Raw genomic sequence first — 55,505 nt, 5'->3', positions numbered from 1 at the left:
AGGTAGGCGGTCAGCCGGTCGAGATGCATGTTGGAGCCGTAGGCGGCGTACCACAGCCGGCGGACGGGGGTGCGGCGCCGGACGGCGTCCGGGGAGCCGTCCAGGGCTTCGGGGCGTCGGGGCCTGCTCACCCCCTCACGCTACGCGGACCGGCCCGCGGCCGCGGCGTCCGGCAGGGCCGCTGCCCGGTCCGGGCGACAGGACGGGGAGCGGACGCCCCAAACCCCCTGGATCAACCTGGCTTGATCGTGACCACCGCGGGTTTTGCCGCGGAGGGGCTGGAGATGCGCACTGCACGGACCGGAGCGGACCGGTCCGCTCAACAACCGGTGCCCGGCCAGCAGCCGGCCGCCGGGGGACGGAGGCAGTGTGGCGGACCAGGTGGCAGCGCGAACCGACGCGGAGATATCCGGGGCCGGGGTGGCGGGCAGCCGTCCCGCGAAACCCGCACCCCCGGCGCAGGCGAGCCGGCGTCAGCTGCTCGCGGCCACGACGGCGGCCGGACTGGGCCTGCTCACGGCCTGCGGGGGCACGTCCTCGGGGGCCGGTTCCGCGTCCCGGGCCTCCCCGCCCGGCAAGCCGGGGGACTCCGCTTCGGCCGGGACCGGCAGCCCGGGCCCGTCCGGCTCCGCGTCCGCCGGCCGCCCGAAGAAGCGGCGCCGTCCCGAACTCCCGCGGGGCGGACGGGAACTGTTCCCGCACCACCGGCTGGTCGGGTTCTGCGGTCTGCCCGGCGCCGCGGCGCTCGGCCGGCTCGGGACCGGCGACCCCGCGAAACGGGCCGCCGAAGCGGAGAAGGTGGCGCACTCCTACGCCGCGGGACGGGAGCCGCTGCCGGTGCTCGAACTCCTGGCGACGGTCGCCAACTCCTCGGCGGGTGAGGACGGCACCTACCGCTCACGGACGCCCGCCGCCACCATCCGCCGCTTCCACCGGGTGGCGCGCGAGCGCCGCGGGCTGCTGCTGCTGAACATCCAGCCGGGCCGGGCCTCGGTGCTCGACGAGGTCAGGGCGCTGCGCGACTGGCTCGTGCACCCGGACGTGGGCATCGCCCTCGACCCGGAGTGGGAGATGGGCCCCGACGAGGTGCCGGGCGACACCTACGGGCACACCGACGGCCATGAACTGACCGAGGTCGCCCGCTATCTGTCCGGGCTGGTCGAGAAGCACGACCTGCCCGAGAAGCCGCTGGTCTTCCACCAGGTCGCCACGTCCGTCGTGGGCAAGCAGTCGGCGCTGCGCCCGCAGCCAGGGGTGGCGCTGATCAAGAGCGCCGACGGCATCGGCTCGCCCGGCCTCAAGCGCGGCACCTGGCACGAGCTGGTCGACGACCTGCCCGACGGCCTGCACACCGGTTTCAAGCTCTTCTACGAGGAGGACGCCGAGGGCAGCCGCCTCATGACGCCGAAGGAGGTGCTGGCCCTCCGTCCGCAGCCGGAGTACGTGATGTACGAGTGAGCCGCCCGGAGCGCTTCGGGTCCGGACGGCTCGGGCGCCGGGCGGGGCGGCGGCCCGCCGCACGACGGTCACCGGTCCGCCCGCGGTGCGCGCGGCGGCCGGTGATGCTCCGTCAGTACGGGTGCTTGTCGGGCCGGTTGCTCCATGCCGCGTAGGCGGTGGCGCCCAGCTCGGGGTAGATCTGTGCGATCTTGATCCGCCGCTCGTCGAGGGGCCGCTGGAAGTCCTCGTACTGGAACGTGTCGTCGAAGCCGATCCGCGCGGTGTCCGCAAGGTCGCAGCTGTAGTACACCGCGTCGATCCGCGACCAGTAGATGGCGCTCATGCACATCGGGCAGGGCGCGCCGCTGATGTAGATCGAACATCCCTGGAGCATCCGGGCGCGCTCCGCCACCGGGTCCGGTGACCCCTCGGGCCGGGGGACGTACTCCAGCGTGCTCTCGTTCTGGTGCTCCACGGCGATGGACGGAGCCTCGGGGTTGAGGACCTGGATGGCCTTCCGGATCGTCTCCACCTCGGCGTGCGCGGTGGGGTCGCCGGTCAGCAGAACGCGGTTTTGTCCACGGGCGACGATGTCCCCGTTGCGCGTGATCACCGCGCCGAACGGGCCGCCCCAGCCGTTCTCCACGGATTCCGTGGCCAGCCGTACGGCCTCTGCGAGGAGTTCTTTGTCTTCCATCACGGACTCTCCGATCGGCATGGATTCCTCTGCGGAACGGATGGATAAAGATGCCCAATTTGCCCCGTAATTCCCTTATGTACTAGGCTACTCGATGTGAGTGCCCGTGCAAGCCGTGGCTCCACGGCCGTCAACGCCACCGTCGTGACCTCGCAGAAGGTGCACGAGGGCCGGGCCGACGAGTACCAGCGCTGGCAGGAAAGAACGAATCAGGCAGCCCGTGAATTCGAGGGTTTCGTGGGCGCCGAGGTATATCCGCCCGGCGCCGGTGAACCCAATGAATGGGTGACCGTATTCCGCTTTTCCGCCATGGATTACCTGACCGCCTGGCTGGATTCGGACGTACGCCACGAGTTGCTGGACGAGGCGCACGGACTGTTCGAGGGGTCTCCCGCGCAGGAAGTGCTCCAGGGTGGCAGCCCCGCCCGGCAACTGGCTCCCGAGGTGGTCACGGCCGTGATCTCCCACGAGGTCAAACCGGGCTGTGAACAGGGATTCCTGAACTGGCAGGAGAAGACGCTCCGGGAGCAGGAGAAGGCACCCGGCTTCATGGGCTCCGAACTCTTCGAGCCGGTGGCGGGTGTGCAGAACAACTGGGTCGTCGTCTTCCGGTTCGAGTCCCGGGCGTACCTCGACGACTGGCTCGCCTCCGACGTCCGCACAAAGCTGTTGGAGGAGGGGAGCAAGTACTTCACCTCCTATGACGTGCGCAAGGTCGGCTCCTCGTTCAGCGGCTGGTTCCGGTTCGACCACGGCGAGGACCGGAGCGCCCCGCCCAACTGGAAACAGGCGATGGCCGTTCTGCTGGCGCTCTATCCCACGGTGATGGTGCTCAACCTCACCGTCGGATACGGCCTGGAGAAGCTCGACATCCGCGAGTACATCGGCCTGTTCCTCTCCAACGTGCTCAGCGTCAGCGCCCTGACCTGGCTGCTGATGCCCACGGTGAACCGGCTGCTCGCCTTCTGGCTGGTGCCCGCCCGGGTCCGCACCCGCCGGGTGCAGGTGCTGGGGATCGCCCTGGTGGTGTTCTGCTACGCGGTGTTCATCGGTGTCTTCGGCCTGATCACCGGTCAGATCTTCTGAGGAGGCCGTGATGCGCCCACGGGCACCGGGAGCGGCGGCGGACGCCGAGGGCACGCTGATCCGGCGGGACGGCCCCGGCTACGAGGACGCCCGGACCGGCGCGGTGTGGAACGAGGTCACACCCCGGCGGTTCCCCGCGTTCCTGGCGCGGGCCGCCACGGAGGCGGACGTGGTGCACACCGTCGCCTGGGCCCGTGCCCGGGGACTGCGGGTCGCGCCCCGGTCCGGCGGGCACAACTGGTCCGGCTCGCCTCTCCGCGACGGGGGCCTGCTGCTCGACCTCGCCGGGCTCCGGCAGTCCGCCGTCACCCCCGCACACGGCACCGAGCCCGCGACCGCCACGGTGGGCCCCGCCGTCACCGGCCAGGACCTGGTCGCCGCCCTCACCCCGCACGACCTCGCCTTCCCCGTCGGCCACTGCCCCACGGTGGCGGTCGGCGGATTCCTGCTCAGCGGCGGCCTCGGCTGGAACTCCCGCGCCTGGGGCGCGTCCTGCGCCGACGTACGGGAGATCCGGGCCGTCACCGCCGACGGGCGGACGGTCACCTGCAGCGACACCGAGCACCCCGACCTGTTCTGGGCCGCGCGGGGCGCCGGACCGGGCTTCTGCGCCGCCGTCACCGGCTTCCGCCTCGCCCTGCACCCCCACCCCGCCTCGGTCATGACGACCTCCCTCACCTTCCCGCTGGCCGATGTGGCCCGGGTGACGGACTGGGCGGAGCCGCTCGCGCGCCGCCTCCCGCCGTACGTCGAGACGGCCTTCGTCCTCGCGGCCTCCGGGCCGCCGGCCGCCAGTGCCGAGCGCGGGCCCCGGATCACGGTCGGTGCCACCGCGTTCGCCGCGACGGAACGGGAGGCCCGCGAGGCGCTGGAGCCGTTCGCCGACTGCCCCTTCGGGGAGTGCGCCGTCAGCCGGCGGCCGCCCGCCCCGGTGTCGTTCGCCGGGCTGCACGAGGGCGCGGCGGCGATCTGGCCCCCCGCGCACCGGTACGCGGCGGACACCCTGTGGTCGCCGGAGAGCCACACCACCCAGCTGACCCGGATCGCCGACGCGGTCGCCCACGCCCCCTCCGCGAAGTCCCTGGTGCTCTCACCCGTCCAGCCCGTCTCCCAGGAGCCCGCGCTGCTGCGGAACATGGCCTTCGCCCCGCTCGGCGCTTCCTACCTCGTGTGCTACGCCGTCTGGGACGACCCCGCCGACGACCGGGCCAACGCCCGCTGGCTGCGGGACGCCATGGCCGCGGCGGACCCGCGGGACGACGGCGGCCACTACATCGCCGAGACGGACCTGGAGGCCGGTCCCGCACGGGCCCGGCGCTCCTACACCCCCGCCACCTGGGACCGGCTGCAGGAGATCAAGGCCCGGTGGGACCCGGAAAACCTCTTCCACTCGTACCTCGCCCCGTGAGGGGACGGGACGCGGCACGGTTCCCGCCCGCTCGGGGGAGCGGGAACCGTGCCACGGGGGCACCATGGCCCTATGCTGCTGGCGCAACTCGCACAGGTGTCGGGGGAGGTCGCCGCGACATCGGCGCGTTCGCGGAAGACCGCGCTGCTGGCCGGGCTGTTCCGGGCCGCGGCACCGGAGGACGTCCCGGTGGTCATCCCCTACCTCGCCGGACGGCTGCCCCAGGGGCGGATCGGGGTCGGCTGGAGCGTGCTGCGCGAGCCGGTGCCGCCCGCCGGCGCCGCCACGCTGACCGTACGTGACGTCGACGCCGCGCTGACCGCCCTGGCGGGCGTCTCCGGAGCCGGGGCGCAGGGCGAGCGGCGCCGCCGCGTCCGGGAGCTGCTGGCCGCGGCGACGGCGGAGGAGCAGCGGTTCCTGACCGGCCTGCTCACCGGCGAGGTACGGCAGGGCGCGCTGGACGCCCTCGCGGCCGAAGGGCTCGCCGCCGCGACCGGGGTGCCCCCGGCGGACGTACGGCGGGCCGTGATGCTGGCGGGATCGCTGCCGGACGTGGCGCGGGCCCTGCTCGCCGGGGGCGCGCCGGCGCTCGCGGAGTTCCGGCTCACCGTCGGCCGGCCCGTCGGGCCGATGCTGGCCCACAGCGCCGCGTCGGTGGCCGAGGCGGTCGACCGGCTCGGCGCCTGCGCCGTGGAGGAGAAGCTCGACGGCATCCGCGTCCAGGTGCACCGCGACGGACCGGACGTCCGCATCCACACCCGCACCCTGGACGAGGTCACCGACCGGCTGCCCGAGGTCACCGCGGTCGCCCGGGACCTGCCGGCCACCCGCTTCATCCTCGACGGCGAGGTCATCGCCCTGGACGGTACGGGCCGGCCGGTGCCGTTCCGGCGGGTCGCGGGACGGTTCGGCTCGCGGGTGGACGTCTCCGCAGCGCGGGCCGCGCTGCCGCTGTCCCCGGTCTTCTTCGACCTGCTCGCGGTCGACGGCCGGGACCTGCTCGAACTCCCCGGTGAGCAGCGGCACGCGGAGCTGGCCCGGCTGGTCCCCGAACCGCTGCGGGTGCGCCGCCGGGTGGTCGGTGACCCGGCCGACCCGGCCGCCCGCGCCGCCGCGGAGGAGTTCTGGGCCGAGACGCTGCGCCGGGGCCACGAGGGCGTGGTGGTCAAGGCGCTGGACGCGCCCTACAGCGCGGGCCGCCGCGGCGCCGCCTGGCTGAAGGTCAAACCCGTGCACACCCTGGACCTGGTGGTGCTGGCCGCCGAGTGGGGCCACGGCCGCCGCACCGGGAAGCTGTCCAACCTCCACCTCGGCGCGCGGGCGGCGGACGGCGGCTTCGTCATGCTGGGCAAGACCTTCAAGGGCCTCACCGACGCCACCCTCGGCTGGCAGACCGAGCGGCTCCGGCAACTCGCGGTGGCGGACGACGGCCATGTCGTGACGGTGCGTCCGGAACTCGTCGTCGAGATCGCCTATGACGGGCTGCAGACCTCCACGCGCTACCCGGCGGGGGTGACCCTGCGCTTCGCGCGCGTGGTGCGCTACCGGGAGGACAAGACCGCGGCCGAGGCGGACACCGTCGAGACGGTGCTCACCGCGCACGACGGCGGGGAGCCGTAGCCGCCGTGGCCGGGAAGCGCAGCGCCGGACTGCTGCTGTACCGGAGCACGCCGGCCGGTGTCGAGGTGCTGCTGGCGCACATGGGCGGGCCGTTGTGGGAGCGGCGGGACGCGGCGGCGTGGTCGGTGCCCAAGGGCGAGTACGTACCGCCGGAGGAGGCATGGGACGCGGCCCGGCGGGAGTTCGAGGAGGAGCTGGGGCTGCCGCCGCCGGAGGGGCACTGCCTCCCGCTGGGCGATGCCCGGCAGGCGAGCGGCAAGGTGGTCACCGTCTGGGCCGTCGAGAGCGATCTCGACCCGGAGCGGGTGGTGCCCGGCACCTTCGAGATGGAGTGGCCGCGCGGGTCCGGGGTGCGCGGCACCTTCCCGGAGATCGACCGGGTGGCCTGGTTCGCGCCGCACGCGGCACGGGAACGGCTGGTGGCGGGGCAGCGGGTGTTCCTGGAGCGGCTGGCGGAGCGGCTCGCCTCCGCGGACTGACCGCGGGCGCCGCGCGCTCCCCGGCCTCACCACCCGCGCAGGCGAAGCGCCACCGGCCGCCCTGGACACCTCCGTTCCGCACCGGCAGTCTGGCGGCGGGGCCGTTCGACCCGGCCCCGAACGGGGGGCCCTGGCGACAGGGTCATGAGCATGCCGCGGGGGCCGCATGTTACGTCTGCACTTCGAGGACCGGGATCTCGCACGGGTACAGATAGCCGCCGAACCCGATCCGCTCTGGGAGACGGTGCTCGCCATGCACCATGTCGCGACCGCCGGGCGCGGGGTGCCGGTGTACGGCGCCTGGTGCGCCCGGGCCCGCAGCGAACTGGACGCCCGGGGGCTGACCCGCGCGGCCCGGCTGATCAGTGCGCTGGCCCCGGCCGACGCCCGCTACTTCCCGGACTTCCTCACCCCCGACGCGGCCCGCGACGGGCTGGCCGCCGGTCTCGCGGCGCTGCGGGACACCGCCCCGGTCCGGCTGACGGCGGAGTCCGCGCGGGCCGCACTGCCGGACCGGCTCCCGCGCTGGACCGCCGCGCTGACCGCCGGGAGCCGGGAGCCGCTCGACGAACTGGCCCGCGCCTTCCAGGAGGTGCACCGCGCGGTGATCGCGCCCGACTGGACGGAGGCGGCCGCCACGGTCGACTCCGACCGCGGCACCCGTGCCCGCATCCTGTGCCGGAGCGGGGTCGACGCCCTGCTCAACAGCCTCCGCCCCGCGCTCCGTTGGGAGCCGCCGGTGCTGTACGTCGACTATCCCCAGGACCGCGATCTGCGGCTGGGCGGGCGGGGACTGCGGCTGATCCCCTCGCACTTCTGCTGGGGCAGACCCATCGCCCTCGCCGACCCCGCGCTGCCGCCGGTCCTGGTCTACCCCGTGGAACACTCCACCGCCTGGGCACCGGCCGCCACCCGCAGCTGTCATCCGCAGGCGCTGTCCACCCTCCTGGGCCGCACCCGCGCCCGTATCCTCGCCGCGCTCGACGCACCGACCACCACGGGCGAACTGGCCCGCCGCTTACGGGTCTCCGCCCCCTCCGCCAGCGAGCACGTGAGCGCGCTGCGCGAGGCCAACCTGGCCCGCAGCCGCCGCGACGGGGGCTCGGTCATCCACGCCCTCACCCCGCTCGGCACGGCCCTGCTGCACGGTGAACTCGCCCCCGTCCGCCTGCCGCACTGAGAGGTCCCGGGGCGGCGGGGGACTCCGCTACTGGCGGGCCAGGGAGCGGGTGATGCCCGTCGCGATCGTCGTGGCCAGCGTCCAGCCCGTGACGACCAGCAGATACGAGAGCCACTGGTACCAGCCCCGCGGTGCGAAGGCCCCCTCCTGCCCGAAACCGATGATCGGCATCAGCAGGTCGAGGGTGTAGAAGAAGGGGTTGAAGTCGGGGGCCTCGTCGGTCTTCAGCGGGCGGGGCGGGTGCAGGGCGAAGGCGAGGGCGCCGACGAGCAACAGGGCCAGCAGCCAGCCGGCGGCACGCATCGGACGGAAGCCGTAGCCGACCGTGGCGTCCTGAAGGTGACCCCAGACCTTGGCGTACCAGGGCAGGGTGCGGCGGTGGCGGCGGAGTTTGGCCAACAGGACGGTGCGGGCGGCGGCCTCGTCCCCGGCCGTGCGGTAGGCGCCGGCGAGCTGCTCGTACGAGTACGACACGTAGCCCGCGCGTTCGCGCTCCAGCACCGGGAGCCGTTCCTCGGCGGGGAGGTGCGGGAGCAGCGAGCCGTAGGTGAGCCGGTCGAGCTTGACCTCGTCCGGCCAGACCTCCGGCGGGACGTACAGCACGTCGAACTGGGCGCGGCGCAGATTGACCGTGCCCACCACGGGCTGCGCCTCGCGCAGCCACATCTCACCCGCGACGCAGCTGCTGACGCGTAACGCGACCCCGCCCGGGTTGGCGAGGGCGGCGTAGGCGAGGTTGAGCTGGCCACCGATCCGGGCACCGCGCAGGTCGACCCGGCCGTGGGCCCGCAGCCGCATCGCGTGCACGTCGGTGCCGACGCCGAGCGTCTGGGCCTCCAGCGCGTGACCGCCGGGGGCGTTGAGCCGTGCGTCGTCGAGCGTGACCTGCCCGCCGACGCCGGCGCCGTTCAGCCGGACCTCGCCGTGGGTGACCAGGCCGGGCGCCCAGAGGTCGGTGCCGATGCCGGCGTGGTTCAGCTGGAGAACGGGTTCCCCGGGCGGCTCCGTGGCGGCCGGATCGCCGAAGTGGGCCCCGTTCGCGAAGACCGCACCGGAGATCTGCGCCCCGGCCAGCCGCACCGGCCCCTTGACCCGGCAACAGGTGAGGCGCAGCACGCCGTCGACCTGGAGGTGTCCGGCCGTGAGCCCCGGCAGGACCGAGTCGTTCAGCGCCAGGATGCGCAGCTGTGCGCCGTACAGCTCCGGCGTCTCCTCGAAGTAGCAGGACCGCAGCCGTACCGGGTGCTCGACCCTGCCGTACTTGAGGTTCAGTTCCCCGGTGACGCGGGCGCCCCACAGCTTCAGCCCGGCTATCTCGCCGTCCCGTGAGGGCCCGTTGAGCAGCAGCACCCGGAGCACCGCGGCGCGCACGGTCCGCTCGGGGCCCCAGCCGGCGCCGTCGGCGGGGTCTTCGCCGGCGTTCTCCCGGAAGTCGACGCCCTCGCCGAGGGGGAACGCCTGCCAGACGCGGCGTTCCGCTGGGGTCAGCTCGGTGATCTCCACCGGCCGGATGCTGTCGCGCGGGCGTGCGAGCTGTCAACCAAGAACCGGGAGGCCAGGCCCACTTCATGTCCCGCGCCCCGCTCACGAGCCAGGCGCCCGCCCCCCGGGGCGGCCCCGAGGACCGCCCCGGGCTGCGCTCATGGCCGTACGAGGATCTTCCGCCCCTCGCCCGCCCGGAAGCGGCCCAGTGCCTCCGCGTACCGGTCCAGCGGGAGCCGGTCGCTGATGAAGACCTCCGGGTCCAGGGCGCCCGCCGCGAAGAGTTCCGCGGCGCGTTCGTAGCTGTGCAGGACGGCCATCGAGCCGGTGATGGTGATCTCCTGGTTGTAGATGCGGTAGGGCTCGATGGTGGCGCGGGCGGCGTAGTCGGCGACGCCGAACTGGAGGAAGGTGCCGCCCCTGCCGACCCGGCCCAGGGCGTCCTGGATGGCGCGTTCGTTGCCGGTGGCGTCGATGACCACGTCCCAGCCGCGCGGGCGGTCCAGCTCGTCGGCGGAACCGGCCGCGCTGCTGCAGCCCAGGGTGCGGGCGGTGGCCAGCCGCTGCGGGTTGATGTCGACGACGTCGACCCCGGCCGCGCCGGTGCGCTTGGCGAGTTCGAGCATCATCAGGCCCATGGTGCCGGAGCCGTAGATCAGGACCCGGGTGCCCAGCTGCTGGGAGCGCAGGATGTCGTAGCCGCGGACGGCACAGGAGAGCGGCTCGATCAGCGCCGCGTCCTCGGTACGGATGTGATCGGGCAGCTTGACGCAGTTCCCGACGGGGGCCACGGCGAACTCGGCGGCCCCGCCCGCCGTGGTCACGCCGATGGCGGCCCAGCGCTCACAGAGGTTGTTGCGGCCGATGCGGCAGTAGTGGCACTCGAAGCAGTAGAGCGAGGGGTCGACGGCCACCCGGTCGCCCTCGGCGAGCTCGGTGACGGCGCTGCCGGTCGCCACGACCGTACCGGCGAACTCATGGCCCGGCACGACCGGCAGGGTGGGGGCGAACTCGCCCTGGAGGATGTGCAGATCGGTGCCGCACAGCCCGCAGGCGGCGACCGAGACCACGACCTCGCGGGGGCCGGGCGCCGGGTCGTCGACGGTGGTGACCTCGACCGTGCCGGGGGCGCTGATCACTGCGGCTTTCATTTCACGGCTCCAAGCGACAGGCCCTGGACGAGTTTGTCCTGGGCGGCGAACCCGGCGACGATCACCGGGAGGGAGATGACGGTGGCGGCGGCGCACACCTTGGCCAGGAACAGGCCCTGGCTGGTCACGAGTCCGGTCAGGAACACCGGCGAGGTGCCGGCCACGATGCCGGTCAGGACCCGGGCGAACAGCAGCTCGTTCCAGCTGAAGATGAAGGAGATCAGGGCGGTGGCCGCGATGCCCGGCATGGCGACCGGCGCCACGATCCGGGTCAGCGTGGTGGTCAGCCCCGCCCCGTCGATCGAGGCGGCCTCCAGCATCTCCACCGGGACCTCGGCGAGGAACGAGCGCATCATCCACACCGCGATCGGCAGGTTCATCGAGGTGTAGAGGAGCACCAGCAGCCAGATGCTGTCGAGCATCCCGGTGTTCTGCGCGACGAGGTAGACCGGCAGCAGCCCGGCCACCAGCGGCAGCATCTTCGTGGACAGGAAGAAGAAGAGGACATCGCTCCACTTGCGCACCGGCTTGATGGCCAGGGCGTAGGCGGCGGGCACCGCCAGCAGCAGCACCAGCAGGGTGGAGACGACGGACGCGGTCAGCGAGTTGACCAGCGGCGGCCAGGGGCTGACACCGCTGCCCGCGCCGAAGAACTCGCGGTAGCCGTGCAGGCTCAGCCCGGCGCCGACGCTCGGCGGGTTGGTCGCCGCGTCCGTCTCGCTGTGGAAGGACGTCAGCACCATCCAGGCGACCGGCAGGAAGAAGCCGATCCCGCACAGCCAGGCGGTCAGGCCCAGCAGGGTGCCGGTGCGGCGCCGGCGCCGGGCGGCGGGGGAACCGGGGCGGCGCGGGGCCAGGGGAGCGCGGTTCATTTCGTGACCTCCTCGCGCAGCAGGGACGAGACGGTGCGCAGCGCGAAAGTCGCCACCAGCAGCGAGCACAGCACCACGACGACGCCCTGCGCGGACGCCCGTCCGTAGTCATGGGCCTGGTAGAAGGTCTGGTAGATGGTGTACGGCAGGTTGGCCGTGCCCAGGCCGCCGGACGTGATGGTGAACACCGCGTCGAAGTTCTGCACCACGTACACCGTGCCCAGCAGAGCGGCCAGTTCGAGGTAGCGGCGCAGATGCGGCAGGGTCAGATAGCGGAAGATGTCGAAGGCGGAGGCGCCGTCCATCCGGGCCGCCTCGATCGCGTCCGTCGCCCGGCTCTGCAGCCCGGCCAGCAGGATCAGCATCATGAACGGCGTCCACTGCCAGATCAGCGACACCTCCACCGCGGCCAGCGGCGAGTCGGTCATCCAGTCCGGCTGCGGCGGGTCGTCGCTGCCGAACAGCCGCCAGATCCACGTCAGCGAGCCGTTGAGCAGCCCGTACGAGGCGTTGTACAGCGCGTGCTTCCACAACAGCGCGGAGGCGACGGGGACGACCAGGAACGGGGTGATGAGCAGGGTGCGGACGATGCCGCGGCCGCGGAAGCCCCGGTCGAGCAGCAGCGCCAGGCCCAGCCCGAGCAGCAGGCTGACCAGCACCACGGTCACCGTCAGCAGCACCGTCGTGCCCACCGAGGCGCGCATCGCGGGATCGGTGAAGACGGCCCGGTAGTTGTCGAGGGCGGCGAAGCCGCGGTTCTCGGGGGCCAGCGCGTTCCAGCGGGTGAAGGAGATCGCCACGGTGGCCACGAACGGGAGCTGGGTGACGATGATCAGGAACACCAGCGCGGGAAGCAGCGGGGCGCGGCGGGCCCAGTTCCTCGCCCGCTCGCTGCGGCGGGCGCGGGCCGCCGGGCCGTCGGAGCGGGGCACGGCGGACACCTCGGTCGCCGTCGTCGGCTCAGTGGTCCGTATAGGCATCGGACACCTCCTGCGCCGGTCGCCGGCTGTTCCTCAGGGCTTCGGACACGCTCTGCTTCCCGGCGATGGCCGAGCTGATCTCGTGGGAGACCTTGGTGCCCAGGTCGGCGAACTCGGGGATGCCGAGGAACTGGATGCCGGGGGCCGGGCGCCGCTGTACGCCGGGGTCGTCCGGCCGGGCCGAGCGGATGGCCCGCTCGGTCGGTCCGGCGAACGCCCCGGACGCCTTGGTGTAGGCCGGGTCGCGGTAGAGGGAGGCCCGCTTCCCGCCGGGCACCTTCGACCAGCCCAGCTCGTGGCCCACCAGCCGCTCGTAGCCCTTGCCGGAGGCCCAGCGGATGAACTTCCAGGCCGCTTCCTGGTGCGTACTGGCCTTCTGCACGCCCCACGCCCAGGTGTAGAGCCAGCCCGCGTCCCGGGTCCGCTCCACCGGCGCCGGTGCGTAGCCGACCCTGCCCGCGACCTTGGAGTCGGCGCTCTCCAGCGAACCGGCGCCGGCCGTCGCGTCGTACCACATGGCGACCTTGCCCTGCTGCATGTCGTTGAGGCACTCGGTGTAGCCGGCCTGCGGGGCGCCCGCCTCCCCGTGCCTGCGGACCAGGTCCACGTAGAACCGGGTGGCCCGGGTGAACTCCGGGCTGTCGACCTGCTGCTTCCAGTCCTTGGTGAACCAGGTCCCCCCGAAGGTGTTCACCACGGTCGTCAGCGGGGCGCCCAGCTGCCCCCAGCCCGGCTGGCCGCGCAGACAGATGCCCTTCATGCCCTTCCGGAACCCGTCCAACTTGGCGGCCAGGGTGGCCACCTGGCGCCAGGTGGGCCGGGCGGGCATGGTCAGCCCGGCCTTCTCGATCAGGTCCTTGCGGTACATCAGGAACGAGGACTCGCCGTAGAAGGGCTCCGCGTAGACCTTGCCGTCGGCGGCCGTGAGGGAGGAGCGGACCGGCGCGAGGATGTCGTCCTGGTCGAACTCGCGGTCCTTGGCGGCACGGGAGCCCAGCTCCGCCAGCCAGCCGTTGCGGGCGTAGATCGGCGTCTCGTAGTTGCTGACGCTCGCCACGTCGTACTGTCCGGCCTGGCTGGAGAAGTCCTGGCTCATCTTGTCGCGCAGGTCGTCCTCCGGCAGCACGGTGAAGTTGACCTTGATGCCGGTCTCCTTGGTGAAGTGCTCGGCGGTGAGCCGCTGCAGATCCACCATCTGCGGGTTGTTGACCATCAGGACGTTGATGCTGTCGCGGCTCTCGTTGCCCGCGTCGCCGGCGCCGCGGTAACAGCCGGCGGTGGACAGCGCGAGGGCCACGGCGAGGGCGGTCAGCGCTGCGGAGCGGCCGCCGCGGCCTGGTCCGGGGGGTCGTGCTCTCACGGCTCGTACCTTTCTGGGGACAAGGGGGACGTGCATGTCCGGCGAATGCCGCACAAGCGGCGGTTTTGGGGCGTACGGCGCCGTTCCGCGGGTACGCCCGGGAACCGTCCGACGGCCGGCGGTGCGGGCCCGGCCTTCGACGGTCGGCTGTGGGGGATGTGGTGCCGCGGTGCGGGGCCGGTCGTCCGGCGGCCCCGGCCGCGGTCAGACCCGGAGCACCTGCGGCCCCAGGAGCGAGTAGCGATGCGCCTCCGGCGCGGACAGCCCCGCGTCGGTGACGATCGTGTCGAAATCACGTACCTCGGCGAAGCGGCAGAAGCTGCTGGCGCCGAACTTGCTGTGCACCCCGACCAGCACCCGCCGCCGCGAGGAGCGGACGGCCTGCTCCTTCACCTCCGCGACCGCCGGGTCCGGGGTGGTCAGGCCGTGCTCCCGGGAGACGCCGTTCGCCCCCAGGAAGGCCAGATCGATCACGAAGCGGGCGCACATGTCCCGGGCCCAGGAGCCCACCGTGGCCTGCGTCCCGGCGCGGACCCGGCCGCCGGCCAGCAGGACGGTGGTCGATTCGGACGCCGCGACCAGCGAGGCGGTCCGCAGCGAGGCGGTGAGCACGGTCAGCGGGCGGTCGGTGGGCAGCAGCGTGGCGACCAGCTCGGGGGTGTAGCCCTCGTCGACGAACACCGTCTCGGCCTCGCCGACCAGCGCCGCGGCCGCCGCCGCGATCCGGCGCTTCTCCTCCACCTGCTGGGTCTCCCGCCGGGCCAGCGTGGTCTCGAAACCGGCGCTCTCGACCGGATACGCCGCGCCATGCGTCCGCCGGACCAGGCCCCGGCGCTCCAGGTCGCTCAGATCGCGCCGGACGGTCTCCCGGGCGACCCCGAACTCCGCCGCGGCCCCGGCGACCTCGACCCGGCCGGACTGCCGGGCGAGCGCGAGGATGCGGTGCTGGCGTTCCTCGGCCCTCATGGCTCACTCCTGCCGCTTCCTGGCTGTTTCCGGTCTGCGTTCGGTCACGGAGCTGCCCGTTTCCGCCCGCATCAGGTTTATAGCAACCGGGGCGGCGCGCAATGCCGCCCGTCACAGCAGAAAACCTGACCGCTTCTGCCCGCTCCGGGGCGCTGTCAGCCCGGCCCTTTGCACGAACGGGTGCCCGTACGGGCACTGCGGAGGGTCCGTTCGGGCACCGCGGGCCGGGGCGCCGTGCGGGGCGGTGTCCGGGCCGGCGGTCGTGCGCCGGCGGGCCACCGCGGTGGTGCAGCCGGCGGGGGCGCTTAGTCTGGACGGCATGAGCTCGGAGATGCGGTCGTTGGCGGTCACTGCGATCGTGCAGGCGGAGGAGTGCGCGGTGCTGCGCGTGAGCGGAGAACTGGACCTCCGCACCGAGCAGGCGTTCCTCGCCGAGGCACGGGAGGTGGTCTCGGCCGGGCACCGCTTTCTGGTGCTCGACCTGACCGCGCTGCGCTTCTGTGACTCACGGGGCCTGAGCTGCCTGCTCGCCCTGGAATGGCTCTGCCGACGCCTGGAGGGCAGGCTCCTGCTCGCCTCGCTCGGCGTACGGATGCTGCGGCTGCTGGTCGGCACCCAGTCACTCAACGTCTTCTCCTGCTACCCCACCGTCGGCCATGCGCTGACCGCGGTCCCCGACGCCAGCCGCCCGGCGTGGCCGCCCGCCGTGGACGAGCCGCCCGCCGACCCCACCGATCTCTGAGACGGCGGGCACCGGGCGGTCCACCGGACCCCGCGGGCGCGAGGGGTGACTACTCGGCCCGGCCGAGGTCCTGGACGAGCGTGGGGGAGGGGCGCGGGATCTCGCCGAAGTCCTCGTCGTCGCCGTCCACGACGAGACGGTTGATCACGTGCTCCAGGGCGGACGGCAGGGTCGGGGCGAGCCCGCTGTGCCACTGGACCAGGAGGTTGTGCCGGGCCGCGTCCGGCAGCAGCTGCCTCTCGTCGAACGCGGCCACCGAGCGGCGCTCCTCGTCCGGCGCGTGGGCGGCCTGCTCCCGCCAGTAGGCGGCGTCGCGGTACTCCCCGTTGCGGCGGTGCGAGAGGTACAGGCAGTAGGCGGCCGTCCGGCTGCCGGCGCCGGCGCCGAAGTGCCACCAGAAGTGCGCCGCGTCGGTGCGCCCCGTGATGTGCAGCAGACAGGCGAAGACCAGCGCGCCCTCGGGGTCGATGTGATGGTCGTTGACCAGCCGCTCCAGGCTCGCCGCGGCCGCCGCGGCGTTCACCACCAGCGCACAGGCCAGCTGCAGCTCCTGGGTGGCCTCGTCCCGGGCGCTGGGGTACGGGCTGGGCGCGCCGCGGCCGTCCCGGACCGGCCGCACCGCCGTCCGCGGGCCCTCCGCCGCCGTCCCCGCGCACAGGGGTGCGCCGAGGCCGCCGAGCGCGCCCGCGTCGTCGAGGTCGCGGAATCCGGCCAGATCGTCGATGCCGGACACCGCGGCGGCCGCGCTGAGCAGCGTCTCCACGGTCTCCCGGCGGTCGGTGGGACGGGTGTGCCACATGGTCAGTTCCCCCTTGCGTTTCCCTGGTCGATGCCGAGCGCGGCGGCGAGCTTGCGCTTGCCCCGGCTCGCGTAGGAGCGGACGGTGACCTCGTCGACGCCGAGGAGGGCACCGATCTGCGCGTCGCTGTATCCGATGACATGGCGCAGCACGATCACGTCGCACTGCCGCTCCGGCAGCCGGGCGATGGCCGCGTACAGCCCCAACTGGCCTTCCAGCATGGCGAACTGCTGCTGGCACTCGCGCAGCAGCGCATGGGTGACGACCGCGAAGGCGGCGGTCTCGGTGAGCGCGGTGGGCTGGTGGTGGTCGTAGAGCCACTCCACCACGCGTTCCTTGAGGACCGACCAGGCGTACGCCTCCACCGACGCCTGCCGCAGCGCATGCGGCCACAGCCGGCCGAGCTGCCCGTAGGCCGCCCGGGTGACCTCACGGGCCGCGGCCTCGCTGCCCGTGTGCAGATAGGCGTAGGTCAGCCACTTCCGTGCATGGGTGGCCAGGAACGCCTCGAAGGTGATCGACAGCCGGTGGTCGAGCGGGTCCGACGGAGAGGCCGGGAGCGCACCGCGGGGGAGTGGGGCTAACTCCGCGGTGCGGACATGCGCCGGAGCGCACGCCGGTAGCGGTCGGTCCCGGTCTGCACTCACGAGCCGTCCTCGTTCCGTTTGACGTGCACCGAGCCGGACGCCGAGGCGCCGCGGGCAGCGGGAGAGCGGTTGCTCTCACCTTCCAATGAACCGGAAAACGCCCCCGTTTGTGGCATCGGTGGGGCAAAAATCTGCCGCTGCGTATTCATATGACTACGCATGACCATGGCATGTGACCCGTCATGACGGTGGCGCGGCCGAGCGTCGTGCCCCTCTCCGGCGCGCACCGGCTCGTCCCGGGACATACGGGGCATCGCCCGCCAACAACCGTGCGTGTGACGGCATTTGGTGCGCTATCCGGAGCGCGCGGCTCACGGAACGGGCATCATGGTGCGCGGGGGAGGCGCCGGGCCGGATGCCGAATCGGGGAGGCAACGCACGATGACCGAGCACGATTCCGTGGTGGACTTACGGCTGGACCGGGCCCACTCGTCCCGGATCTACGACTATTTCCTGGGCGGCAAGACCAACTTCCTCGCCGACCGGATGGCCGCCGGAAGCGTGCTGGGCGTCTTCCCCGCCGCGCTGGTCGCCGCCCGTATCAACCGCGAGTTCATGCACCGCGCCACCCGCGTCCTCGCCGCGTCCGGACTGCGGCAGTTCCTCGACATCGGCACCGGCATCCCGACCCCGCCGAACCTCCACGACATCGCCCAGGGCCTCGCCCCCGACGCCCGGGTGGTCTACACCGACAACGACCCGATCGTCCTGGCGCACGCCGCGGCCCTGCTGATCGGCACCGCCGAGGGCCGCACGGCGTACGTCCAGGCCGACGTCAACGACCCCGGGGGCATCCTCGCCGCGCCGCAGCTGCGCGACACCCTCGATCTGACCCGCCCGGTCGCGCTCAGCCTGAACGCGCTGATGCACTTCGTCCCCGACGACGGCGAGGACCGCGCCCACGCCATCGTCGAGACCCTCAAGGCCGCGCTGCCCAGCGGCAGCGCCCTGGCCCTGAGCCATGCCACACCGGACTTCAGCCCCGAGGCGATGCGGCAGATCATCGAGATCTACGGCGACGCGGGCACCCGGCTCCAGTTCCGCTCCCGCGCCGAGATCCTGCGCTTCTTCGACGGCTGGGAGCTGCTGGAGCCGGGCCTCACGCTCTCCCACCAGTGGCGCCCCGACCGCCCCGAGGACGCCACCCATGTGACCGACGCGGAGGCCGCCTGTTACGCGGGCGTCGCCCGCAAACCCTGACGGCCCCGCGCGCGGCGGCCTCACTCCTTGCGGTAGCCGTAGGCCTCCCCGGCCGCCGCCGCGACCGCGTCCAGATCCGCCCCGGTCGACGCGGTGACCACGGCGGCCACCGCGCCCTCCACGAACGGCGCGTCCACCAGCCGTGCGCCCTCGGGGAGTTCGTCCCCCTCGGCGATCAGCGCCTTCACGGTCAGCACGGCGCTGCCCAGGTCGACCAGGATCGCCACCCCCGCACCGCGGTCCACCGTCCGCGCCGCCTCGGTGATCAGCTCCGCGCTGGTGCCGAGCCCGCCGTCCGGGGTGCCGCCCGCGGCGGCCACCGGCACCGTGTCACCGCCCCCGGCCAGCCCGACCGCCAGCGTCGCCACCGACTCCGCGACCGGCCCGCTGTGCGACACCAGCACCACCCCGACCGGCACGGCCCCGCCCGCCGTCGCCGCGCTCACTTCGCCACCTCCGCGAGGGCCGCGAACAGCAGCGCCGAGGACGTCGCCCCCGGGTCCTGGTGCCCGATACTGCGTTCCCCGAGGTAACTGGCCCGGCCCTTCCTGGCCTGCATCGGCACGGTCGCCAGCGCACCCTCCCCGGCCGCAGCGGCCGCCGCGTCGAACGACTCCGCCAGCGCCGCCACGGCCGGCGTCAGCGCGTCGAGCATCGTCTTGTCACCCGGCGCCGAACCGCCGAGCTGCCCCACCGCGGCCACCCCGGCGGCCAGCGCCGCGCGCAGCTCCTCCGCCGAGGCCTGCGGCGCGTCGCCCAGCGTCTTGCCGGACCGCCGCAGCAGCGTCCCGTAGAGCGGTCCGGACGCCCCGCCCACGCTGGAGATCAACTGCCGTCCGGCGGCGGTCAGCACGGCGCCGGGCGTCGCCGGCGGCTCCGCCTCCAGCGCCGTGACCACGGCAGCGAAGCCACGCTGCATGTTCCTTCCGTGGTCGGCGTCACCGATGGGGGAGTCCAGCTCGGTGAGCCGGTCGGCCTCCCGGTCGATGACGGCGGCCGCCGCCGTCATCCAGCGTACGAAGAACGCGGCATCCAGCACCGTTTCGGACACGGGCTACTCTCCTTGGTTGTTCAGGCACTGAGCAAGAAAGCGACAGGGACAGGGGATACGGGGACGGCGGAGCGCTCACCGCCCCCAGCGGAGCCCCGCCGTCTGCACCGGCGCGTCCCACAGCCGCAGCAGCTCCCCGTCGACCTGGCACAGCGTCACCGAGCAGCCCGCCATGTCCAGCGACGTCACGTAGTTCCCGACGAGCGTACGGGCCACCGCCACGCCCCGTTCGTCGAGCACCCGGCGGACCTCCGCGTTGAAGCCGTACAGCTCCAGCAGCGGCGTCGCGCCCATGCCGTTGACCAGCACCAGCACCGGCAGCCGCGGGTCGAGATCCTCCAGGATCGCGTCCACCGCGAAGTCCGCGATCTCGTGCGAGGTCATCATGGCCCGGCGCTCCCGCCCCGGCTCGCCGTGAATCCCGACCCCCAACTCCAGCTCCCCGGCCGGGAGACCGAACGTCGGGCTGCCCTTCGCCGGGGTCGTACAGGGGCTCAGCGCCACCCCGAAGCTGCGGGACGAGGCCACCACCTGCCGGGCCAGGGCCTCCACCCGCTCCAGCGGCATGCCCTCCTCGGCCGCGGCACCGGCGATCTTCTCCACGAACAGGGTCGCCCCGGTGCCGCGCCGCCCGGCCGTGAACGTCGAGTCGGTCACCGCGACATCGTCATCGATGAGCACACTGGCCACCTGCACCCCCTCGTCCTCCGCCAGCTCCGCCGCCATCTGGAAGTTGAGGACGTCCCCGGTGTAGTTCTTCACGAGGAACAGCACGCCTTGGCCGCTGTCCACGGCCGCCGCGGCCCGCACCATCTGATCGGGCACCGGCGAGGTGAAGACCTCTCCCGGACAGGCGGCGTCCAGCATGCCGGGCCCGACGAACCCCCCGTGCAGCGGCTCGTGCCCGCTGCCGCCGCCGGACACCAGCGCCACCTTCTCCGCCACCGGCGCGTCCCGCCGCACGATCACCCGGTTCTCGGCATCCACCACCAGCTCGGGATGCGCCGCGGCCATCCCCCGCAGCGCATCGGTGACCACGGTCTCGGCTACGTTGATCAGCATCTTCACGGGTACCTCCGGGTGGGATTTGCAGCCGGGTCTCTGCCCTGTGTTCTACCAGGTGAGAGTCCGTTTGTCTGGTGTCGATCTTGACCGTCTTCGACGCCCTTCGAGGGGCTTCGGGGGTCATCGACGGGGGACGACGGACCATGGACCCGGGCCTGCCGGGCGGTCGCCGCCCGGCCACGGCGCGAACGGCGTACCCGGAGCCGCACCCGGCGGTCAGGACTGCTGCGCCCCGCGCGCCAGCAGCATCAGGGCGTCGACGAGTTCCTCGGCGGGCTGACCGGTGGCGAGGCTGCGCAGCTGCAGCCCGAAGACGAGAGCGACGGCGCTGCTCGCCAGCCGTTCGGCGCCGGGGACCCCGAGACCGGTGAAGATCCGGGTGACCAGCTGGTCGTATGCGGCGAAGGACTCCGTGGCCGCGGTGCGCAGCCGCTCGTCGCGGCCGGCCTGGATATAGAGCTCGAAGGGGGCGATCTGCCTGCTGTCGAAGGGCGCGCCCCCGGCGACCTGGGCGACCGCGGTGGCGGCCCGGTCGGCGTCCATGGTGTCGGTCTGGCACTGCGCGGCGAGTTCGGTGAAGCGCCGGGTCTCCTCCGCGACGAAGTGCAGCAGGCTCTCCCGCAGCATCTCGTGCTGGGTCGCGAAGTGGTAGGTGACCGAGCCGAGGGAGACCTGGGCCTCCTTGGCGATCCGCCGGTTGGTGACCGCGGCGATGCCGTCCTCACCGATGATGCGCAGGACGGCGTCGATGATGCTCTGCCGGGTTCCGGGGGGCTTGGCCATGGCAGTCATTGTGCCAGCGGCGTCCGCCGGGCACGGGGGAAGGGCGGGGGCCGCTCTGACCAGCGCGGATCGCCCTCGGGCCGGTCGTCGGCGCCGGCGCGGTCGGCGGGTCCGGCGGCATCCGCTGTTGACACGGTCGTCCGCCCTCCATACCGTTCGTTCGAACGAACAGTCTCTGGAGGCTCGTCCTATGCGCATCGCAGGATCAACCGTTCTCCTGACCGGGGCCGTAGGCGGCATCGGCCAGGCCCTCGCCCGTGAACTGGCCGCCCAGGGAGCCGAGTTGGTGCTCTCCGGGCGCCGCCCCGATGCCCTGGAGGCGCTCGCCGGCGAACTCGGCGCCCGCGCGGTCACCGCCGATCTCGCCGACCCGGACCAGGTCGAGCAGCTCGCCGAGGCCTGCCCCGACACCGACATCCTGATCGCCAACGCCGCGCTGCCCTCCTCGGGTGCGCTCCTCGACTACACGCCCGAGCAGATCGACCGCGCGCTGACCGTGAACCTGCGGGCCCCCGTCATGCTGACCCGCGCGCTCGCGCCCCGGATGGTCGAGCGGGGGCGGGGCCATATCGCCCTCGTCGGCTCGCTCTCCGGGAAGGCGGCCACCAAGTACTCCTCGCTCTACAGCGCGGCCAAGTTCGGGCTGCGCGGCTTCGGGCTGTCCCTCCGCCAGGACCTGCACGGTACGGGGGTGGGGGTCTCCGTGGTCCAGCCCGGCGCCGTCAGCGACGCGGGCATGTTCGCCGTCACGGGCGCCACGCCGCCGGCCGGTGTGCGCATGGTCTCCCCGGGCCAGGTGGTGGCGGGCGTGGTCCGGGCCGTCGAGCGCGATCTGTGCGAAGTCAACGTGGCGCCGGTGGAGTTGAAGGTGCTCAGCGCCATCGCCGGGCAGTTCCCCGGCTTCTCGGAGAAGGTGCAGCGTGGCTCCGGCGCCGAGCGCACCATCAACCAGGTCGTGGCGGCCCAGCGGGACCGGCGGTAGCCGGGGGAGCCGGCACGCGCGATGAAGGAGCCGTCGGCCGCGCGCCGTTCATGAAGACGCCCGGCTGGGCAGCCCAGCCGGGCGTCTTCATGGATTCCCCCGGAACTCCTGGCTCTCCGGTGGCCGGGTCAGTCCTGCCGTGCGCCGTCGCGGAGTTCGGCACGGAAGGCCGCCGCACGGGCGGAATGGTGCGGGCGGCGGCGGAGACAGGCCCATGCGATGCCGAGGATGACGAACCACACCGGGGTCACCACCAGGGCCCGCAGGGTGTCGGCCTCCTGGGTCAGTGCCCAGATGAGGAACGCGAAGAACGCGAGCACGACGTAGCACATGACGATGCCACCGGGCATCTTGAACGCCGAGGCCTCGTGCAGGTGCGGACGGCGCCTGCGGTACACGAGGTAGCTGATCAGGATGATCGACCAGACGAAGATGAACAGCACGGCGGACACGGTGGTCACCAGGGTGAAGGCCTCGATGATCGAGTCGTCCATGGCGACCATGACCACACCGGCGAGCAGGAAGATCCCGGAGAGGAGCAGGGCGTTGGCCGGTACCTTCCTGGAGGTGAGCCTGCCGAAGCGCCCCGGGGCGTCGCCCTCCTGGGCCAGCCCGTACACCATCCGTGAGGTGGAGTAGATGCCCGAGTTCGCCGACGAGGTGGCCGAGGTCAGCACCACGAAGTTGATCAGCGAGGCGGCGATCCCCAGACCGGCAAGGGTGAACATCACGACGAACGGGCTGCGGTCCGCGCTGATCTCGCGCCAGGGCGTGACCGAAATGATCACGATCAGCGCGACGACGTAGAACAGCATCACGCGCACCGGGATCGAGTTGATCGCCTTGGGCAGGTTCCGTTCCGGGTTCTCCGCCTCGGCCGCCGTGGTGCCGACCAGTTCGATGCCGACGAAGGCGAAGGTCGCGATCTGGAATCCCGCGACGAACCCCATGGGGCCGGTGGGGAAGAACCCTCCGTCGTTCCAGAGGTTGGAGAAGCCCGCCGCCGCCCCACCGGGCGCCTGGAAGTGACTGAACACCATGACCAGCCCGACGACGATCAGTGCCACGATCGCGACGATCTTGATCAGCGCGAACCAGAACTCGGTCTCACCGAAGGCCTTCACCGTGGGCAGGTTCAGGGCGATCAGCAGGACGACGGCGGCCAGCGCCGGTATCCACAGCGGCAGATCGTGCCACCAGTAGGCCACGTACCCGGAGATGGCGATGACGTCGGCGATGCCGGTGACGATCCAGCAGAACCAGTACGTCCAGCCGGTGAAGAAGCCGGCCCACGGACCCAGCAGGTCGGCCGCGAAGTCGGCGAAGGACTTGTAGCGCAGGTTGGACAGCAGCAGCTCGCCCATCGCCCGCATCACGAAGAAGAGCATCACGCCGATGATCATGTAGACGAAGATCACCGAGGGTCCGGCCAGCGAGATGGTCTTGCCCGAGCCCATGAACAGGCCGGTGCCGATCGCACCGCCGATCGCGATGAGCTGGATGTGCCGGTTGGACAGCTGGCGGGAGAGGTGCTGCTCGCCCTCGGGCGGGGGTGTGGAGCCGGCCGGCGTGGTGGTCAGGCCGGTGTCACTGCGTTCAGGCATGGGCGAACCTCGCGGATCTCAAGACCCGTGCGGGCACGGGACAGGGGGTCTCTCGGAGCATGACCACGCGCCCCAGGGGCGTGCGGCAGGGGCTGCGCGCGGAGAAGCGGCAGCCGAACTGAAGGGTGTCAGTACGCTGAACGGGCCCGCACAGAAGCCTGACCATCGGCCCGCGAGCCGACGGGCGGGTGGCGGTCGGGGGCGAGCGGCAGGAGAGCCATCAGGGGCTCCTCGAATGTCGAGCACGGGCAGGGGCCCGTGCGGCCGAGTGAGCCTCCCCCTCTGTCATGAGCCTGAGAGCTTCGCCGCGCTCAGCGCGCGGCTTGCACCGTCGGCGAGGCGCGTCGGCGCCTGCTTTCCAGAGTTGCCTGCCCGAGCGGTAGGGATGCCTGAGAGTTTCCGGGGAGGTGTTGCTCCTTCGGCGACCGGGTCTGGCTGATCCAGTGCTCTCCCGCTCCGGGGTGAACGGCGATGTGCGGTGAGGCTAGGGCCCCCTCAGCGGCCGGTCAAGGGACCGGCCGAAGGCTGGACGCTACTCCCGGGTAGTGCGGCGCTTCCCCGTAGGGGACGGCGTTTGTGCAGCTCACGGCCTCGCTTCCGGGGCCGCCAGGTTACCGGCAGGTCCGTCGGCAGACTCTTGACGGCTGTGTTCCGGTGCCCGTACGTTGCCTCGGGAAAGATCCGGCAGCATCCGTACCGCTGACGGTTCCGCGGCGGGAGAGCCCACGTCCTGTGACGACGTGGCGCCGGGGGAGCACCTCCTCCCCGGAGACTCCCGGCCTCACCACCGCGCCGCCCGACAACTCCACATCGCGCTGTTCGAACCGAAGCGGGAGAGCCCTCGCCCACCCTTGGCGAGGCGCCGAAGGAGCAACTCTCCCCAGAATCTCTCAGGCCCCACTACCGCTTCGGCCAGGCGACTCTGGAAAGTCAGGACGTCATGTCCTGCGCCCACGGTGCAAACCGCCAAACCCGGTGGTGAAGCTCTCAGGTACCGATGACAGAGCGGGGAGGCAACCCGTCCACGGCGCCGCGTCCGCGGTGCCCCCACAGGGAGCCTCCCACCATGACCTACCCCGAGTCCTCCGCGCCGGGTGAGTTCGCCACCCGCCACATCGGCGTCAACGACGCCGACCGCACCACCATGCTGGCCGCAGTCGGCTACCCGACGCTGGCCGCCCTCATCGACGCCGCCGTCCCCGGCGGCATCCGGAGCACCTCCGGCCTGAACCTGCCCGCCGCCGCCACCGAGGCCGAAGCCCGCGCGGAGCTGCAGGAGTTCGCCGGCCGGAACACCGTGACCGTCCCCATGAACGGACTGGGCTACCACGCGACCACCACCCCCGCGGTGATCCGGCGCAACGTGCTGGAGGACCCGTCGTGGTACACCGCCTACACGCCCTACCAGCCGGAGATCAGCCAGGGCCGGCTCGAGGCACTGATCAACTTCCAGACCATGGTCGGCGACCTCACCGGACTGCCGACCGCCAACGCGTCGCTGCTCGACGAGGCCACGGCGGTCGCCGAGGCCGTCACGGTGATGCGACGTGTCGCCGGCAAGAGCCGCCACCGCGTCCTGGTCGACCGCGACACCCTGCCGCAGACCCTCGACGTGCTGCGCACACGGGCCTGCGCGGTCGGCATCGAGGTCGTCGAGATCGACGTCGCCGAGCCGCTGCCGCAGGAGGACTTCTTCGGGGTGGTGCTGTCCTACCCCGGCTGCTCGGGAGCCGTCCGCGACCTGCGCGAGGTGACCGCGGCGGCGCGCGAGCGCGGGGCGCTGGTCACCGTGGCCGCCGACCTGCTGGCGCTCACGCTGCTCGTGCCACCGGGGGAGTACGGCGCCGACCTCGTCGTGGGGTCGTCCCAGCGGTTCGGTGTCCCCGTGTTCTACGGCGGGCCGCACGCCGGCTATATCGCGGTCCGCGAAGGGCTCGAACGGCACCTGCCCGGCCGGCTCGTGGGCGTGTCCGTGGACAACGCCGGCCGGCCCGCCTACCGCCTCGCCCTGCAGACCCGCGAGCAGCACATCCGGCGCGACAAGGCGACCTCCAACATCTGCACCGCGCAGGTCCTGCTGGCCGTGGTCGCCTCGATGTACGCCGTCTACCACGGCCCCGAGGGGCTGACCGGGATCGCCCGGCGGACGCACCGGCACACCACGCGCATCGCCACGGGGCTGCGGAACAGCGGGATCACGGTGGTGCACCCCGAGTTCTTCGACACCCTGCTGGTGCGGGTCCCCGGCCGGGCCGGGGAGGTCGTTGCTGCCGCGCACGACAAGGGGATGCTGCTGCGGCTGGTGGACGGTGACCACGTCGGCGTCTCCTGCTCCGAGGCCACCTCGCACGACCACGTCCGTCGCGTGCTCGACGCCTTCGGCGCGGCGGGGGACGACCCGGCCGGCCCGGCCGACGGCACTTCGGCGGCGCTTCCGCCGGACCTGCGGCGCACCTCCCCCTTCCTCACCCACCCGGTCTTCCACCAGCACCGGTCGGAGACCGCGATGCTGCGCTATCTGCGCCGGCTCTCCGACCGTGACTTCGCGCTGGACCGCGGGATGATCCCGCTCGGGTCCTGCACGATGAAGCTCAACGCGACCACGGAGATGGAACCGGTCAGCTGGCCCGGCTTCGCCGACCTGCACCCCTTCGCGCCCCTCACGGACGCTGCCGGGTATCTGGCCCTGGTCGAGCAGCTGGAGACCTGGCTGGCGGAGGTCACCGGGTACGCCAAGGTCTCCCTCCAGCCGAACGCGGGCTCGCAGGGCGAACTCGCCGGCCTGCTGGCGATCCGCCGCTACCACCGGAGCAACGGCCAGGCCGGACGCGATGTGTGCCTCATCCCGGCAAGCGCGCACGGCACCAACGCGGCCTCGGCCGCCATGGCCGGGATGCGCGTCGTCGTGGTGGCCTCGCGGCCCGACGGCACGGTCGATCTCGACGACCTCCGGGCGAAGTGCGCCAAGCACTCCGACCAGCTGGCCGCGATCATGGTGACCTACCCCTCCACCCACGGCGTCTACGAGGAGGGCATCACCCGGCTGTGCGAGCTGGTGCACGAGCACGGCGGACAGGTCTACGTCGACGGCGCCAACCTCAACGCGCTGCTCGGAGTCGCCAGGCCCGGCGAGTTCGGTGGCGATGTGTCACACCTCAACCTGCACAAGACGTTCTGCATCCCGCACGGCGGCGGCGGTCCGGGGGTCGGCCCGGTCGCGGTGGCCGCCCATCTCGCGCCGTACCTGCCCACCCATCCGCTGCACCCCGACACCGGGCGCCGCGACGGCATCGGGGCGGTGAGCGCCGCGCCGTTCGGCAGCGCCGGCATCCTGCCGATCCCGTGGGCCTACATCCGGATGATGGGCGCCGAGGGGCTGACCGAGGCGACCCGGGTGGCCGTGCTGAGCGCCAACTACGTGGCCCGCCGCCTCGCGCCTCACTTCCCCGTCCTGTACGCCGGAGAGTCGGGCCTCGTCGCGCACGAGTGCATCCTCGACGTCCGCCCCCTCACCGCCGCCACGGGGGTGACGGTCGACGACGTCGCCAAGCGCCTCATCGACCACGGCTTCCACGCGCCGACGATGAGCTTTCCGGTCCCCGGCACTCTGATGGTCGAGCCGACGGAGAGCGAGAGCCTCGCCGAACTGGACCGTTTCTGCGAGGCGATGATCGCGATCCGCGCCGAGATCGACCTGGTGGACCAGGGCGTCTGGTCGCTGGAGGACAGCCCGCTGCGACAGGCGCCGCACACCGCCGCCGCCCTCGCCGGCGAGTGGACCCGCGCCTACTCACGCGAGCGGGCCGCCTTCCCGGCGGGCGTCACGCCCGACAAGTACTGGCCGCCGGTCGGCCGGGTCGACCAGGCGCACGGCGACCGCAACCTGGTCTGCTCCTGCCCGCCGCCCGAAGCGTTCGCGTCCTGACCTGCGCGGGCTCGCGTAGCCGTGCCCGCCGCCACCCCTCCCCGTACCCGGAGCCGTGCCATGAGTGACGCCCCCACATCTCCCACCTCTTCCGCCTCCCCCGACGGCCGCCGGCTGCTGCGGCTGGAGGTGCGCAACAGCCGGACCCCCGTGGAACGGAAGCCCGAGTGGATGAGGACACGGGTGCGCATGGGGCCGGAGTACAACGCGCTGCGGTCGCAGGTGGAGGCCGAAGGGCTGCACACCGTGTGCCAGGAGGCCGGGTGCCCCAACATCTTCGAGTGCTGGGAGGACCGCGAGGCCACCTTCCTCATCGGCGGTGACCAGTGCACCCGGCGCTGCGACTTCTGCCAGATCGACACCGGCCGGCCCCAGCCGCTGGACCGGGAGGAGCCGCGCCGGGTGGCGGAGTCGGTGGCCACGATGCGGCTGCGGTACGCCACGATCACCGGGGTGGCCCGCGACGACCTGCCCGACGGCGGTGCCTGGCTCTACGCCGAGACGGTCCGGCAGATCCACGCACGGAACCCGGGCACCGGGGTGGAGAACCTGGTCCCGGACTTCAACGGCGTCCCCGAACTGCTGGCCCAGGTATGCGAGTCGCGCCCGGAGGTACTGGCCCACAACGTGGAGACGGTGCCGCGGATCTTCAAGCGCATCCGGCCCGCGTTCCGCTACGACAGGTCGCTCGGCGTGCTCACCGCGGCACGGGAGTCCGGCCTGGTCACCAAGTCGAACCTGATCCTGGGACTGGGGGAGACCCGGGCGGAGATCTCCACCGCGCTGGCCGACCTGCACGCCGCCGGCTGCGACCTGGTCACCATCACCCAGTACCTGCGCCCCTCGGCGCGGCACCACCCGGTCGAACGGTGGGTCCGGCCCGAGGAGTTCACCGAACTCGGGCAAGAGGCCGAGGAGATCGGCTTCGCCGGAGTGCTGTCCGGCCCCCTGGTCCGGTCCTCCTACCGCGCCGGACGGCTGTATCAGCAGGCACGCGACAAGAGGCCCCGGCACCCCTGACGGGAGGCGCAACCGCCCGCGCGGACCCTGCCCCTTCCCCGACCACCTCTCGCAAAGGAGCCCTTCCATGGCCCTCTCCGTCTTCGACCTGTTCTCCATCGGCATCGGCCCGTCCAGCTCGCACACCGTCGGACCGATGCGCGCCGCCCAGATGTTCGCCGGCCGTCTCAAGGAGGCCGGCCTGGTGGCGCGGACGGCCTCGGTGCGGGCGGAGCTGTTCGGCTCCCTGGGCGCCACCGGCCACGGCCACGGCACGCCGAAGGCCGTACTGCTCGGCCTGGAGGGCCACTCCCCGCGGACGGTGGACGTGGAGACGGCCGACGACGAGGTCGAACGGATTCGCAGCACCGGGCGCCTGCGCCTGCCGGCGGGGGAGAGCGGCCCCGCCCACGAGATCGACTTCGACGTCTCCGACGATCTGGTCCTGCACCGCCGCCGCTCCCTGCCCTACCACGCCAACGGCATGACCCTGCTCGCCCGTGACACCGAGGGGGCGACGCTGCTGGAGAAGACGTACTACTCGGTCGGCGGCGGCTTCGTCGTCGACGAGGAGGCCGCCGGCGCGGACCGCGTCAAGCCCGACGACACGGTGCTCACCCACCCCTTCCGTACGGGCGACGAACTGCTGCGGCTGACCCGGGAGACCGGCCTGTCCATCTCCGCCCTGATGCTGGAGAACGAGAAGGCCTGGCGCACCGAGACCGAGATCCGCGAGGGGCTGCTGGAGATCTGGCGGGTGATGGAGGCGTGCGTGGCGCGCGGCCTGTCCCGCGAGGGCATCCTGCCCGGCGGGCTGAAGGTCCGCCGCCGGGCGGCCACTTCGGCCCGCGCGCTGCGCGCCGAGGGCGACCCGGCCGACCGCGCCATGGAGTGGGTCACGCTCTACGCGATGGCGGTCAACGAGGAGAACGCCGGCGGCGGCCGGGTCGTCACCGCCCCGACCAACGGTGCCGCCGGGATCATCCCGGCCGTTCTGGGCTACTACCTCAACTTCGCGGCGGGTGCGGCCTCCCGGGAGGAGAAGGAGGACGGCATCGTCCGCTTCCTGCTCGCGGCCGGCGCCGTCGGCATGCTCTTCAAGGAGAACGCCTCGATCTCCGGCGCCGAGGTCGGCTGCCAGGGCGAGGTCGGCTCCGCCTGCTCGATGGCCGCCGGCGGCCTCGCCGAGGTGCTGGGCGGCAGCCCCGAACGGGTGGAGAACGCCGCCGAGATCGGCATGGAGCACAACCTGGGCCTGACCTGCGACCCGGTCGGCGGCCTGGTCCAGATCCCGTGCATCGAGCGCAACGGCATGGCCGCGGTCAAGGCCGTCACCGCCGCCCGTATGGCGCTGCGCGGCGACGGCCGCCACCACGTCTCCCTGGACAAGGTCATCAAGACCATGAAGGACACCGGTGCCGACATGAAGGTCACCTACAAGGAGACCGCCCGCGGCGGCCTCGCCGTCAACGTCATCGAGTGCTGATCCCGCCGCGAGGAGCGACCATGACCGATCTTTTCGACGCGACGCCCACCGGCCCGGAACCGCGGCTCCCGGCCGCCGAATCCGCCGCCACCGTCGAGCAGTTGGCCGCCGACCGCGCCAAGGCGCTGTTCGGTGCGGAGTACGCCCAGGTGTGGCACCGGACGGGGGACGAGGCCCTCTCGGCGGTCCTGTCCGCACTGCTCGCCCCGGGCGACACCGTGCTCGCGCCGGACCTGGCGCCGGCCGCCGGCCCGGGGTGCCCGACGCACACGGGCCGCTTGAGCGAGCTGTACGACCTGGCCACCTATCAGGTCCGCCCGTCCGACTTCACGGTCGACCTGGACCAGGTGCACCGGCTGGCCGAGCTGCGGCGTCCCCGGATCATCCTCGCGGGGTGGGCGGCGTATCCACGGCTCCTGGACTACGCGCGCCTCCGCCGGATCGCCGACGAGGCCGGCGCGCTGCTCCTGGTGGACATGGCGAACGTCGCGGGCCCGGTCGCGGCCGGGCTGCACCCCGGTCCCGTGCCCCATGCCCACGTCGTCACCACGGGCAGCCATCCGGTGCTCGGGGGCGCCGTCCTCACCGGTGACCCCCGCATCGCGCGCCGACTCGACGCCGTGGCGCTCCCCGACCGGGAGACGGAGACGTTCGCACAGGACATGGCGGCGAAGGCGGCCGCCTTCCGGTGTGCCGCCTCACCGGCCTTCCGTGAACACCGGGCAGCCGGCCTCCGGGCCGCCAGGATCATGGCCGGCCGGCTCCTGGCCGACGATGTCGCCGAAACCGGGGCCCGTGTGCTGACCGGTTCCACCGAGACGGACCGGGTCCTCGTCGACCTCCGGGGCACGGGCCTGGACGTGTGCGCGGCAGCAGAGGCCCTCCGATCGCTCGGCCTCACCGTGGAGCGCACCACGCTCTCACTCAACTCCGGTACACCGCCCATGAGTTCAGAAGTGAGCATCGGCGTCGACGCCCTCGCGGCCCGCGGATGCGGCGAGGCCGGCTTCCGTGCGGCCGCCGAAGCGGTCGCCCGTGTGCTCACCCACCACCCCGGTGAACGCGTACCCACCCGACGGCCGGGGCGCGGCACGGCGCCGGCGGACACCACCCCCACCCCTCCCTCCCCTGAGAAGAGCACACCATGAACCAGCAGTTCGACGTCCTTGTCATCGGCGGTGGCCCCGGTGGCTATGTCGCCGCGATCCGTGCGGCACAACTGGGCAAGAAGGTCGCTCTGGTGGACAAGGAGCGCCCCGGCGGGGTGTGCCTGAACTGGGGCTGCATCCCGACCAAGGCGATGCTGCGCTCGGCCGAGGTCCTGGAAACCGTACGCGGCGCCGACGAGTTCGGGGTCCTGGCCGACGACGTCCGGCTGGACTACGCGGCGGTCCTCAAGCGCAAGGACCGCATCGTGCGCACGCTGACGGACGGCATCGCCCATCTCCTCAAGGCCAACGGCGTGACCGTGGTGACCGGCCACGCCCGCTTCGTCGACGACCACACCGTCGCCGTGCACGAGGCCGGGCCCGCCCCTCTCGGCGACGACGGTCCGCGGTACGCGGCACCGCCGGCCGAGGGCCCCGCCCGCGCACACCTCACCGCCCACCACCTCGTCGTCGCCACCGGCTCCCGGCCCGCCGTGCCGGCTGTTCCCGGCGCGGACCTGCCCGGAGTGGTCACCTCCGACGGGGCGTTCCTGCTGCCGCGGGTCCCCTCCCGGGTCCTCGTGGTCGGCGGCAGCGCGGTCGGCGCCGAGTGGGCGAGCATGTTCCACGCCTTCGGCTCCGAGGTCACGGTCGTCGAGATGATGCCGACGCTGCTGCCCGGCGAGGACCAGGACATCGGCCGCGCCCTCACCCGCTCCTTCATCAAGCGCGGCATCCGCGTCCTGACCCGCCACACGATCGCGGCGGTCGAGGAGGGCTCCGACGGTGCCCCGCTGCAGGCGCACCTCACCGCCACGGACGGCCGGCCCGCCGAGACCGTGCCCGCCGACACGGTCCTGTTCGGCGTCGGCAGGCGGCCCAACACAGCGGCGCTGGACCTGGACACGGCAGGTGTGCGCACCGACGAGCGCGGCTACCTCCCCGTCGATGACCAGCTGCGCACCAACGTCCCGCACATCCACGCGATCGGAGACGTGACCGGCCGCCTGCAGCTGGCGCACGTCGCCTCGCACCAGGGACTCGTCGCGGCCGCCGCGATCTGCGGCCACGACGAGCGCATCGCCTACGACGCCGTGCCCGCCGCGACGTTCACCCATCCCGAGGTGGCCAGTGTGGGTCTGACCGAGGCGGCGGCCGTGGCGGCGGGCCACGACGTCACCAGCGCCCGCTTCCCCTTCGCCGCACTGGGGCGCGCCCACGCCTACGGTGTCACGGAAGGAATGGTCAAGATCGTCGCCGAGCGGGACGGCGGCCGGGTCCTCGGGACGCACCTCATCGGGCCCGGCGCGAGCGACCTCATCGCCGAGGCGGCGCTGGCCCTGACCCACGGGGCGACGCTCTCCACGCTCGCCGACACGGTGCACGCCCACCCGACCCTCGGCGAGGCGACCATGGAGGCCGCCATGTCCGCACTGGGCCTGCCCCTGCACACGGCGCCCTCTCCACGGAGGCGGTGAGCGGAGGAGGACGAGCCCCGAACCGCCGCTGCCCCGCGGGCGTGAAGGCCGTAAGACGCTCAGCGCCTCGCCCGCACCGGTGCCCCGCCGCTGCCGGAGGCCTCGTAGCGGAGGTGCGAACAGCCGACGCCGGTGCGGTTGTTGGGGAGGCGCATGCGCGTGGCGAGGTCGCGGGTCATGCGCTGGGGCAGGCAGCTGCACCAGGTGATGTCGGGGTAGCAGGCTCGCAGGTGGGACACCGCACGGGTGCCCAGGCCGCTGTCCTGCAGGGGCGTGGCGACGTGGACCTGGGTGATCACCCCGCTCGCGCAGCGTTCACACACTTCGTAGGTGACCTCGCCGACGACGCGGCGGATGTACACCAGCAGCAGACTCTGCGCCCGCTCACTCGCCGGTGCCGGGGAATGGAAGATCACCACGTCCCGGTAGGCGAGCAGCCTCCGGTGGAGCTTGCCGCGTCGGCGGCCCCGGCGCGTGTGACGTGGCGGCCGACGACGGTGTATGCCCTGCAACAGCGTTCCTGGCACGAAGTTACGTGTGGCAACCATGTACGGCGCCTACCCGAGCCGCAGGCGGACAGTCCCCTCGTCCCGTGAGCGGCCGGACGAGGCCGGGGGAGCGGGTCGGGGACGGGCAGGCCCCACCGGGCTCCATTTGACCCTGCCACTGGCGGCAGGGTTGAACGATTCCCGCATGGACACCAGCACCGCATCGCAGCCCCGCAGGATCGTCGCCGTCACCGGCGCAGGCACCGGGATCGGCCGGGCCACCGCCCGTGCCTTCGCCGCCGAGGGCGCCCACGTGCTCGCCATCGGCCGGCGGGCCGTACCGCTGCACGAGACCGCCGCCGGTCACCGGCGGATCACCCCGCTGACCGCGGACATCACCGCCTCAGGTGAGCCCGAGCGCATCATCCGCACCGCACGGGAGCTGCACGGCCGGCTGGACGTGCTCGTCAACAACGCCGGCATCGTGCGCAGCGGCGCCCTCGGCACCCTCACACCGGAGACGATCCACCCGCAGATCGCCACCAACCTGATCGCACCCATCCTGCTGTCCCAGGCCGCGCTTCCCCTCCTGGAGGCGAGCGGCGGGGTGATCGTCAACGTGAGCACCTCGGTGGGGCAACGGGCCTGGCCCGGCAGTTCGGTCTACGCGGCGACCAAGACCGCGCTGGAGCTGCTGACCCGCAGCTGGGCGGTCGAACTGGCCCCCCGCGGCATCCGCGTGGTCGCGGTCGCCCCCGGCGCGATCGACACCCCGATCGGCGAGCACCAGGGCCTGACGCCGGAGCGGCGGGCCGCGGTACGGGAGTGGCAGCTGGCCCGCACCCCGCTGGCACGGATCGGCCGGCCCGAGGAGGTGGCCTGGGCCCTCACCCGGCTCGCCTCGCCAAGTGCCGCGTTCCTCACCGGAGTCGTGCTCCCGGTCGACGGCGGGGCGGTCGTGGCGTGATAGGAGTGGCCCCGGAGGTGGGGCGGGTGAGGATCGGCGAGCTGGCCAAGGAGACCGGGACGACTCCCCGTGCGCTGCGGCACTACGAACAGGCCGGGCTGATCTCCTCCGAGCGGGCCCCCAACGGCTACCGCGTCTACGAGGCACGGACGGTGGTGCGGGTCCGCAACATCCGCCACCTCCTGGCCGCCGGGCTCACCCTCGACGACGTGCAGGTGTTCCTGCCCTGCCTGGACGGCGACGTGGCTGCCGCACCGCCGTCGGACAAGGGGCTGCGCGTCGCGTGGGAACGGCTGGCGGTCCTCGACGAACGGATCGCCGCCCAGACCGAGGCCCGCGACCGCCTGGAAGCCGCACTGCGGCACACGACCGGCGACCGGCCCCGCCCGGTGGTGTGACGCTCTACTCCGGGGCGCTGCTCCCCGCACCCAACCCCCGCACAGCCCAAAAACGTTGTCTGTGACGGTCGTAACAGGTAAACCGCGCAGATCGGGCGCAACCCTTTCCGCATGCCGGTGGTCCCACTGCCGTCACGGAAATTCAGGTCTTCGTCATGAGGCCGACATCTTCGAGGAGCAACGCCGCCATGCCCGAGCCGGGCCTCAGATCCGCCCCCCGCTTCAGCATCATCGTGCCGGTCTACAACGTGCAGGGATATCTTCGCGCGTGCCTGGACTCGTTGCTGGCGCAGGAATTCACCGATTTCGAGGTCATCGCGGTCGACGACTGCTCGCCGGACCGCAGTGGTGAGATCCTGGCGGAGTTCGCCGCCCGGGACCCGCGGGTGGTGCCGGTGCGCCACGAGGAGAACGGCGGCATCGGCGCGGCCAGGAACACCGGTGTGGCGCGTGCGCGCGGCGACTACCTGCTGTTCCTCGACAGCGACGACACCCTCACGGCCGGCGCGCTGCAGGCCATGGCCGGCCGGCTGGCCGTATCGGAGGACCCGGACCTCCTGCTCTTCGACCATGTGCGGTCCTACTGGTGGCACGAGGTCAAGCCGAGCGCCGTCCGTGAACTCCTCGCCGCGGCGGGCAGGGACGTCTTCAAGCCCACCGAGCGCACCGAGTTCCTGCATATGTTCGCGGTGGTGTGGAACCGGGCCTTCCGGCGCGATTTCTTCGTGGACAACGGATTCCGGTACACCGACGGGCTCTACGAGGACGCCCTCATGGTCTACACGACCATGCTCACCGCCGAGCGTGCCGTGTGCCTGGAGCACGCCTGTGTGGAATACCGCCAGCGCCGGCACGGCAATTCCATGAAGACGCCGGGCCGGAAGCACTTCACGATATTCGAGCAGTACCAGCGGCTCTTCGACTTCCTCGACGGCCGGCCGGACCTCGACCGGCTGCGGCCGCTGTTCTTCGAGCGGATGGTCAGCCACTTCCTGTTCACCGGCGCGCGCGAGAGCCGGGTGCGGGTCCAGGACCGGCCGGAGTTCTTCCGCCGGGCCGCGGAGATGTACCGGCGGCACAAGCCCGCGGGATTCACCCCGCCGGCGGAGGCCGACGCCCTGCAGTTCCAGGCGCTGGAACGCGGTTCCTACCGCGCCTTCCAGACGCTGAACCTGGTGAACCGCACCCGGCTGCGGGGGCAGCAGCGGGTGCGCAAGGCGCGGCGCGCCATGAGCAAGCGGGCCACGGCCGGCTTCTACCGGAGGCAGCTGAAGCGCCCCATCGACCCGAACCTCGCCGTCTTCAGCGCCTACTGGAACCGCACGCCGTCCTGCAATCCGCTCGCGATCTACGAGAAGGCCAGGGAACTGGCCCCGGATCTGCACGGGGTGTGGGTCGTGCGCGAGGACGTCGTGGACACCGTGCCGGACGGGATGGACCACGTCGTCGTCAACAGCCAGCGGTACTGGGAGGTGATGGCGCGCGCGAAGTACTTCGTCAACAACGTCAACTTCGCCGACGAGGTGGTCAAGCGCACGGGGCAGGTCCACCTCCAGACCCACCACGGCACCCCGCTCAAGCGGATGGGCATCGACCAGCAGAAGTACCCCGCCGCGGTCAAGGGAATGAGCATGCGCAAGCTGCTCGAACGCGCCGACCGCTGGGACCTGTCGGTTTCCGCCAACCAGCACACCAGCGAGCAGTGGGAGCGGGTCTACCCCTGCGGCTTCGAGACCATCGACGCCGGCTATCCGCGCAACGACGTCTTCTTCCGGACCGGAGCCCGGGAGGTCCTGGACATCCGTGAGCGGCTCGGCATCGCGCCCGGCACCACGGCGGTCCTGTACGCCCCGACGGTCCGCGACTACCAGGTCGGCTATGTGCCGCAGCTGGACCTGGAGAAGGTCACCGGCGCACTCGGCCCGGACTTCGTCCTGCTGGTGCGTACGCACTACTTCTACGGCCGCGATCCGCACCTCCAGCAGCTCCAGGAGCAGGGCGCGCTGATCGACGTCTCCCGGCACCCCTCGGTCGAGGAGCTGTGTCTCGCCGCGGACGCGCTGATCACCGACTACTCGTCGATCATGTTCGACTACGCCGGCCTCGACCGGCCGATCGTCACCTACGCCGACGACTGGGAGACCTATGTCCGCTCCCGCGGCGTCACCTTCGACCTGCTGTCGGGGAAGCCGGGAGACACCCCGGGGATCGTCGCCACCACCGAGGACGAGCTGATCGAGGCGTTCCGCAGCGGCCGCTGGGAGAGCTCCGAGGCCGGTGAGCTGCGGGCCGCGTTCCGTGCCCGCTTCTGCATGTGGGACGACGGCCACGCCGCCGAGCGCGTGGTCAACCGGGCCTTCCTCGGGCGGCACGACCTGCTCCCGGCCCCGCTGCCGCTGTCCGAGCGCACCGTCGCGCCGTCCCCGCGGGAGGCGGCCCGCACGGGCGCCGTCCTCGCACCCGGGGCGGACAGCGCCCCGGCCGGCCGGACGCCGAACTGACCGGCTGACGGAGTGCGGGGTGCCGGCCGGGTGCCACGGTCAGGTGTGAGCGGACGCGTACGGGGCACCCGCAGCCGTGAACCATGAGGCGACCGGAAGGAGCTGGCGCATGCTGACGGCACACCCCGTGCTGCTGACGGAGCTCACCGAGGAGCGGGAGGCGCGGACGGCGCCGTACGGGCGGCAGGGTCTCGCCGGGGCGCGCCGGGCCTCGGCGGACGGCGCGACACCCGAGCCGGGGCACAAGGTGCCCGACCCGCCCCCGCCGGGCCCGCTGGACCCGGTCCACCCCAAGCCCCAGCCGCCACCGGCCCCCGCCCCGGACCGGGAGCCCGCACCCCGGCCCGGCCCCGGCTCGTGCACGGCGCCGCCGCCCGTCGCGACCGGCGGGCACGGCCCTCACGCTCGGGAGGCCGGGCCCGAAGGCCCGCTCTACGCTGGGTGAGGGAGCCGGCGAACCGGCGCGGAGGCGGTGGACGCTCGTGGCGGTACGGCACCAGCTGATCAGGCGCTCTCCGGAGGAGCTGTGGGCGGTGCTCGCCGACCGTGACCGCTACCAGGACCGGGTGGTCGGCACCGCGCGTGCGCGGCCGAACCTGGTCATCGTCGACGAACATCCGCTGACCGGGCCCGGCGGACGGCTGCACCACGCGGCCCTCGACCTCATGCCGCAGCTGCGCCACCGCAGCCTGCTCCACAGGCCGGCCGACGTGGCCGAGGAGACCCCGGCGCACGCGGCCGCCGGAGCCTGACCGCCGCGCGGGGCGAACGGGAGGCAGCGATGCCGGACGCAGTGGTGATCGGTGCCGGGCCCAACGGACTTGTCGCGGCGAACCTGCTGGCCGACGCCGGGTGGACGGTGGAGGTGCTGGAGGAGCAGGACGAGCCGGGCGGCGCGGTCCGCAGCGACCGTGCGGTGCACCCCGACTTCGTCAACGACCTGTGCAGTTCCTTCTATCCGCTGGCCGCCGCCTCCCCGGTCCTCGCCGCCCTGGACCTGTACGAGGAGGGGTTGGTCTGGAGCCACGCGCCCCAGGTGCTGGCCCATCCGCTGACCGACGGCCGCTGCGCGCTGCTGGGCCGCGCCACCGCCGACACGGCCGCCGGGCTGGAGACCTTCGGCACCGGTGACGGCGCGGCCTGGGAGGGCCTGTGCGAGACCTGGGACCGGGTCGGCGGCGACCTCCTCGACGCGCTGTTCACGCCCTTCCCGCCGCTGCGCCCGGTGGCCCGGCTCGCCGCCCGCGCCCGCGGTGCCGGTGCGCTGCGGCTGGCGCGGATGATGCTGCTGCCCGTACGGCGCCTGGGCGAGGAGGAGTTCCGCGGCGAGGCGGGCCGGCTGCTGCTGGCGGGCAACGCGCTGCACGCCGACCTCGCCCCCGAGGCCGCGGGCAGCGGCGGCTTCGGATGGCTGATGTCGATGCTCGGCCAGCGCTACGGCTTCCCGGTGCCGGCCGGCGGTGCGCAGTCGCTCACCTCGGCCCTGGTGCGGCGGTTGCAGCACCGGGGCGGGGTGCTGCGCTGCGGGGAGCGGGTCGACGAGATCGTCGTACGGTCCGGGCGCGCGGTGGCGGTGCGTACGGCGATCGGGGAGACCGTGCCGGGCCGCCGCGCCGTCGTGGCGGACGTGTCCGTGCCCGCCCTGTACGGCCGGCTGGTCCACGCCCGGCACCTCCCCGCCCGGCTGCCGGCGGACCTGCGGCGCTTCCAGTGGGACTACGCCACCTTCAAGGTGGACTGGGCGCTCGGCGGCCCGGTGCCGTGGACCGCCGCGGCCGCCGCCGGCGCGGGCACCGTGCATCTGGCCGACGGCATGGACGAACTCACCCGCTTCACCGCCCAGATCGCCGCGGGACAGGTACCCGACCGGCCCTTCGCCCTGTTCGGCCAGATGACCACAGCGGACGCCACCCGCTCCCCGCCGGGCACCGAGGCGGCCTGGGCCTACACCCACGTACCGCACCGGATCACGGGGGACGCCGGGGAGGACGGCATCGGCGGAGCCTGGGACCGGGGGGACCGGGAAGCGATGGCGGACCGGCTGGAGGAGCAGGTCGAACGCTTCGCGCCGGGCTTCCGGTCGTGCATCAAGGCGCGCCGCGTGCTCGCCCCGCCCGCCTTCGAGGCGATGGACGCCAATCTGCACGGGGGTGCCGTCAACGGCGGTACCGCGGCCCTCCACCAGCAGCTGGTGTTCCGCCCGCTGCCGGGCCTCGCCCGCCCGGAGACCCCTGTGGTGGGGCTCTACCTGGCCTCCGCCGGGGCCCATCCGGGCGGCGGCGTACACGGGGCGCCCGGTGCCAACGCGGCCCGCGCGGCGCTGTGCGCCCGCGCGCCGGGCGGCGCCCTGAGCCGGGCGCAGCGCGCACTCCACCGCGGCGGCGCACCACGGCGCCCGTCGGCCGGCCGCTCGTCCCTCGACCATGGGATGTGATCAACTCCCGTACGGGGAACGGTGGGTGACGGGGAGTCAGCTCCCGTTCAGGCAGCCGAGACCGGCGCCGTCGGGAGCGCGGCCAGCAGCATCAGGGCCACGTCGTCCTGCCGGTCCGCGTCGCCGTGCCGGTTCTCCAGAAGGGCGTCGGCGAGACGGTCCGGGCCCAGGGGCGGCGCGTCGTTGAGGCGGGCGGCGAGGTCGGCGACGGAGCGGTCCGGATCGACCCCCGGCGTTTCGATCAGGCCGTCGGTGTAGAGCGCCAGCACGGACCGCGGCGGCAGGGTGATCTCCGTGGTGGTGTACCGGGCATCGGGCTCGATGCCCAGCAGCAGGCCCGGCGGCACCCGCAGCACGGTGGTGTGCCGGTCGGGGTGGCGGAGCAGCGGCGGCGGATGGCCGGCGCCCGCCAGGCACGCCCGGCGGGTGCGCAGATCGATATGGACGTACAGACAGCTGGTGAACAGCCCCGGGTCCAGACCGGTCAACAGCCGGTTGGTGCGGGCCAGGACTTCGCCCGGCGCGGCACCGGCGGTGGCATAGGCGCGGACCGCGGTGCGGACCTGCCCCATGAGGGCGGCGGCCGCCGCGTTGTGGCCCTGTACGTCGCCGATGACGGCGGCGACGCTGTGCTCGTCGAGGCGGAGCAGATCGTAGAAGTCGCCGCCGATGTCCATGCCGCGGGTCGACGGCAGGTAACGGGCGGCGACGGCGAACCCCGGCACGGAGGGCAGCACATGCGGCAGCAGACCGGCCTGGAGGTCGTGCGCCAGCTGCTGCTTTGCGTCGTACAGACGCGCCCGGTCCAGTGCCTGGGCGATCAGCCCCGCCAGCGAGGTGAGGACCTGGCGCTCCTCCAGGTGGAAACTGCGGGGCCGGGTGTACGCGAGGATGCAGCAGCCGACCGGGCGGCCGGACACGATCAGCGGCAGCACCGCCCGCGCCGCCTTGCCGGTCAGCCGCGGCAGCCCCGGGTAGTCGTGCTCCATCTCCTCGGGGGTGCTGTAGAAGGTGGGCTCCCCGGTGGCGAGGGCGCGCACGGCGGGGCTGTTGGCGGCGCCGAGGGCGACCCCCTCGAAGGCGGCGACCGCCTCGGCGGAGTACCCGCGCTGCCCGATGGTCCGCAGCCGGCCCGCCTCCGCCACGTACATGAGCATGCCCTGGGCGCCGAACGCCGGCACGATCTGGTCGGCGACGAGATCGACCACGTCCTGCGTGCCCACGGCCTCGGTGAGGGCGGCCGCCAGATGCAGCACGTGGTAGATCTGGCCGGCCCGCACGGGCACCACCTCGCCCTCCGCGGGGGACGCCACCGGGCCGTAGTCCCTGCCCGACGGGCTGATCCACACGCTCAGGCCCCGGCCGTCCGGGAACAGCCGGAAGGTGAGCCAGTGCTGCGGCGGCCGGCTGGCGGTGAACGACGTCGGCCGGCGGCTGATCACCGCGGCGCGGTAGCGGTCCTCGAAGACCGGGTCGCGCAGCCACGGCAGGACCTCCCAGGGGCGCGCGCCGATCAGCCGGCCGTCCTCCTCGCCCAACAGCTCCCGCGCGCCCTGCGTGACCAGCGTGATGCGTCCCTCCAGGTCGAGGGCGCAGCAGCCGCCGGGCAGCCGTTCCAGGTAGTCGGCCGCCGCCAGGGCCTCCTCCGGGCGCACGGCCCGCACCGGCGGCGGGGCGAGCACCCGCGGCGCCTCGGACGGACCGCCGCCGTCGGGCCGGGGGTGCCGCTCCAGCAGCGCCGCCAGCCGCTCGCACCCGGCCTCCAGCGCCTCGCGCTCCGCCGCCGACAGCTGGGGCGCATGGCCGGCCGGCCACAGCAGCAGCAAGGCGCCCCGGCCGCGGTCCCGGCCGCCGACCGGGGCCGCGGCCAGCGAGAAGTCGTACGGCACCGCCACCGCGGTACGGGGGAAGTCGCGGGCCATCTGCTGCTGGCCGCCCGCCCACACCAGCCGCTGTTCGCGGGTGGCGACGGCGACCGGGATGGGCGCTGACAGCGCGACCCGGTCCCACGGCGCCAGGAACGGCGCCGGGACCCCGCTCATGACGGTCAGCTCCAGGACCGGCGCGTCGGCCGCCAGCACATAGACCCCGCCGATCGACGCCCCGGTCTCCCGCATCGCGCGCAACAGCGCCTGGCCCACCGGGTCATCCACCGGGCCGGACCCGGTCCCGCCGGTCATCGTCCACCTGCACACAGCTGTCGTCGTGCCATCGAGACCACTCCGGCCCGCCGTTTCCTCCCCGTGCCGAGACCTTCGTGACGTCTCTCCCGGGACAGTGCCGACGTTACGCCGCCCACCGGGCCGTGGCACTCGCTGCCGGGCCGTCCGGTGCCCGGGACCAGGCACTTCCGTCCCGAGATGCGCTCAGCCCCGGCCGCGTATCATGAAGTGGCGCCTCTTTGTAGTGGCGCGGGCAGCATGTCGCCTCCGATTCCGGAGAGAAACATGGCCGCAGGCGAAGAGGACGAGACCGAACGAGTCCGGCGTCCTTCCAGTAAGAAGACCGCCAAGAAGACCGCCAGGAAAGCCGTCAAGAAGACCGCAGGACGTGCCGGCAGCGACCGGGCCGGCCGCCGGGAGAGCGAGAGCGAACCGCCGCCCGCGGTCCGCCGGGTCTCCGCACCACGTGCGATGCGGTACGCGGCGGAGCAGCTCAAGGAGCTGCTGGGGCGGGCCCCCGAGTCCGTCTCCTCGGTGAAGCCGACGGAGGACGGCTGGCAGGCGGAGGTGGAAGTCCTGGAGCTGGAACGTGTCCCCGGCACCACCAGCGTCATGGCGACCTACCGGGTGATGCTGGACAAGGAAGGCGAACTGGTGGCGTACGAGCGCACCCGCCGCTACACCCGGGGCCAGATCGACCGCCGATAGGGCCCGGAAGACCAGGCGGGACCGTTCGCCCGGCGAACGACACGGCCGCTCCGTAAGGCCGGAGCCAGCCGGTGAAGGGAGGCACCGTGTCTGTGGTGCCGCAAAGCGGAGGACCCGTCGCCGCAGGTGGCGGCGGAGGCTCCGGAAACCTCTACGACATCCTCGATCTGATCCTGGACCGCGGTCTGGTCATCGACGTCTTCGTGCGGGTGTCGCTGGTGGGTATCGAGATCCTCAAGATCGACGCCCGGATCGTCGTCGCGAGTGTCGACACCTACCTGCGCTTCGCCGAGGCCTGCAACCGCCTCGACCTGGAGGAGGGGCGCAAGGCCCCCTCCCAGCTGACCGACCTCGTCGGTGAGGTGACCGAGGGCGGCTCGCACGGCAAGGCCAAGGGCGCGCTGTCCGGCGCCGCGGAAGCGGTGAGCGACGCCCTCAAGGGCGGTGGCGACGAGGACGACGAGGAGCGCGAAACGAGGCACAAGGAGCCCGCCGAGCGGCGCGAGCGGTCCGCTGCTCGCCGGCCGGCCCGACGCCGGAAGGAGTGAGGGATGTCGGTCTACGTCTATTCCATCGTCGCGACCAGCCATCCGCAGGCCCTGGAGGGCCTCAAAGGGGTGGGCAACCCGCCGACCGACCTGCGCACGGTGCAGAGCCGGAAGCTGTCCGCCGTCGTCAGCGACGCCCCGGAGGAGCTGCGGCCCAAACGGCGCGACCTCGGCGCACATCAGGCCGTCCAGGAACGGCTGATGGCCGACGGCACGGTCCTCCCCCTGCAGTTCGGCTTCACGACCACGGACGACGAGGCCGTACGGGCCGTCCTGAAGGAGCGGGCCGACGAGTTCTCCGAGCGGCTGGAGGCGCTGGAGGGCTGCACCGAATACCACCTGAAGGCCGCCCAGGACGAGGACTCCCTGCTGCGGCAGATCCTCACCGAGTCGGACCAGGCGCGCGAGCTCAACGAACAGATCCGCAGCGGCAACGCCTCCCCCGAACTCCCGCTCGCCCTCGGTGAACTCGTCTCCCAGGAGGTACAGGCACGGCAGGAGCAGCTGGCCGCCGGAGTCCTCGACGCGCTGCGCGGATTCGCGCAGGAGGAGAGCATCTCCGCGCCGACCGGCAACGACTTCCTGAGCGTGTCCTTCCTCGTGGACCAGGACAACGAGAAGAGCTTCCTCGGTGCGGAGCGGGACCTCGCCAAGGAGCTGGGGGAGGACTTCGACCTCCGGCTGCTCGGCCCGCTGCCCGCCTACAGCTTCGTCTAGGGAGTCCCCATGGGACTGTTGAGTCAACTTGCCACCCTTCCGCTGGCACCGGTGCGCGGCGTGGCCTGGGTCATGGAACGCACTCTGGAGGCCGCGGAGAACGAGTACTACGACCCCGAACCCGTCGAGCGGGAACTCGCCGAGCTCGAACGCGCGTTGCTGGCGGGAGAGATCTCCGAGGAGGCCTTCGACCGCCGCGAGGACGAGCTGCTGGACCGGCTGGACGAGATCAGGGCCCATGCCCAGGGCACCGACATCTGACCGCGGTGGCCGCCGCGGAACGGGAACGCCGCCCCGCGCTCCCGTCGCAACGCCGGGAATCGAGGTGCAGCGGCCGTGAACGAACCCCTCGCCAGGAGGATGGGCGACTCCCCGTCCCGGGCCGGGCCGTACGGCGGCCAGGGCTCCTCGGCCAACCTCGCCGACATCTTGGAGCGGGTCCTGGACAAGGGCATCGTCATCGCGGGCGACATCCAGATCAACCTGCTGGACATCGAACTGCTCACCATCAAACTGCGTCTGCTGGTCGCCTCGGTGGACAAGGCCAAGGAGATGGGCATCGACTGGTGGGAGCACGACCCCTCGCTCTCGTCCCACGCGTCCGACGGCTACCGCTCGCTCCGCGACGAGAACAAACAGCTGCGCGCCGAGATCCAGGCCCTGCGCGAGGACGTACTGCCGGCGGCCGACGACGAGGAGGACGAGGAGGAAGCGGAAGCCGAGGAAGTGGACGAGGTGGAGGACGAAGCCGAGGACGAGGCGGAGGACGACGGGGAGGACGGGGAGGACGAAGCCGCGACCCAGGCTGCGGAGCGCCGCCGTGCCGCGCGCCGCTCCGCCCGTGGCGCCCACGCCAAACGGGCCGGGTCCGGCTCCCGCACCAAGAAGCGGGACACGTCATGACCGAGGTCATCAGCTATGCGTACGCCGTCGCCCGGGACGACGACGGCTCGCTGGCGCAGGCGCTGTCCGGACTGCCGGGGGTCGCCGACGCACCGGTGCACCTGGTGCGCGCGGGGGACCGCGACGAGGTCGTGGTCGCCGTGAGCCCGGTGCCCGAACAGGACTTCCACGAAGCCGCGCTGCGCGCCAACCTGGAGGACCTGGACTGGCTGGAGTCGGTGGCCCGGGCCCATCACCGGGTGATCGAGGCGCTGGCCGCCCGCGCCACCGTCCTGCCGCTCCGGCTCGCGACGGTCTACCTCGACGACGAGCGGGTGCGGCGCATGCTGGCCGACCGCCGGGCGGCGTTCGCCGCGCGGCTGGCCGACCTGGCCGCGCACACGGAGTGGGGCGTCAAGATCTACGTCGAGGCGCCCCCGCCCACCGACCGTCCGGCCGCCCCGCCCGCGGAAGCGGAGGTGAGCCCCGGACGGGCCTACCTCAGCCACCGCAGGGCACAGCGGCACGCCCGGGAGGACGCCTACCGCGAGGCCCAGGAGGCCGCCCGCCGCGTCGAGACCGCCGCCCGCGGCCATGCCGTCGACCGGGTCCAGCACCGGGTGCAGCAGGGCGAACTCGCCGGCGGGTCCGGCGAGAACGTCGTCAACGACGCCTACCTCGTGCCGCTCGGGCACGCCGACAGCTTCCGGGCCGACATCACCCGGGCCGCCGAGGGCCTGCCCGGGGTACGTGTGCAGGTCACCGGGCCGTGGGCCCCGTACTCCTTCGCCACGCCGCCCGAGGCCGAACCGCTGACGGACGCCGCACCATGAGACCGGCGGGCGGTCCGCCGGCGACGACGGACGAACCACTGCCCGACCGGCAGATCGCGCTGATCGATCTGCTGGACCGGCTGCTCAGCGGCGGCGTGGTCATCACCGGCGACGTCGTGCTCTCCATCGCCGACATCGACCTCGTCCGCATCTCGCTGCGCGCGCTGATCGTCTCCATCAGCGAGAAGAACCCCTCCCCGTGGTCCGCCCTCGCACCGTCCGTACGGGACGACCATGACGGCTGAGGACCGCCGGCCCGGCAGCCGCTTCGACGATGTCGCCGACGCGGCCCATCGGGCCTTCCGTCTGCTGCCCGCGGCACCCCAGGACATCCCGCCGCCGGGCGGCCGGGCGAGCCGCCCCGCGCACCGGATCAGCGCCGACCCCGACACGGTGGAGCGGGACCTGATGAAACTCGTACTCACCCTGGTCGAGCTGCTGCGCCAGCTCATGGAACGCCAGGCCCTGCAACGGGTCGACGCCGGAGACCTCACCGAGGAACAGGAGGAACGCCTGGGAGCGACGCTGATGATCCTGCACGACCGGATGGTGGAGCTCTGCGCCCGGTACGAACTGAGGATGCAGGACCTCAATCTGGACCTCGGGCCGCTCGGAACCCTGCTGCCACCCGCCGAAGAGCCCTGAAGGGAGCACGACATGGGCATCGCGAAGAAGACCAGGAACATCGGCCAGATCGTCGAGGGCAAGGCCAAGGCGACAACCGGGAAGGCGCTCGGCAACAAGAGCCTCCAGAGAAGAGGCAGGGCGGAACAGGCCATGGGGAAGATGAGGCAGGCGGTGGAGAAGGGCCGGGACAGCTTCAAGCACTGACGGCCGTACGGCACCGCCCCTGATGAGCGGGCCGCCCGTCCGGAGCCTCGGCCGTACGGGCCGCTAGCGCTGGTTGAAGCGGTCGGCCGCCCGTTCGTTGAGGGCGCCGAGGACGCCGCGCAGCCGCCGGGCCGGCGGCTGTTCCCCGGCGGCGACCGTCGACCCGTCGACGGTGCCGCGCGCGCCGTTGCGGGGCAGCACCCGGGCGACCGCCGACGCCAGCCGGGTGGTGGTCACCGGGGCCAGCCCGTGCACCCTGGCACCGAGCCGGGCCGCCGGGGTCAGCACGATCCGGGGCCGCCGCCGCTGGAGCGCGGTCACGATGCGCTCCGCCGCCCGCTCGGCGTTCATGGACAGCACCGGGGCCCCGGCCAGCGCCGAGAACCAGGCGTACTCCCGGCGCCGGTCCCCGCCGAACAGGGCGTGCAGATGCGACCCGGTGCGCATCAGACCGGGGTGGACCGCGGTCACGGAGACACCGTGCGGGGCCTCCTCCGCGTGCAGCCCTTCCGCCAGCGTGGCCACCGCGGACTTGGCGCAGGAGTACGGCAGCAGATGCGGCACCGCCACCAGACCGCCGACGGAACCGACGAGGGCCAGCCGGCCGCCGGCCGGGCTGCGCCGTAGGTGGGGGAGGGCGGCGAGCGCGGTGTTCAGGGCCCCGTTGAAGACGGAGTCCATCGCCTCCTCGAAACCGTCGGAGCCCAGCGCGTCCGCGGGGCCGACCTGGATGATGCCGGCGTTGGCGATGACGATGTCCAGCCCGCCGTGGTCCCGGACGATCTCCGCGAGGCGGTCCCGCACCGCGGCCCGGTCCCGCACATCGCACACCACGGCCCGCACCGCCCCGCCGCCCCACTGGCCCAGCTTGCCGACGGCCCTGCCGAGTTCGGCCTCGTCCCGGGCCAGCAGCACGACATCGCAGCCGCGCCGCAACAGCTGGCGGGCCATGAGCAGCCCGAGCCCCCGCGAGCCGCCGGTGACGACGGCGGTGAGCCCCGCGATCGGGGGAGCGTCCGGAAGCACACGCATGATGAGCCCTTCCACTGGGCGCGGATCGGCGCGGACGGGGCCCGGCCCCGCGGGACGAGGCGGGACGCCGCACGCCTGCTGCCTTCGACGGTAGCGGGCGACGGGCACCGGCGGACCCGGCGCACGCGCCGCTGAGCAGGGCTTTCGTGCCGCCGCGCGGGAGGGACGCCCGGACGGCCAAGGGCGGGGGAGGCCCGCCGCGGTACGCGGACCCGCGCGGGCGCGTTCGGCCGATCGGGTGACGGCCGCCGCCGAGCCCGTACCCGTACCCGCCCCGGCGGTTCAGCCCGCGCCGGGCAGCCGCACGTACACGGAGCCGTCGCCCTCCACGGTCACCCGGAACGACGGCTGGGGAGCGGTCGCCGGGCCGGCGATGTTCGCGCCGTCCGCCAGCCGGAAGACGCTGCCGTGCCAGGGACACGTCACACAGCCGTCGGAGAGGGCGCCGTCCGTCAGGGGCCCGGACAGATGGCTGCACCGTCCGGCCAGGACATGGATCTCACCACCTGTCTGCCGGACCACCAGCAGGGGCACTTCACCGAGTTCCCGGCGCACGGCCTCACCGACCGGGAAGTCCTCCACCCGGCCCACGCGGTGCCAGCCCTCGTCCACCAGATGCGGCACCGGCTCCGTCTTGTTGGCGCCCGCGCCCTGCCGGAAGGCGAGGTGCCCGCCGAGCATGGCACCGGCACCGGCCGCGGACAGTCCGGCGAACCCGAGCACCTTGCCGCGTATGGTGCCGCCCCGGCCGCGATGCACCCAGGACCGCGAGTACAGGCCGATGGCCACGGCGATCGACGCCGCATGCACCAGACCGGTACGCATCTGGTCCTCGTGCTGCTCCGCCCAGTCCACCCAGCCGGACCACGCGGCCGGCACCGCCGACAGCACACCCACCCCCACCAGGAGGCGGGCAGCGCGCCGGGTACCGGGGACGAGGTCCAGCACCGCGGCGGACAGCCACGCGCCCATCGGAAGCTGCACCAGCGCCGGGTGCAGCGGATGACCGATCGGCAGGCCGTGCAGCACATCACGGAAACGCCCCAGGGGCAGACCGCGCACCACCCGCCGCACCGGGCCGATCACGGTGTCCAGCTGCTCCCAATGGGCGGGCGCGTCAAGCGACTTCACGAGTGCGGACGTCATTCCTCTTCCTCCTCCTCGCCTTCCTCATCCCACTCACCGTCTTCTTCCCTGTCCTCGACGGCCTCTTCGTGGGGCGTGGCCCGAGTCCGCGTTGTCCTGTCCCGCCTTGGCCATGACCGGTCACCTTCGGCGTTCGATGATGTCTACTTGGCGCTCTTCTTGGCGGCCTTCTTCGCGGGAGCCGCCTTCTTCTGTGCGGCGGTCTTCTTCGCAGGAGCCTTCTTGGCGGCGGCCTTGCCTGCCGCCTTCTTCGCCGCGGTCTTCTTTCCCGCGGTCTTCTTCGCCGCAGTCTTCTGTGCGGCGGTCTTCTTCGCCGGGGCCGCCTTCTTGGCGGGTGCCTTCTCAGCCGTCTTCTCGGCCGTCTTCTGTGCCGTGGTCTTTTTCGCCGCCGTCTTCTTGGCCGCGGCCTTCTTGGCGGGCGCGGCCTTCTTCGCCGCTGTCTTCTTCGCAGGAGCCTTCTTCGCGGCGGTCTTCCCGGCGGGCGGAGGCTGCCCACCCCGCTTCTGTGCGGGGGCGCGTGACGCACTCCGACGCGACCGCTCCTCCGGCTCCTCCTCCTCTCCTTCCTCCCCTTCCTCTTCCTCCTCCGGACCGGGTCCGAGCGCCACCGTACGGTCGTGGAGGGCGTCGGCGAGCGTCTCCAGACGGCGGTTGGCGGCGGTCGTCAGGGCCTTCCGGCCGGCGTCCAGCACTTCCCCGCGCAGCTGTTCACCCAGCTCCGCGACCTGGGGGAGCTCGCTGAGCTTGCGCACCCCCTGTGCCACGAGCCGGCGTGGTTCCAGTCCGAGCTGACGCCCGGCGATATAGGAAGCCACCGTGAGCGCGAACCGGCCCTTCTTGGTGCGGCCCAGCACATAGCCGCCGGCCAGGGCGGCCGCCAGCAGGACCTTGGTTCCGTCGTTCATGGGTGCGTCACCTTTTCCCGGACGTGCAGCCGATGGGCCTCTGCGCGGGGGGGCCGCCACGCGGTGGCGTCGTTCGGCCCTATCTCCAGGGTGATCGGAGTAGCGGCCTCCGCATCTTGGGCGGATCAGAGGCCCGTTCCAGGGACACGCTGCGAAAGGAACCGGCCCCGCTGGGTGGCCGCGTCATGACACCGTGACCGTCGGTCGCCGCCCGCGCGGCAGGGGTTCCACGGGCCGCTCCACGGCAGGTGTGCGGGAGCTGTGCAACGGCCCTAGGCTCGAAACATGCCGGGAACACGCCGTGCACCGTCTCGTGTGGGAGTAGGGGGAGCGCGGTGTGTTCGCCGGCGCATGACCGCCCTGCGGCTCTCGGCGCTGGCGGCCGTGGTGGCGCTGCTCTGTGCCTTCGTGGGAACTCCGGGCGCGGCGGCCGTCGATGACCCGGACCTGACGTCGTTCTACGAGCAGACGCTGTCCTGGGAGCCCTGTGGACAGGACCTGCAGAACGGCGCGCAGAGCGACGGCGCCTCCCAGCCGCCCGGCTTCCGGGAACGCCTGGAGTGCGCCCGGATGGAGGTGCCACGGGACTATGCCAACCCCACCCGCAGCACCATGGAGGTCCAGCTGATCCGGCTGAAGGCGACCGGGCCCGGCAAGCGCCTGGGCTCCCTGGTGCTCAACCCCGGCGGGCCGGGTGCTTCCGGCGTCAACTATCTGATCGACAGCGGCAACGCCTTCGCCCGGCTCGGGCAGCGCTACGACATCGTCAGTTTCGATCCGCGCGGCACCGGCCACACCGAACCCATCTCCTGCGGCAGCAAAATCGCCTCGGGCGGCGACGAGAGCCTCGCCGCGAAGGAGAAGCGCATCAACGAGGCCTGTGGCCGGTACTCCGGCGGGCTGCTGCGCTGGGTCGGCACCCCCGACGTCGCCCGGGACATGGACGTCCTGCGCGCCGCGGTCCACGACGACAAGCTGAACTACCTGGGTTTCTCCTACGGCACCAAGCTGGGCGCGGTCTACGCCCATGAGTTCCCCGACAAGGTCGGCCGGATGGTGCTGGACAGCGTCGAGGACCCCACCAAGAACACCTGGCAGACCGCACTGGCCCAGGCCCGGGGCTTCCAGCGGGCGCTGGACGACTTCGCCGCCGACTGCCTGCGCGGCCCGGACTGCCCGCTGGGCACCGACCAGAGCAAGGCGCAGGAGCAACTGCGCAACTGGTACCAGGAGTTGAGCGAACGGCCGATGAAGGTGCAGGGGGAGACGGTGGACGAGACCACCTATGTGTACGCCCTGCGGGAGGCGCTCTACAGCAGAAGCGACTGGCCGGCGCTGCGCCAGGCGCTGACACAGCTGCGCCGGGGGGACGCCTCCGGGATTCTCCGCATGAGCGAGAGCGGTGGCGGCAGTGCCACCCGCGCCGTCCCGGCACCGCCGGTGGGACGGGACGACCTACCGCCCCAGGACCAGCTGGCCCTCCGGGCGATCGCCTGCCGGGACACCTCGGAACGCTATGACGCCGGCGACTACCCGCGGGCGGAGCGCGAACTCACCGAGGCCTCCCCGCTCTTCGGCCCGGACATCGCCCCGCTGCTGCTGGACTGCTACGGCTGGCCCGTCGCCGGCGACGACTCCTCCCGGGAGGTCGCGGCGCCCGACGCCCCGCCGTTGCTGCTCGTCGCGACCAGCAACGACCCGGCGACCCCCTACGAGGGCGCGTTCAACATGGCCCGTGCGCTGGACAATTCCAGTGTCGTGCTGACCTACCACGGTGAGGGGCACGCCGCCTACACCACCGGGGACCTCTGCGTGCAGCGCCATGTCGACGACTTCCTGCTGAACGGCGAGCTGCCGAAGGCCGGTACCTCCTGTGGGCGAGCCGCGCCCCGGCGGCCGGGGCGGGGTACACGGCGGCGCGCACCGCGGAGAAGAGGCCGCATGACCTTGTGCCCGGGGCTACTTGTAGTAGCGGGTGTCCTCGACGTCGACGACCGGGGCCCCGGGGGACGGCGGCTGGACACGCCGCCGCTTGAGGATGCTCACGTACGTGGCGAGGCCGATGATGCCGACGATCATCATGATGATGCCGACCAGGTCGACATTGATTCCGGCCATGTGCCAGTCCACCGCGAAGGTGAGGATCGCCCCCACGGCGAGCAGACCGATGCATCCGCCGATACCCATGGCGTCAGCCTCCATAACTGTATGGGCGATAAAGCCTGTTGACGGTTCGCGTACCCCGGGGCCGACGCCTTATGTGCACCGGCGGGGCGCGCCACCGCGGTCCCGTCCCGTGGGGGAGGCTCAGCCGGCCCGCCGCCCGCCCCTGCTCGCGGTCTTCTTCGCCGCGGCCGGCTTCTTGGCCGTGGACTTCGCGGCGGTCTTCTTGGCGGCGGTCTTCGAGGTGGCCTTCGAGGTGGCCTTCGCGGTGGTCTTCGTGGCGGCTTTCGCGGTGGTGGCCTTCTCCGCCGTGCTCTTCTTCGCCGCGGTCCGCTGCGCCGCACGGCCGGACCGGGGCACGGTCTCCTCGTCCTCGCCGCGGGACCGCTTCGCCGCCCGGACGCTGTCCTGGAGGGCCGCCATCAGGTCCATCACCTGGCCGGCGGGCTGCTCCTCGCCGGACGGGAACTCCGGCTCCCGGTCCGCCAGCTTCGCCGCCACGATCTCGTCCAGCGCCTCACGGTAGTGATCGTGCAGATCGTCCTCCGACAGCGCGCCGAAGGAGTCCATCAGGGCCTCGGCGGCCGACACCTCGTTGCGGGCGACCTCCGCCTGCCGCTCGGGCAGCACCCCGTCCATCGGACGGATCTGGTGCGGCCACAGCAGCACCTGCATGACCAGTGCGCCCGCCATCGGGCGGATCATGGCGAGGGTCTCCCGCCCGTGCAGCGCGATCTTGCCGAGCCCGACCCGCTGATGCCGCTCCATCGCCTCCCGCAGCAGCACATAGGGCTTGGCCGCGGCCGGACTGTCGACGCCGAGGTAGTAGCCCTTGCCCATCTGCAGCGGGTCGATGTCGCCGCCGGCCACGAACGCCAGGATGGTCAGCGTCTTCGCGGTAGGCAGCGGCAGCGCGTCCAGGTCCTCGTCGCTCAGCGGTACGACCGTGTCGCCGCCCCCCGGCTTGTAGCCCCGGCCGATCTCGTCCGGGAGGATCTCGACGCCCTCCAGGGAGCACACGGGCTGATTGCGCACCCGTCCGCCGTCCGCCGTGTGGATGCGTACGAAGCTGACCGACGCGGAGGTGTCCGTGGCGTTGTACGCGGCGACCGGGATCGTGACCAGGCCGAAGCTGATGGAGAACTTCGCCGTGGGGCGCATGGGGGCCGCCTTCGTCGGAGCCGTTCGCCACCATGCTAGGCGGGGCGGACGGGCCGTACACCCCGGGCGGCGACGGATGTGCCGATCGGGTGGCGGCGGCCGCGGACGCCGCTCAGCGGGGCGTCGCGGCGCCTTGTCGTCTCAGCCCGGCCGGGCGCTGACCCGGCCCTCCCGGACCGCCTCCGCCAGCGCCTGGTGATCACGCTCGTTCTGGTCCGCGTAGCGCTCGGCGAACCGCGCCAGCGCCTCGTCGAAGACCGTGCCCCGCCCGAGGTACGCGGCGATCGCGATCCGGTCGCCGGACCGGGCGTGCGCGCGGGCCAGGGTGGCCCCGCAGCGGACGGCGAACCGCCGCATGCCCACCGGCACCATCATGTCCGCGGGCATGATGCCCTTCCAGTCGCGCAGCTGGCGCACATAGAAGTCGCGTTGGCGTCCGTCGATCCCGGTGACCCGTTCCCAGCCGAGGAAGATGTCACTGGCGGCCTGCATCAGCCGCTGGCCGGCCACCACACGTGCGCCCTGGTTGGTCTCCGCGGCCGCTCCGGCGTACGCGGCGAGCGCCGACTCGTCGGCCTCCTTGGCCTGGAGCAGCAGCGGGTCGTCGGAGTCCTTGCCGAGCAGCAGTACGATCCAGCAGCGGGTGCCCACACTGCCGACGCCCACGACCTTGCGGGCCACGTCGACCACCCGGTACTGCTCCAGCAGCCGGCGGTGATCCGACCGCAGGGTGCCGGCGTAGCCCTGGATCAGCCCGCGGATCTGCTCCTGCAGCCGGTCCCGCTCGACGTCCGGCAGCAGATCGTCCAGCGGCACGATCAGCGGGGGATCGGCGGCGATCCGGACCTGGCCGCCGCGCTGCCGGGTCAGCTTGCGGAAGGCCTGCACGGTGTCGTGCGTCCGCGCTTCCGCGATCACCCGGGACAGCCCCGCGCGGCCCCTGCTGCCCAGCTCCTGCGCCTCCTCGGCCTGGATGTCGGCCATGTCGGCACGGGCGTACCAGACCTCCAGGGTCCGCATGTCCGCGTACTCGCGCATCCGGTCGCGGTAGGACGCGCAGGCGGCCCGGACGATGCCGGTCCGGACCTGTTCGCTGAAGCCGTTGCCGCGGCCCGCGATGGCGAAGCTGGCCGCCAGCCGTTTGACGTCCCACTCCCAGGGGCCGGGCAGGGTCTCGTCGAAGTCGTTGATGTCGAACATCAGATGGCGCTCGGGGGAGGCCAGGAGCCGGAAGTTCAGCAGATGGGCGTCCCCGCACAGCTGGGTCCGCAGTCCGGTCGACGGGGTGGTCGCCAGGTCCGCCGCCATGATGGCGGCGGCGCCGCGGTAGAAGCGGAACGGCGACTCCAGCATCCGCCCGTAGCGGATCGGCACCAACTCCGGTACACGGACGGCGGACTGCCGCTCGATGAGGTCCACCGGGTCGGCGCGGTCGGCGGCGGGCGCGAAGTCGGCATGACCGGAGCGGGGCACTTCGGAGCGAAGTGCCCTGCCCTGTTCGGCGCGTTCCTGCGCGGTGGGTCCGGTGGCCATGGCCGGTCCGGAGGGCTCAGCTCACCGTGTGGCGGTGTGCCGGTGGTTGTCCGTGCACAGCGCCCAGATGATGAAGACGTCGATGGCGACCAGCACGATGGCCCAGAAGGGGTAGTGCGGAATCCACAGGAAGTTCGCCAGCGCACCCAGGCCGGCCAGGATCACACCGATGATCCGGGCCCACATGGCCCCGGTCGAGAGCAGTGCGACACCCGCGAGCAGGATGACGATGCCCAGGATGAGGTGAATCCAGCCCCAGCCCGTGAGGTTGAACGAGAAGACGTAGTTCCGCGTGGTGACGAAGACGTCGTCCTTGGCGATGGCGGAGATGCCTTCCAGGAAGGCCATCGCACCACCGAAGATCATCAGGACTGCGGCGAATGCGGTCCATCCGCCGACATAGTTCTTCTGAGTGGCCATGGGTCACTCCTCACTTGAGAAACCTGGCCGTCCTTGCCGGACCTGCCGGTGGCCATGCAGTGCATTCACCGTGGCACACGTCCCGGTCAGCCGCATGTCAAGGGCGTTCGAAGACCTGGAGCACCCCGGCCACCGCGAAGCACAGGGCCCCCGTGAGCGTGCCCCAGTTGGCGACGCCGACGCTGACCTCGCTGCCGGTCTCCGGACGGGTGAACGCGGCCACCGCGGACACCATGAAGAGCACCGACCCCAGCTGGTTGACCGCGACGATCCACCACCCGAGGCTGCGCCGGTGGAGGCAGGGCGGGCCGTGGCAGATCTCGGCGACCGCCAGATGCCCCGAGATCAGGAAGAGCAGACAGCCGACCATGTCGGGCGTCCAGACCAGCCGGTTTTGCTGCTGGGCCGTGAGCCCCTGCAGGAAGGAGTCCAGCAGGTTGACGCCGAACACCAGCGTCCCCGCGAACAGCACGAACGTACTGACCCAGTCGATGCGCCCCGGCTCGTAGCTCCACCACCGGAAGCCGTGCGTGGTCAGCGCACCGGCCGTGCCCTCCCGTCGCGGCGCGTTGATGCTCTGAACGAGTGAGGCGTAGGCGCCCAGGGTGAAGAACACCCCGCCGGTGAAGTAGATCGTGGCGCTCGTGAGCGGGCGCTCGGCGCTGAACTGGGCGAGCGCCGCGCCGAGGGCGAAGAGGGTCCCGCCGACCGTGAAGGAGACCGCGGCCACGTCGTTGAGCCGGCGCAGCCGGTCCAGCGCCGCGGTGCCGGCCCGCCGCGCGCGGCTCTCGGCGGCCCCCGCGGGCCGTACGGCGAGCGTCCCGCGCTTACGGGCCGCCCGCGACTCCCAGACGGCGGTGCCGCCCTCTTCGAGGCGCCAGGTCAGCCGGGAGACGAACGGTCCCGCACCCTCGGCGCGCTCCTCGGAATTCCGCACCCGCCGAGCGTAGCGATCCGCCGCCGGATTGCCGGTAATGCCTCGTCAGCGGGTGCGGGAGTCCCCCGGGACGCCGACGCCCGCGGGGCCGTACCGGACTGCTGCCGGT

At 72.7% G+C, this 55,505-nt stretch carries 54 protein-coding genes, 1 pseudogene and 4 riboswitches (1 of these 59 running past the window's edge); of the genes and pseudogenes, 30 read left to right on the top strand and 25 right to left on the bottom strand.

Annotation, left to right across the window (positions count from 1 at the left end):
- On the bottom strand, positions 1-131 hold the start of the coding sequence (locus ACWC9R_RS24115) for a histone deacetylase (RefSeq protein WP_450734407.1). It extends 577 nt beyond the left edge of the window; only the first 131 of its 708 coding nucleotides appear in the window; the start codon lies at positions 129-131; the stop codon falls past the left edge of the window.
- Between the two features lie 250 nt (positions 132-381).
- Between ACWC9R_RS24115 and ACWC9R_RS24110 the strand changes: the two genes are divergently transcribed.
- On the top strand, positions 382-1,458 hold the full coding sequence (locus tag ACWC9R_RS24110; RefSeq protein WP_450734406.1) for a hypothetical protein: 1,077 nt from the start codon (positions 382-384) through the stop codon (positions 1,456-1,458).
- 112 nt (positions 1,459-1,570) lie between these two features.
- On the opposite strand, the gene ACWC9R_RS24105 is transcribed toward ACWC9R_RS24110, so the two are convergent.
- Positions 1,571-2,158 carry a nucleoside deaminase gene (locus tag ACWC9R_RS24105; RefSeq protein ID WP_450734405.1) on the bottom strand — a complete coding sequence of 196 codons (588 nt, stop codon included), beginning with the start codon at positions 2,156-2,158 and terminating at the stop codon, positions 1,571-1,573.
- Positions 2,159-2,233: 75 nt separating this feature from the next.
- Between ACWC9R_RS24105 and ACWC9R_RS24100 the strand changes: the two genes are divergently transcribed.
- The 5 genes from ACWC9R_RS24100 (at position 2,234) to ACWC9R_RS24080 (ending at position 7,910) form a co-directional block, all read left to right on the top strand.
- Positions 2,234-3,223: an antibiotic biosynthesis monooxygenase gene (locus ACWC9R_RS24100; protein ID WP_450734404.1), complete on the top strand. Its 990-nt coding sequence runs from the start codon at positions 2,234-2,236 to the stop codon at positions 3,221-3,223.
- 10 nt (positions 3,224-3,233) lie between these two features.
- On the top strand, positions 3,234-4,631 hold the full coding sequence (locus ACWC9R_RS24095; protein ID WP_450734402.1) for an FAD-binding oxidoreductase: 1,398 nt from the start codon (positions 3,234-3,236) through the stop codon (positions 4,629-4,631).
- A gap of 72 nt (positions 4,632-4,703) precedes the next feature.
- Positions 4,704-6,251 carry an ATP-dependent DNA ligase gene (locus ACWC9R_RS24090; protein ID WP_450734400.1) on the top strand — a complete coding sequence of 516 codons (1,548 nt, stop codon included), beginning with the start codon at positions 4,704-4,706 and terminating at the stop codon, positions 6,249-6,251.
- A 5-nt stretch (positions 6,252-6,256) separates the two neighbouring features.
- Positions 6,257-6,730 carry an NUDIX domain-containing protein gene (locus tag ACWC9R_RS24085; RefSeq protein WP_450734398.1) on the top strand — a complete coding sequence of 158 codons (474 nt, stop codon included), beginning with the start codon at positions 6,257-6,259 and terminating at the stop codon, positions 6,728-6,730.
- A 166-nt stretch (positions 6,731-6,896) separates the two neighbouring features.
- Positions 6,897-7,910 (top strand): winged helix-turn-helix domain-containing protein, encoded by a 1,014-nt coding sequence (locus ACWC9R_RS24080; protein WP_450734396.1) that lies wholly within the window; start codon positions 6,897-6,899, stop codon positions 7,908-7,910.
- Between the two features lie 27 nt (positions 7,911-7,937).
- On the opposite strand, the gene ACWC9R_RS24075 is transcribed toward ACWC9R_RS24080, so the two are convergent.
- From ACWC9R_RS24075 to ACWC9R_RS24050, 6 genes are all read right to left on the bottom strand, one after another.
- Entirely contained in the window at positions 7,938-9,413 is a 1,476-nt protein-coding gene (locus ACWC9R_RS24075) for a membrane-associated oxidoreductase (RefSeq protein ID WP_450734394.1), read from the bottom strand.
- A 137-nt stretch (positions 9,414-9,550) separates the two neighbouring features.
- Positions 9,551-10,543 carry a zinc-dependent alcohol dehydrogenase family protein gene (locus ACWC9R_RS24070; protein ID WP_450734393.1) on the bottom strand — a complete coding sequence of 331 codons (993 nt, stop codon included), beginning with the start codon at positions 10,541-10,543 and terminating at the stop codon, positions 9,551-9,553.
- Positions 10,540-11,415, bottom strand: coding sequence for a carbohydrate ABC transporter permease (locus ACWC9R_RS24065; protein ID WP_393364052.1), 876 nt, complete (start codon positions 11,413-11,415; stop codon positions 10,540-10,542). Before ACWC9R_RS24065 ends, ACWC9R_RS24070 begins: the two co-directional genes overlap by 4 nt.
- Positions 11,412-12,395, bottom strand: coding sequence for a carbohydrate ABC transporter permease (locus ACWC9R_RS24060; RefSeq protein WP_450734392.1), 984 nt, complete (start codon positions 12,393-12,395; stop codon positions 11,412-11,414). The genes ACWC9R_RS24065 and ACWC9R_RS24060 overlap by 4 nt, the downstream gene beginning before the upstream one ends.
- Complete coding sequence (locus ACWC9R_RS24055; protein ID WP_450734391.1) at positions 12,376-13,791, bottom strand: ABC transporter substrate-binding protein; 1,416 nt, start codon at positions 13,789-13,791, stop codon at positions 12,376-12,378. The genes ACWC9R_RS24060 and ACWC9R_RS24055 overlap by 20 nt, the downstream gene beginning before the upstream one ends.
- A gap of 168 nt (positions 13,792-13,959) precedes the next feature.
- Positions 13,960-14,721 carry a DeoR/GlpR family DNA-binding transcription regulator gene (locus tag ACWC9R_RS24050; RefSeq protein ID WP_450734390.1) on the bottom strand — a complete coding sequence of 254 codons (762 nt, stop codon included), beginning with the start codon at positions 14,719-14,721 and terminating at the stop codon, positions 13,960-13,962.
- Between the two features lie 319 nt (positions 14,722-15,040).
- On the opposite strand from ACWC9R_RS24050, the gene ACWC9R_RS24045 reads away from it, so the two are divergent.
- Entirely contained in the window at positions 15,041-15,463 is a 423-nt protein-coding gene (locus ACWC9R_RS24045) for an STAS domain-containing protein (protein WP_362603474.1), read from the top strand.
- Positions 15,464-15,512: 49 nt separating this feature from the next.
- On the opposite strand, the gene ACWC9R_RS24040 is transcribed toward ACWC9R_RS24045, so the two are convergent.
- Together ACWC9R_RS24040 and ACWC9R_RS24035 are read right to left on the bottom strand one after the other, a co-directional pair.
- The gene (locus ACWC9R_RS24040) at positions 15,513-16,262 is read right to left on the bottom strand and encodes a hypothetical protein (protein ID WP_450734388.1); all 750 of its coding nucleotides are present in this window, start codon (positions 16,260-16,262) and stop codon (positions 15,513-15,515) included.
- Between the two features lie 2 nt (positions 16,263-16,264).
- On the bottom strand, positions 16,265-16,909 hold the full coding sequence (locus ACWC9R_RS24035) for an RNA polymerase sigma factor (RefSeq protein ID WP_450734386.1): 645 nt from the start codon (positions 16,907-16,909) through the stop codon (positions 16,265-16,267).
- Positions 16,910-17,290: 381 nt separating this feature from the next.
- Here ACWC9R_RS24035 and ACWC9R_RS24030 point away from each other — a divergent pair, with 381 nt between their 5' ends.
- Positions 17,291-18,109 carry an SAM-dependent methyltransferase gene (locus tag ACWC9R_RS24030; RefSeq protein ID WP_450734384.1) on the top strand — a complete coding sequence of 273 codons (819 nt, stop codon included), beginning with the start codon at positions 17,291-17,293 and terminating at the stop codon, positions 18,107-18,109.
- Between the two features lie 20 nt (positions 18,110-18,129).
- Here the strand turns inward: ACWC9R_RS24030 and dhaM are convergent, their stop codons facing one another.
- From dhaM to ACWC9R_RS24010, 4 genes are all read right to left on the bottom strand, one after another.
- Positions 18,130-18,555 (bottom strand): dihydroxyacetone kinase phosphoryl donor subunit DhaM, encoded by a 426-nt coding sequence (gene dhaM, locus ACWC9R_RS24025; protein WP_450734383.1) that lies wholly within the window; start codon positions 18,553-18,555, stop codon positions 18,130-18,132.
- Entirely contained in the window at positions 18,552-19,148 is a 597-nt protein-coding gene (gene dhaL / locus ACWC9R_RS24020) for a dihydroxyacetone kinase subunit DhaL (RefSeq protein ID WP_450734445.1), read from the bottom strand. Before dhaL ends, dhaM begins: the two co-directional genes overlap by 4 nt.
- Positions 19,149-19,235: 87 nt before the next feature.
- Positions 19,236-20,228 (bottom strand): dihydroxyacetone kinase subunit DhaK, encoded by a 993-nt coding sequence (gene dhaK / locus ACWC9R_RS24015; RefSeq protein WP_450734382.1) that lies wholly within the window; start codon positions 20,226-20,228, stop codon positions 19,236-19,238.
- Positions 20,229-20,441: 213 nt separating this feature from the next.
- Positions 20,442-21,008: a TetR/AcrR family transcriptional regulator gene (locus ACWC9R_RS24010; protein ID WP_450734380.1), complete on the bottom strand. Its 567-nt coding sequence runs from the start codon at positions 21,006-21,008 to the stop codon at positions 20,442-20,444.
- Positions 21,009-21,198: 190 nt separating this feature from the next.
- Here ACWC9R_RS24010 and ACWC9R_RS24005 point away from each other — a divergent pair, with 190 nt between their 5' ends.
- Entirely contained in the window at positions 21,199-21,990 is a 792-nt protein-coding gene (locus tag ACWC9R_RS24005; RefSeq protein ID WP_450734378.1) for an SDR family NAD(P)-dependent oxidoreductase, read from the top strand.
- A 128-nt stretch (positions 21,991-22,118) separates the two neighbouring features.
- On the opposite strand, the gene cycA is transcribed toward ACWC9R_RS24005, so the two are convergent.
- A complete protein-coding gene (gene cycA / locus ACWC9R_RS24000; protein WP_450734377.1) occupies positions 22,119-23,594 on the bottom strand; it encodes a D-serine/D-alanine/glycine transporter in 1,476 nt (491 codons plus the stop codon).
- Between the two features lie 275 nt (positions 23,595-23,869).
- Positions 23,870-23,961: riboswitch (glycine riboswitch) on the bottom strand.
- Positions 23,962-24,058, bottom strand: a riboswitch (glycine riboswitch).
- 356 nt (positions 24,059-24,414) lie between these two features.
- Positions 24,415-24,510, top strand: a riboswitch (glycine riboswitch).
- Positions 24,511-24,608: riboswitch (glycine riboswitch) on the top strand.
- A 52-nt stretch (positions 24,609-24,660) separates the two neighbouring features.
- Here cycA and gcvP point away from each other — a divergent pair.
- The 5 genes from gcvP (at position 24,661) to lpdA (ending at position 32,630) form a co-directional block, all read left to right on the top strand.
- Positions 24,661-27,519 (top strand): aminomethyl-transferring glycine dehydrogenase, encoded by a 2,859-nt coding sequence (gene gcvP, locus ACWC9R_RS23995; RefSeq protein ID WP_450734376.1) that lies wholly within the window; start codon positions 24,661-24,663, stop codon positions 27,517-27,519.
- A 60-nt stretch (positions 27,520-27,579) separates the two neighbouring features.
- Positions 27,580-28,539 (top strand): lipoyl synthase, encoded by a 960-nt coding sequence (gene lipA, locus ACWC9R_RS23990; RefSeq protein WP_450734374.1) that lies wholly within the window; start codon positions 27,580-27,582, stop codon positions 28,537-28,539.
- Positions 28,540-28,606: 67 nt separating this feature from the next.
- Positions 28,607-30,004, top strand: a complete 1,398-nt coding sequence (locus ACWC9R_RS23985) for an L-serine ammonia-lyase (protein WP_450734372.1) — start codon at positions 28,607-28,609, stop codon at positions 30,002-30,004.
- 20 nt (positions 30,005-30,024) lie between these two features.
- Positions 30,025-31,152, top strand: coding sequence for a serine hydroxymethyltransferase (locus tag ACWC9R_RS23980; protein ID WP_450734370.1), 1,128 nt, complete (start codon positions 30,025-30,027; stop codon positions 31,150-31,152).
- The gene (lpdA, locus tag ACWC9R_RS23975; protein ID WP_450734369.1) at positions 31,149-32,630 is read left to right on the top strand and encodes a dihydrolipoyl dehydrogenase; all 1,482 of its coding nucleotides are present in this window, start codon (positions 31,149-31,151) and stop codon (positions 32,628-32,630) included. Before ACWC9R_RS23980 ends, lpdA begins: the two co-directional genes overlap by 4 nt.
- Before the next feature lie 59 nt (positions 32,631-32,689).
- On the opposite strand, the gene ACWC9R_RS23970 is transcribed toward lpdA, so the two are convergent.
- Complete coding sequence (locus ACWC9R_RS23970) at positions 32,690-33,046, bottom strand: N-acetyltransferase (protein ID WP_450734367.1); 357 nt, start codon at positions 33,044-33,046, stop codon at positions 32,690-32,692.
- Between the two features lie 277 nt (positions 33,047-33,323).
- Here ACWC9R_RS23970 and ACWC9R_RS23965 point away from each other — a divergent pair, with 277 nt between their 5' ends.
- The 6 genes from ACWC9R_RS23965 (at position 33,324) to ACWC9R_RS23940 (ending at position 39,418) form a co-directional block, all read left to right on the top strand.
- Positions 33,324-34,085 carry an SDR family NAD(P)-dependent oxidoreductase gene (locus tag ACWC9R_RS23965; protein WP_450734366.1) on the top strand — a complete coding sequence of 254 codons (762 nt, stop codon included), beginning with the start codon at positions 33,324-33,326 and terminating at the stop codon, positions 34,083-34,085.
- Positions 34,086-34,111: 26 nt separating this feature from the next.
- Entirely contained in the window at positions 34,112-34,483 is a 372-nt protein-coding gene (locus ACWC9R_RS23960; protein ID WP_450734364.1) for a MerR family transcriptional regulator, read from the top strand.
- Positions 34,484-34,671: 188 nt separating this feature from the next.
- On the top strand, positions 34,672-36,984 hold the full coding sequence (locus ACWC9R_RS23955; RefSeq protein ID WP_450734362.1) for a bifunctional glycosyltransferase/CDP-glycerol:glycerophosphate glycerophosphotransferase: 2,313 nt from the start codon (positions 34,672-34,674) through the stop codon (positions 36,982-36,984).
- A gap of 109 nt (positions 36,985-37,093) precedes the next feature.
- Complete coding sequence (locus ACWC9R_RS23950) at positions 37,094-37,429, top strand: hypothetical protein (RefSeq protein WP_450734360.1); 336 nt, start codon at positions 37,094-37,096, stop codon at positions 37,427-37,429.
- Between the two features lie 37 nt (positions 37,430-37,466).
- Positions 37,467-37,736 (top strand): hypothetical protein, encoded by a 270-nt coding sequence (locus ACWC9R_RS23945; RefSeq protein ID WP_450734358.1) that lies wholly within the window; start codon positions 37,467-37,469, stop codon positions 37,734-37,736.
- 29 nt (positions 37,737-37,765) lie between these two features.
- Positions 37,766-39,418 carry a phytoene desaturase family protein gene (locus tag ACWC9R_RS23940; RefSeq protein WP_450734357.1) on the top strand — a complete coding sequence of 551 codons (1,653 nt, stop codon included), beginning with the start codon at positions 37,766-37,768 and terminating at the stop codon, positions 39,416-39,418.
- Between the two features lie 47 nt (positions 39,419-39,465).
- Here ACWC9R_RS23940 and ACWC9R_RS23935 read toward each other — a convergent pair whose 3' ends face one another.
- Entirely contained in the window at positions 39,466-41,598 is a 2,133-nt protein-coding gene (locus ACWC9R_RS23935; RefSeq protein ID WP_450734356.1) for a SpoIIE family protein phosphatase, read from the bottom strand.
- A 267-nt stretch (positions 41,599-41,865) separates the two neighbouring features.
- Here ACWC9R_RS23935 and ACWC9R_RS23930 point away from each other — a divergent pair, with 267 nt between their 5' ends.
- The 9 genes from ACWC9R_RS23930 (at position 41,866) to ACWC9R_RS23890 (ending at position 46,099) form a co-directional block, all read left to right on the top strand.
- Positions 41,866-42,288, top strand: a complete 423-nt coding sequence (locus ACWC9R_RS23930) for a gas vesicle protein GvpO (RefSeq protein WP_450734355.1) — start codon at positions 41,866-41,868, stop codon at positions 42,286-42,288.
- A gap of 86 nt (positions 42,289-42,374) precedes the next feature.
- Positions 42,375-42,836, top strand: a complete 462-nt coding sequence (locus tag ACWC9R_RS23925; protein WP_450734354.1) for a gas vesicle structural protein GvpA — start codon at positions 42,375-42,377, stop codon at positions 42,834-42,836.
- Positions 42,837-42,839: 3 nt separating this feature from the next.
- A complete protein-coding gene (locus ACWC9R_RS23920) occupies positions 42,840-43,553 on the top strand; it encodes a GvpL/GvpF family gas vesicle protein (protein ID WP_450734353.1) in 714 nt (237 codons plus the stop codon).
- Positions 43,554-43,562: 9 nt separating this feature from the next.
- Positions 43,563-43,814 (top strand): gas vesicle protein GvpG, encoded by a 252-nt coding sequence (locus ACWC9R_RS23915; RefSeq protein WP_450734351.1) that lies wholly within the window; start codon positions 43,563-43,565, stop codon positions 43,812-43,814.
- Positions 43,815-43,889: 75 nt separating this feature from the next.
- Entirely contained in the window at positions 43,890-44,456 is a 567-nt protein-coding gene (locus tag ACWC9R_RS23910; protein ID WP_450734350.1) for a gas vesicle protein, read from the top strand.
- Complete coding sequence (locus tag ACWC9R_RS23905; RefSeq protein WP_450734348.1) at positions 44,453-45,268, top strand: GvpL/GvpF family gas vesicle protein; 816 nt, start codon at positions 44,453-44,455, stop codon at positions 45,266-45,268. Before ACWC9R_RS23910 ends, ACWC9R_RS23905 begins: the two co-directional genes overlap by 4 nt.
- Positions 45,265-45,513 carry a gas vesicle protein gene (locus ACWC9R_RS23900; RefSeq protein ID WP_450734347.1) on the top strand — a complete coding sequence of 83 codons (249 nt, stop codon included), beginning with the start codon at positions 45,265-45,267 and terminating at the stop codon, positions 45,511-45,513. The genes ACWC9R_RS23905 and ACWC9R_RS23900 overlap by 4 nt, the downstream gene beginning before the upstream one ends.
- Positions 45,503-45,913, top strand: coding sequence for a gas vesicle protein K (locus ACWC9R_RS23895; protein WP_450734345.1), 411 nt, complete (start codon positions 45,503-45,505; stop codon positions 45,911-45,913). Before ACWC9R_RS23900 ends, ACWC9R_RS23895 begins: the two co-directional genes overlap by 11 nt.
- Before the next feature lie 12 nt (positions 45,914-45,925).
- Positions 45,926-46,099 (top strand): CsbD family protein, encoded by a 174-nt coding sequence (locus ACWC9R_RS23890; RefSeq protein ID WP_450734344.1) that lies wholly within the window; start codon positions 45,926-45,928, stop codon positions 46,097-46,099.
- A gap of 63 nt (positions 46,100-46,162) precedes the next feature.
- On the opposite strand, the gene ACWC9R_RS23885 is transcribed toward ACWC9R_RS23890, so the two are convergent.
- The 3 genes from ACWC9R_RS23885 to ACWC9R_RS23875 form a co-directional block, all read right to left on the bottom strand.
- Positions 46,163-47,131 (bottom strand): SDR family NAD(P)-dependent oxidoreductase, encoded by a 969-nt coding sequence (locus ACWC9R_RS23885; RefSeq protein ID WP_450734343.1) that lies wholly within the window; start codon positions 47,129-47,131, stop codon positions 46,163-46,165.
- Positions 47,132-47,413: 282 nt separating this feature from the next.
- Positions 47,414-48,277, bottom strand: coding sequence for a Rieske 2Fe-2S domain-containing protein (locus ACWC9R_RS23880; RefSeq protein ID WP_450734341.1), 864 nt, complete (start codon positions 48,275-48,277; stop codon positions 47,414-47,416).
- 143 nt (positions 48,278-48,420) lie between these two features.
- Positions 48,421-49,182, bottom strand: a complete 762-nt coding sequence (locus ACWC9R_RS23875; protein ID WP_450734340.1) for a histone protein — start codon at positions 49,180-49,182, stop codon at positions 48,421-48,423.
- Between the two features lie 285 nt (positions 49,183-49,467).
- On the opposite strand from ACWC9R_RS23875, the pseudogene ACWC9R_RS23870 reads away from it, so the two are divergent.
- Positions 49,468-51,045, top strand: a pseudogene (locus tag ACWC9R_RS23870) (alpha/beta hydrolase); the annotation flags it as partial.
- Between the two features lie 96 nt (positions 51,046-51,141).
- On the opposite strand, the gene ACWC9R_RS23865 reads toward ACWC9R_RS23870, so the two are convergent.
- The 5 genes from ACWC9R_RS23865 to ACWC9R_RS23845 all read right to left on the bottom strand — a co-directional run bounded on the left by ACWC9R_RS23865 (position 51,142) and on the right by ACWC9R_RS23845 (position 55,396).
- Positions 51,142-51,369 carry a DUF6458 family protein gene (locus ACWC9R_RS23865; RefSeq protein ID WP_327227699.1) on the bottom strand — a complete coding sequence of 76 codons (228 nt, stop codon included), beginning with the start codon at positions 51,367-51,369 and terminating at the stop codon, positions 51,142-51,144.
- A gap of 120 nt (positions 51,370-51,489) precedes the next feature.
- Complete coding sequence (gene ku / locus ACWC9R_RS23860; protein WP_450734339.1) at positions 51,490-52,506, bottom strand: non-homologous end joining protein Ku; 1,017 nt, start codon at positions 52,504-52,506, stop codon at positions 51,490-51,492.
- 141 nt (positions 52,507-52,647) lie between these two features.
- Positions 52,648-54,039: a DUF2252 domain-containing protein gene (locus ACWC9R_RS23855; protein WP_450734337.1), complete on the bottom strand. Its 1,392-nt coding sequence runs from the start codon at positions 54,037-54,039 to the stop codon at positions 52,648-52,650.
- 21 nt (positions 54,040-54,060) lie between these two features.
- On the bottom strand, positions 54,061-54,459 hold the full coding sequence (locus ACWC9R_RS23850) for a DUF7144 family membrane protein (protein ID WP_450734336.1): 399 nt from the start codon (positions 54,457-54,459) through the stop codon (positions 54,061-54,063).
- Positions 54,460-54,556: 97 nt separating this feature from the next.
- Complete coding sequence (locus ACWC9R_RS23845; RefSeq protein WP_450734334.1) at positions 54,557-55,396, bottom strand: hypothetical protein; 840 nt, start codon at positions 55,394-55,396, stop codon at positions 54,557-54,559.
- Between the last annotated feature and the right edge of the window lie 109 nt (positions 55,397-55,505).

The organism is Streptomyces sp. NPDC001219, assembly GCF_053597915.1.
The sequence above is the reverse complement of the archived record's forward strand: the minus strand, read 5'-3'. Positions and strand labels throughout refer to the sequence as shown.

Coding starts and splice junctions, on each gene's coding strand:
- ACWC9R_RS24105 (WP_450734405.1), bottom strand. CDS start 2,158: ATGCCGATCGGAGAGTCCGTGATGGAAGACAAAGAACTCCTCGCAGAG.
- ACWC9R_RS24095 (WP_450734402.1), top strand. CDS start 3,234: ATGCGCCCACGGGCACCGGGAGCGGCGGCGGACGCCGAGGGCACGCTG.
- ACWC9R_RS24090 (WP_450734400.1), top strand. CDS start 4,704: ATGCTGCTGGCGCAACTCGCACAGGTGTCGGGGGAGGTCGCCGCGACA.
- ACWC9R_RS24080 (WP_450734396.1), top strand. CDS start 6,897: ATGTTACGTCTGCACTTCGAGGACCGGGATCTCGCACGGGTACAGATA.
- ACWC9R_RS24070 (WP_450734393.1), bottom strand. CDS start 10,543: ATGAAAGCCGCAGTGATCAGCGCCCCCGGCACGGTCGAGGTCACCACC.
- ACWC9R_RS24065 (WP_393364052.1), bottom strand. CDS start 11,415: ATGAACCGCGCTCCCCTGGCCCCGCGCCGCCCCGGTTCCCCCGCCGCC.
- ACWC9R_RS24060 (WP_450734392.1), bottom strand. CDS start 12,395: ATGCCTATACGGACCACTGAGCCGACGACGGCGACCGAGGTGTCCGCC.
- ACWC9R_RS24055 (WP_450734391.1), bottom strand. CDS start 13,791: ATGCACGTCCCCCTTGTCCCCAGAAAGGTACGAGCCGTGAGAGCACGA.
- ACWC9R_RS24050 (WP_450734390.1), bottom strand. CDS start 14,721: ATGAGGGCCGAGGAACGCCAGCACCGCATCCTCGCGCTCGCCCGGCAG.
- ACWC9R_RS24045 (WP_362603474.1), top strand. CDS start 15,041: ATGAGCTCGGAGATGCGGTCGTTGGCGGTCACTGCGATCGTGCAGGCG.
- ACWC9R_RS24040 (WP_450734388.1), bottom strand. CDS start 16,262: ATGTGGCACACCCGTCCCACCGACCGCCGGGAGACCGTGGAGACGCTG.
- ACWC9R_RS24030 (WP_450734384.1), top strand. CDS start 17,291: ATGACCGAGCACGATTCCGTGGTGGACTTACGGCTGGACCGGGCCCAC.
- ACWC9R_RS24010 (WP_450734380.1), bottom strand. CDS start 21,008: ATGGCCAAGCCCCCCGGAACCCGGCAGAGCATCATCGACGCCGTCCTG.
- ACWC9R_RS24005 (WP_450734378.1), top strand. CDS start 21,199: ATGCGCATCGCAGGATCAACCGTTCTCCTGACCGGGGCCGTAGGCGGC.
- cycA (WP_450734377.1), bottom strand. CDS start 23,594: ATGCCTGAACGCAGTGACACCGGCCTGACCACCACGCCGGCCGGCTCC.
- gcvP (WP_450734376.1), top strand. CDS start 24,661: ATGACCTACCCCGAGTCCTCCGCGCCGGGTGAGTTCGCCACCCGCCAC.
- lipA (WP_450734374.1), top strand. CDS start 27,580: ATGAGTGACGCCCCCACATCTCCCACCTCTTCCGCCTCCCCCGACGGC.
- ACWC9R_RS23985 (WP_450734372.1), top strand. CDS start 28,607: ATGGCCCTCTCCGTCTTCGACCTGTTCTCCATCGGCATCGGCCCGTCC.
- ACWC9R_RS23980 (WP_450734370.1), top strand. CDS start 30,025: ATGACCGATCTTTTCGACGCGACGCCCACCGGCCCGGAACCGCGGCTC.
- lpdA (WP_450734369.1), top strand. CDS start 31,149: ATGAACCAGCAGTTCGACGTCCTTGTCATCGGCGGTGGCCCCGGTGGC.
- ACWC9R_RS23965 (WP_450734366.1), top strand. CDS start 33,324: ATGGACACCAGCACCGCATCGCAGCCCCGCAGGATCGTCGCCGTCACC.
- ACWC9R_RS23955 (WP_450734362.1), top strand. CDS start 34,672: ATGCCCGAGCCGGGCCTCAGATCCGCCCCCCGCTTCAGCATCATCGTG.
- ACWC9R_RS23950 (WP_450734360.1), top strand. CDS start 37,094: ATGCTGACGGCACACCCCGTGCTGCTGACGGAGCTCACCGAGGAGCGG.
- ACWC9R_RS23940 (WP_450734357.1), top strand. CDS start 37,766: ATGCCGGACGCAGTGGTGATCGGTGCCGGGCCCAACGGACTTGTCGCG.
- ACWC9R_RS23935 (WP_450734356.1), bottom strand. CDS start 41,598: ATGACCGGCGGGACCGGGTCCGGCCCGGTGGATGACCCGGTGGGCCAG.
- ACWC9R_RS23930 (WP_450734355.1), top strand. CDS start 41,866: ATGGCCGCAGGCGAAGAGGACGAGACCGAACGAGTCCGGCGTCCTTCC.
- ACWC9R_RS23920 (WP_450734353.1), top strand. CDS start 42,840: ATGTCGGTCTACGTCTATTCCATCGTCGCGACCAGCCATCCGCAGGCC.
- ACWC9R_RS23915 (WP_450734351.1), top strand. CDS start 43,563: ATGGGACTGTTGAGTCAACTTGCCACCCTTCCGCTGGCACCGGTGCGC.
- ACWC9R_RS23905 (WP_450734348.1), top strand. CDS start 44,453: ATGACCGAGGTCATCAGCTATGCGTACGCCGTCGCCCGGGACGACGAC.
- ACWC9R_RS23900 (WP_450734347.1), top strand. CDS start 45,265: ATGAGACCGGCGGGCGGTCCGCCGGCGACGACGGACGAACCACTGCCC.
- ACWC9R_RS23895 (WP_450734345.1), top strand. CDS start 45,503: ATGACGGCTGAGGACCGCCGGCCCGGCAGCCGCTTCGACGATGTCGCC.
- ACWC9R_RS23890 (WP_450734344.1), top strand. CDS start 45,926: ATGGGCATCGCGAAGAAGACCAGGAACATCGGCCAGATCGTCGAGGGC.
- ACWC9R_RS23885 (WP_450734343.1), bottom strand. CDS start 47,131: ATGCGTGTGCTTCCGGACGCTCCCCCGATCGCGGGGCTCACCGCCGTC.
- ACWC9R_RS23880 (WP_450734341.1), bottom strand. CDS start 48,277: ATGACGTCCGCACTCGTGAAGTCGCTTGACGCGCCCGCCCATTGGGAG.
- ACWC9R_RS23875 (WP_450734340.1), bottom strand. CDS start 49,182: ATGAACGACGGAACCAAGGTCCTGCTGGCGGCCGCCCTGGCCGGCGGC.
- ACWC9R_RS23865 (WP_327227699.1), bottom strand. CDS start 51,369: ATGGGTATCGGCGGATGCATCGGTCTGCTCGCCGTGGGGGCGATCCTC.
- ku (WP_450734339.1), bottom strand. CDS start 52,506: ATGCGCCCCACGGCGAAGTTCTCCATCAGCTTCGGCCTGGTCACGATC.
- ACWC9R_RS23855 (WP_450734337.1), bottom strand. CDS start 54,039: ATGGCCACCGGACCCACCGCGCAGGAACGCGCCGAACAGGGCAGGGCA.
- ACWC9R_RS23850 (WP_450734336.1), bottom strand. CDS start 54,459: ATGGCCACTCAGAAGAACTATGTCGGCGGATGGACCGCATTCGCCGCA.